Origin of the sequence: Leptospira kemamanensis, assembly GCF_004769665.1 — a bacterium.
GTDB classification, from domain to species: domain Bacteria; phylum Spirochaetota; class Leptospiria; order Leptospirales; family Leptospiraceae; genus Leptospira_A; species Leptospira_A kemamanensis.
This window is the reverse complement of the sequence record NZ_RQGG01000043.1, coordinates 1-57671: the sequence shown is the minus strand read 5'-3', so window position 1 is coordinate 57671 and position 57671 is coordinate 1. Positions and strand designations below refer to the sequence as shown.

The 57671-nt window shown below is 40.6% G+C and carries 52 protein-coding genes, 1 tRNA gene and 1 pseudogene (1 of these 54 running past the window's edge); 32 read left to right on the top strand and 22 right to left on the bottom strand.

Annotated features, from left to right (window positions below; all coding sequences use genetic code 11):
- Positions 1-139 carry the 3' end of a hybrid sensor histidine kinase/response regulator gene (locus EHQ59_RS14595; protein ID WP_135620373.1) on the top strand. The gene continues 2234 nt to the left of window position 1, outside the view, so 139 of the gene's 2373 nt are visible here — the last part of the coding sequence; the start codon falls outside the window, past its left edge; its stop codon occupies positions 137-139.
- On the opposite strand, the gene EHQ59_RS14590 is transcribed toward EHQ59_RS14595, so the two are convergent.
- The gene (locus EHQ59_RS14590) at positions 119-1696 is read right to left on the bottom strand and encodes a hypothetical protein (RefSeq protein WP_135620372.1); all 1578 of its coding nucleotides are present in this window, start codon (positions 1694-1696) and stop codon (positions 119-121) included. The two genes, EHQ59_RS14595 and EHQ59_RS14590, sit on opposite strands and share 21 nt — an antisense overlap.
- A 110-nt stretch (positions 1697-1806) precedes the next feature.
- Here EHQ59_RS14590 and EHQ59_RS14585 point away from each other — a divergent pair, with 110 nt between their 5' ends.
- Both EHQ59_RS14585 and EHQ59_RS14580 read left to right on the top strand, forming a co-directional pair.
- The gene (locus tag EHQ59_RS14585; protein WP_135620371.1) at positions 1807-3852 is read left to right on the top strand and encodes a methyl-accepting chemotaxis protein; all 2046 of its coding nucleotides are present in this window, start codon (positions 1807-1809) and stop codon (positions 3850-3852) included.
- Between the two features lie 159 nt (positions 3853-4011).
- Positions 4012-4473: a VOC family protein gene (locus EHQ59_RS14580; protein WP_135620370.1), complete on the top strand. Its 462-nt coding sequence runs from the start codon at positions 4012-4014 to the stop codon at positions 4471-4473.
- Positions 4474-4477: 4 nt separating this feature from the next.
- On the opposite strand, the gene EHQ59_RS14575 is transcribed toward EHQ59_RS14580, so the two are convergent.
- The 6 genes from EHQ59_RS14575 to EHQ59_RS14550 form a co-directional block, all read right to left on the bottom strand.
- Positions 4478-4669: a lipocalin family protein gene (locus EHQ59_RS14575; RefSeq protein WP_244245574.1), complete on the bottom strand. Its 192-nt coding sequence runs from the start codon at positions 4667-4669 to the stop codon at positions 4478-4480.
- 112 nt (positions 4670-4781) lie between these two features.
- Complete coding sequence (locus EHQ59_RS14570) at positions 4782-5741, bottom strand: lysylphosphatidylglycerol synthase transmembrane domain-containing protein (protein WP_135620369.1); 960 nt, start codon at positions 5739-5741, stop codon at positions 4782-4784.
- A 4-nt stretch (positions 5742-5745) separates the two neighbouring features.
- The gene (locus EHQ59_RS14565) at positions 5746-6090 is read right to left on the bottom strand and encodes a histidine triad nucleotide-binding protein (RefSeq protein WP_135620368.1); all 345 of its coding nucleotides are present in this window, start codon (positions 6088-6090) and stop codon (positions 5746-5748) included.
- 1 nt (position 6091) lies between these two features.
- On the bottom strand, positions 6092-6988 hold the full coding sequence (locus tag EHQ59_RS14560; RefSeq protein ID WP_135620367.1) for an ROK family protein: 897 nt from the start codon (positions 6986-6988) through the stop codon (positions 6092-6094).
- Between the two features lie 4 nt (positions 6989-6992).
- Complete coding sequence (locus EHQ59_RS14555; protein WP_135620366.1) at positions 6993-7664, bottom strand: ABC transporter ATP-binding protein; 672 nt, start codon at positions 7662-7664, stop codon at positions 6993-6995.
- Complete coding sequence (locus EHQ59_RS14550; protein ID WP_244245565.1) at positions 7664-8239, bottom strand: ABC transporter permease; 576 nt, start codon at positions 8237-8239, stop codon at positions 7664-7666. The genes EHQ59_RS14555 and EHQ59_RS14550 overlap by 1 nt, the downstream gene beginning before the upstream one ends.
- Positions 8240-8265: 26 nt before the next feature.
- On the opposite strand from EHQ59_RS14550, the gene EHQ59_RS14545 reads away from it, so the two are divergent.
- A complete protein-coding gene (locus EHQ59_RS14545) occupies positions 8266-9810 on the top strand; it encodes a restriction endonuclease (protein ID WP_135620365.1) in 1545 nt (514 codons plus the stop codon).
- Between the two features lie 83 nt (positions 9811-9893).
- Complete coding sequence (locus EHQ59_RS14540) at positions 9894-10406, top strand: hypothetical protein (protein ID WP_244245564.1); 513 nt, start codon at positions 9894-9896, stop codon at positions 10404-10406.
- A 1-nt stretch (position 10407) separates the two neighbouring features.
- On the opposite strand, the gene ruvA is transcribed toward EHQ59_RS14540, so the two are convergent.
- Entirely contained in the window at positions 10408-11007 is a 600-nt protein-coding gene (gene ruvA / locus EHQ59_RS14535) for a Holliday junction branch migration protein RuvA (protein WP_135620363.1), read from the bottom strand.
- Between the two features lie 145 nt (positions 11008-11152).
- Here ruvA and EHQ59_RS14530 point away from each other — a divergent pair, with 145 nt between their 5' ends.
- The 3 genes from EHQ59_RS14530 to EHQ59_RS14520 are packed head-to-tail and all read left to right on the top strand — an operon-like array spanning position 11153 to position 15197.
- Positions 11153-13027 carry a patatin-like phospholipase family protein gene (locus EHQ59_RS14530; protein ID WP_135620657.1) on the top strand — a complete coding sequence of 625 codons (1875 nt, stop codon included), beginning with the start codon at positions 11153-11155 and terminating at the stop codon, positions 13025-13027.
- Between the two features lie 27 nt (positions 13028-13054).
- Positions 13055-14293 carry a C40 family peptidase gene (locus EHQ59_RS14525; RefSeq protein WP_135620362.1) on the top strand — a complete coding sequence of 413 codons (1239 nt, stop codon included), beginning with the start codon at positions 13055-13057 and terminating at the stop codon, positions 14291-14293.
- A gap of 1 nt (position 14294) precedes the next feature.
- Positions 14295-15197 carry a patatin-like phospholipase family protein gene (locus EHQ59_RS14520; protein WP_135620361.1) on the top strand — a complete coding sequence of 301 codons (903 nt, stop codon included), beginning with the start codon at positions 14295-14297 and terminating at the stop codon, positions 15195-15197.
- 1 nt (position 15198) lies between these two features.
- On the opposite strand, the gene EHQ59_RS14515 is transcribed toward EHQ59_RS14520, so the two are convergent.
- Positions 15199-16707 (bottom strand): OmpP1/FadL family transporter, encoded by a 1509-nt coding sequence (locus EHQ59_RS14515; RefSeq protein WP_244245562.1) that lies wholly within the window; start codon positions 16705-16707, stop codon positions 15199-15201.
- A 54-nt stretch (positions 16708-16761) separates the two neighbouring features.
- Positions 16762-18288, bottom strand: coding sequence for a hypothetical protein (locus EHQ59_RS14510; RefSeq protein WP_135620360.1), 1527 nt, complete (start codon positions 18286-18288; stop codon positions 16762-16764).
- Positions 18289-18387: 99 nt separating this feature from the next.
- Between EHQ59_RS14510 and EHQ59_RS14505 the strand changes: the two genes are divergently transcribed.
- Genes EHQ59_RS14505 through EHQ59_RS14495 form a run of 3 tightly spaced genes read left to right on the top strand, consistent with a single transcriptional unit; the run spans position 18388 to position 23633 of the window.
- Positions 18388-19614 carry a M48 family metalloprotease gene (locus EHQ59_RS14505; RefSeq protein WP_135620359.1) on the top strand — a complete coding sequence of 409 codons (1227 nt, stop codon included), beginning with the start codon at positions 18388-18390 and terminating at the stop codon, positions 19612-19614.
- On the top strand, positions 19611-21779 hold the full coding sequence (locus EHQ59_RS14500) for an adenylate/guanylate cyclase domain-containing protein (RefSeq protein ID WP_135620358.1): 2169 nt from the start codon (positions 19611-19613) through the stop codon (positions 21777-21779). The genes EHQ59_RS14505 and EHQ59_RS14500 overlap by 4 nt, the downstream gene beginning before the upstream one ends.
- 51 nt (positions 21780-21830) lie before the next feature.
- Positions 21831-23633, top strand: coding sequence for a methyl-accepting chemotaxis protein (locus EHQ59_RS14495; protein WP_135620357.1), 1803 nt, complete (start codon positions 21831-21833; stop codon positions 23631-23633).
- Here the strand turns inward: EHQ59_RS14495 and omp85 are convergent.
- Complete coding sequence (gene omp85, locus EHQ59_RS14490; protein WP_425270156.1) at positions 23630-25156, bottom strand: Omp85 family outer membrane protein; 1527 nt, start codon at positions 25154-25156, stop codon at positions 23630-23632. The two genes, EHQ59_RS14495 and omp85, sit on opposite strands and share 4 nt — an antisense overlap.
- A gap of 550 nt (positions 25157-25706) precedes the next feature.
- On the opposite strand from omp85, the gene EHQ59_RS14485 reads away from it, so the two are divergent.
- Positions 25707-27611: a methyl-accepting chemotaxis protein gene (locus EHQ59_RS14485; protein ID WP_135620355.1), complete on the top strand. Its 1905-nt coding sequence runs from the start codon at positions 25707-25709 to the stop codon at positions 27609-27611.
- Between the two features lie 425 nt (positions 27612-28036).
- On the opposite strand, the gene EHQ59_RS14480 is transcribed toward EHQ59_RS14485, so the two are convergent.
- Both EHQ59_RS14480 and EHQ59_RS14475 read right to left on the bottom strand, forming a co-directional pair.
- Positions 28037-28111, bottom strand: a tRNA-Arg gene (locus tag EHQ59_RS14480).
- Between the two features lie 19 nt (positions 28112-28130).
- Positions 28131-28973 carry a hypothetical protein gene (locus tag EHQ59_RS14475; RefSeq protein ID WP_135620354.1) on the bottom strand — a complete coding sequence of 281 codons (843 nt, stop codon included), beginning with the start codon at positions 28971-28973 and terminating at the stop codon, positions 28131-28133.
- Between the two features lie 32 nt (positions 28974-29005).
- Here EHQ59_RS14475 and EHQ59_RS14470 point away from each other — a divergent pair, with 32 nt between their 5' ends.
- From EHQ59_RS14470 to EHQ59_RS14450, 5 genes and pseudogenes are all read left to right on the top strand, one after another.
- A complete protein-coding gene (locus EHQ59_RS14470; protein ID WP_135620353.1) occupies positions 29006-29362 on the top strand; it encodes an HIT family protein in 357 nt (118 codons plus the stop codon).
- 43 nt (positions 29363-29405) lie between these two features.
- A complete protein-coding gene (locus tag EHQ59_RS14465; protein ID WP_135620352.1) occupies positions 29406-30161 on the top strand; it encodes a polyphosphate kinase 2 family protein in 756 nt (251 codons plus the stop codon).
- A complete protein-coding gene (locus EHQ59_RS14460; RefSeq protein WP_135620351.1) occupies positions 30158-30898 on the top strand; it encodes a UDP-galactose-lipid carrier transferase in 741 nt (246 codons plus the stop codon). Before EHQ59_RS14465 ends, EHQ59_RS14460 begins: the two co-directional genes overlap by 4 nt.
- Positions 30899-31086: 188 nt before the next feature.
- A pseudogene (locus tag EHQ59_RS14455) lies at positions 31087-31371 on the top strand (MarR family winged helix-turn-helix transcriptional regulator); the annotation flags it as partial.
- Between the two features lie 10 nt (positions 31372-31381).
- Positions 31382-31798 (top strand): DUF1398 family protein, encoded by a 417-nt coding sequence (locus tag EHQ59_RS14450; protein ID WP_135620349.1) that lies wholly within the window; start codon positions 31382-31384, stop codon positions 31796-31798.
- Positions 31799-31802: 4 nt separating this feature from the next.
- Here the strand turns inward: EHQ59_RS14450 and EHQ59_RS14445 are convergent, their stop codons facing one another.
- Genes EHQ59_RS14445 through EHQ59_RS14435 form a run of 3 tightly spaced genes read right to left on the bottom strand, consistent with a single transcriptional unit; the run spans position 31803 to position 35020 of the window.
- On the bottom strand, positions 31803-32414 hold the full coding sequence (locus EHQ59_RS14445; RefSeq protein ID WP_135620348.1) for a hypothetical protein: 612 nt from the start codon (positions 32412-32414) through the stop codon (positions 31803-31805).
- Positions 32414-33913 (bottom strand): NAD(P)H-hydrate epimerase, encoded by a 1500-nt coding sequence (locus EHQ59_RS14440; protein ID WP_135620347.1) that lies wholly within the window; start codon positions 33911-33913, stop codon positions 32414-32416. The genes EHQ59_RS14445 and EHQ59_RS14440 overlap by 1 nt, the downstream gene beginning before the upstream one ends.
- On the bottom strand, positions 33914-35020 hold the full coding sequence (locus EHQ59_RS14435) for an LIC_12708 family protein (RefSeq protein ID WP_135620346.1): 1107 nt from the start codon (positions 35018-35020) through the stop codon (positions 33914-33916).
- 132 nt (positions 35021-35152) lie between these two features.
- Here EHQ59_RS14435 and rimP point away from each other — a divergent pair, with 132 nt between their 5' ends.
- The 14 genes from rimP to EHQ59_RS14365 all read left to right on the top strand — a co-directional run bounded on the left by rimP (position 35153) and on the right by EHQ59_RS14365 (position 49740).
- Positions 35153-35641 (top strand): ribosome maturation factor RimP, encoded by a 489-nt coding sequence (gene rimP / locus EHQ59_RS14430; protein ID WP_244245560.1) that lies wholly within the window; start codon positions 35153-35155, stop codon positions 35639-35641.
- Between the two features lie 4 nt (positions 35642-35645).
- A complete protein-coding gene (gene nusA, locus EHQ59_RS14425; protein ID WP_135620344.1) occupies positions 35646-37046 on the top strand; it encodes a transcription termination factor NusA in 1401 nt (466 codons plus the stop codon).
- Between the two features lie 15 nt (positions 37047-37061).
- On the top strand, positions 37062-39728 hold the full coding sequence (gene infB, locus EHQ59_RS14420) for a translation initiation factor IF-2 (RefSeq protein ID WP_135620343.1): 2667 nt from the start codon (positions 37062-37064) through the stop codon (positions 39726-39728).
- 10 nt (positions 39729-39738) lie between these two features.
- Positions 39739-40182, top strand: a complete 444-nt coding sequence (gene rbfA / locus EHQ59_RS14415; RefSeq protein ID WP_135620342.1) for a 30S ribosome-binding factor RbfA — start codon at positions 39739-39741, stop codon at positions 40180-40182.
- A gap of 93 nt (positions 40183-40275) precedes the next feature.
- Positions 40276-41205 (top strand): tRNA pseudouridine(55) synthase TruB, encoded by a 930-nt coding sequence (truB, locus tag EHQ59_RS14410; protein ID WP_135620341.1) that lies wholly within the window; start codon positions 40276-40278, stop codon positions 41203-41205.
- A 26-nt stretch (positions 41206-41231) separates the two neighbouring features.
- Positions 41232-41498, top strand: coding sequence for a 30S ribosomal protein S15 (rpsO, locus tag EHQ59_RS14405; protein ID WP_012388514.1), 267 nt, complete (start codon positions 41232-41234; stop codon positions 41496-41498).
- 5 nt (positions 41499-41503) lie between these two features.
- Positions 41504-43594 carry a polyribonucleotide nucleotidyltransferase gene (pnp, locus tag EHQ59_RS14400; protein ID WP_135620340.1) on the top strand — a complete coding sequence of 697 codons (2091 nt, stop codon included), beginning with the start codon at positions 41504-41506 and terminating at the stop codon, positions 43592-43594.
- Between the two features lie 40 nt (positions 43595-43634).
- A complete protein-coding gene (locus EHQ59_RS14395; RefSeq protein ID WP_135620339.1) occupies positions 43635-44921 on the top strand; it encodes a M16 family metallopeptidase in 1287 nt (428 codons plus the stop codon).
- 18 nt (positions 44922-44939) lie between these two features.
- A complete protein-coding gene (gene dut, locus EHQ59_RS14390; protein WP_135620338.1) occupies positions 44940-45395 on the top strand; it encodes a dUTP diphosphatase in 456 nt (151 codons plus the stop codon).
- 71 nt (positions 45396-45466) lie between these two features.
- Complete coding sequence (flgG, locus tag EHQ59_RS14385; RefSeq protein ID WP_012388518.1) at positions 45467-46264, top strand: flagellar basal-body rod protein FlgG; 798 nt, start codon at positions 45467-45469, stop codon at positions 46262-46264.
- Positions 46264-47205, top strand: coding sequence for a flagellar basal body P-ring formation chaperone FlgA (flgA, locus tag EHQ59_RS14380; protein ID WP_135620337.1), 942 nt, complete (start codon positions 46264-46266; stop codon positions 47203-47205). The genes flgG and flgA overlap by 1 nt, the downstream gene beginning before the upstream one ends.
- A 130-nt stretch (positions 47206-47335) precedes the next feature.
- Positions 47336-48028 carry a flagellar basal body L-ring protein FlgH gene (locus EHQ59_RS14375; protein WP_244245559.1) on the top strand — a complete coding sequence of 231 codons (693 nt, stop codon included), beginning with the start codon at positions 47336-47338 and terminating at the stop codon, positions 48026-48028.
- A 111-nt stretch (positions 48029-48139) separates the two neighbouring features.
- On the top strand, positions 48140-49219 hold the full coding sequence (locus EHQ59_RS14370) for a flagellar basal body P-ring protein FlgI (protein ID WP_135620336.1): 1080 nt from the start codon (positions 48140-48142) through the stop codon (positions 49217-49219).
- A gap of 35 nt (positions 49220-49254) precedes the next feature.
- Complete coding sequence (locus tag EHQ59_RS14365; protein ID WP_135620335.1) at positions 49255-49740, top strand: rod-binding protein; 486 nt, start codon at positions 49255-49257, stop codon at positions 49738-49740.
- On the opposite strand, the gene EHQ59_RS14360 is transcribed toward EHQ59_RS14365, so the two are convergent.
- The 5 genes from EHQ59_RS14360 to EHQ59_RS14340 are packed head-to-tail and all read right to left on the bottom strand — an operon-like array spanning position 49737 to position 55184.
- Positions 49737-52118 (bottom strand): YhjD/YihY/BrkB family envelope integrity protein, encoded by a 2382-nt coding sequence (locus EHQ59_RS14360; protein ID WP_135620334.1) that lies wholly within the window; start codon positions 52116-52118, stop codon positions 49737-49739. The genes EHQ59_RS14365 and EHQ59_RS14360 overlap by 4 nt on opposite strands.
- Positions 52119-52126: 8 nt before the next feature.
- A complete protein-coding gene (locus tag EHQ59_RS14355) occupies positions 52127-53008 on the bottom strand; it encodes a class I SAM-dependent methyltransferase (protein ID WP_135620333.1) in 882 nt (293 codons plus the stop codon).
- Positions 53008-53616 (bottom strand): class I SAM-dependent methyltransferase, encoded by a 609-nt coding sequence (locus tag EHQ59_RS14350; protein WP_135620332.1) that lies wholly within the window; start codon positions 53614-53616, stop codon positions 53008-53010. The genes EHQ59_RS14355 and EHQ59_RS14350 overlap by 1 nt, the downstream gene beginning before the upstream one ends.
- Complete coding sequence (locus tag EHQ59_RS14345; RefSeq protein ID WP_135620331.1) at positions 53613-54815, bottom strand: ATP-grasp domain-containing protein; 1203 nt, start codon at positions 54813-54815, stop codon at positions 53613-53615. The genes EHQ59_RS14350 and EHQ59_RS14345 overlap by 4 nt, the downstream gene beginning before the upstream one ends.
- Positions 54816-55184, bottom strand: a complete 369-nt coding sequence (locus EHQ59_RS14340; RefSeq protein WP_135620330.1) for an RNA recognition motif domain-containing protein — start codon at positions 55182-55184, stop codon at positions 54816-54818.
- A 112-nt stretch (positions 55185-55296) separates the two neighbouring features.
- Here EHQ59_RS14340 and EHQ59_RS14335 point away from each other — a divergent pair, with 112 nt between their 5' ends.
- Positions 55297-56157, top strand: a complete 861-nt coding sequence (locus EHQ59_RS14335; protein WP_135620329.1) for a flagellar hook-basal body protein — start codon at positions 55297-55299, stop codon at positions 56155-56157.
- A gap of 3 nt (positions 56158-56160) precedes the next feature.
- On the opposite strand, the gene EHQ59_RS14330 is transcribed toward EHQ59_RS14335, so the two are convergent.
- Positions 56161-56889 carry a transposase gene (locus EHQ59_RS14330; RefSeq protein WP_244245558.1) on the bottom strand — a complete coding sequence of 243 codons (729 nt, stop codon included), beginning with the start codon at positions 56887-56889 and terminating at the stop codon, positions 56161-56163.
- Positions 56890-57671: the final 782 nt, after the last annotated feature.

The window sequence follows — 57671 nt, the reverse complement described above, 5'->3', positions numbered from 1 at the left end:
AATCATTGCCGGGGAAAAAGAAAAATGTTTTGCTGTTGGGATGAATGATTATCTAAGTAAACCCGTTCAAAAAGAAAGTCTCAAACAAATTCTTTTGAAATGGTTAGATGAATCAAACTCAAGAATCAAAACGAAATAAACCACCCAAACGCACCATCCAAGATTCAGAGACTGCACTGGAACGAGTGGAAGGATTTCCTGGATCTCGTAATTCCCCTGATTGTGCAATTGGATCATAACTATTGATGTGTGCGGAAAGTCCAGAATACCGATCCATATCTTTGTAAAACGTTCGGAAGACATCGGTTTGGATAAAAAAACGAACTCTTTCTTCTGGATCGTAATTCATTCGAAAACCGTAATTTATATTTTCGCGAATGGAACCCATCACTCTTGGATTGGATGTCCACTGGAAGGTATCGGGTCGGCTAATAGTGAGGAGAGTATAATCAGCACCCACTAATACTTCTGGATTCGTGATTTTGGATGCACCACCATGAAGACCCAAACCAATTTGTTTTGAAACATCATAATTCAAACTTAAAAAACCAGTGACTTCTCTTGGAGATTCAAATTTTGATTTGGTACTTGCTTTAGCATCCGTTGCATACCCCCCAGATAGATATCCGAAACGGCTCTCAGCGAATTGTTCTCCGTATGTTGTCGTTTGAAAAGGCGCAATGCCAGAAGCTGTAATCGATATTAGGTTTGATCCATAAGTGACTTCGCCTCTAGATTCAAAACTTCCTCGTTTCCAAATAAATCCAATGGAGATTGCACCTGAATTAAGGATTGCCCGTTCTTGTCTTTCTTTTTGGAGAAAGGCAGACAAAGGTGTTTGGTTGGTATTTAAAGTTTCCTCTGGATATAAGGTTTGTCCGTCTCTTGCGGAATCTGTTTTCGGATCACTGACTTTCAGTTTGGTTCCAATGGCGGAAGTGGTGAAAAGGAAATTTTTACTTGGGATCCAATCCAATCGAGCGGCCACGGTTGGCATGGTATTTCGTTCAATATTGGTTTTCACATTTGGATCATTATGGAATCCAGTAGTACCAATCGCCGAACCCAGTTTAAAATCACCTAATTTGTACCAGATGCCGATTTGTTCTCTTTGCCAACCTACGTTTCCAGAAGCAGACATAAAGGCACTGGCATTATAGGAATGTGGGTAAATGCCTGCAAAAAGATCCCATGTCCTTCCTAAAAAGAATTCCAGATTGGAAGTGGGAGTGTAATTAAAATAGATTTGTCTCACACGAGGTTTTGTTTCCGCACCCACAGAACTTTTGGTCACATCCACAAAATCAGCTTCAAAGATTGCTTTTGCTTTGTTCCCGTAACTGATCTCTGCACCAAGTAAAGAACTGGTTGGGTAAATCCCCGAACGAGGTTCCGCATCTCGTGCTTGTACGTGTCGTTTGGCAACAGTAGGTCCCACTAAATTATCAAATCCAAAAGACAAAAGAGATTGGTTGGCATAGGCAAAATCCGTTTTGAGCATTCCTGTGATTTTATATTGGATTTCACTGGGTTGTACTTGTTTGGTTTCATTGGATTGAGAAGAGATTCCTTTGGGAGGATACAGAGTGTTCCCTTCTTTGGAAATCGGTTTGTCTTCCTTTTCAGGTTCCGACCAAAGGATAGTTACGTTACTGAGTAACACAAAGAAGAAAAGGATGGGAAATAGGTGTTTCATTAAAATTTTCCTTGTGTCTACCTAGGCAAAAATGTTAGAACAGCCTATGCAAAGTGCAAAGATTTTGCAAGAAAACATTCTAAGTCTTCATAGGAAAGGATTCAAAATTTATGAAATTCAAATGGGAACCCAATTCACTTCGGACGAAACTCATCGGTTTAACCATTCTGTCCGTTACCTTTGCTTGTGGTTTAACAGGTTTCCTAAGTTTTTATGTTGGGAGAAGTACGATCATTTCCAAATTAGAAAGTTTTGATATCGTAAAAATCCTAGAATCCAAGTCGGCTACCATTGATTCCATTTTAGAGCGCGCCAAGGAAACCGCAGTTCTCATTGCATCCGACGTCAATACCATTCGTTGGGCAAAAGCTTCTGAACCAAAAGGAGGAGAAACGGATACTGTGTTCCGAAATCTTACATCTTACAAATCGAAGTTAGGTTATATCACCTATATGGGACTGATAAATCCTTTAACCAAAAACTATTGGAACGAATCCGCTAAAAAAATTGATACATTGAGTGACAAAGATCCAGATGATAGTTGGTTTTACGAACTCATCCAATCAAAAAAAGATTTGGTAATCAATATGGATTACACTGCTGAATACAAATCGTACGCTATTTTTGTGAATGCGGTTGCCATGGAAAATGGAAATCCAGTGTTAATCAGTTCGATTGGAATTGATGTCTCCGTTGCTTCTAAACAGTTTACGCAAGTGGATCAATTTGGTGGGGAGAGTTGGTTAGTGGACAACCAAGGAAATATCCAATTGGCTTTAGATAGTAACCTTCTTGACCAAAATATAAAAAAAGCATTTCCGGAAGAAGTCAGTGTCAAATTAAAAGATACAGGTGAAGAAGTGATGATTTTTTCCGGATTAGATTCAAATGGAAAACATTGCTTATATGGAAGTTACAAACTCCATTCGGTTCCCTGGCGTGTGATTTACAGAGTACCAGTTTCGAATATGACAAAATCCTTAGATTCCATTGCATTATTTACCATCTTTAGCATCCTATTTTCGGTAGTGGTTGTATCGATGGGAATGGGTTATGTGTTAACGAAGGTGACTCATGCGATTCGCGAAGCATCGATGCTCATGAATCGCATTTCCCATAATGAATTATCATTTGAGGTACCAAGGGGCCAATTGGAACGAAAGGATGAGATTGGTGGTATGGCAAAAAGTTTGGAAAAAATGCGCCAAAACTTGATTGTGATCGTCCAAAAAATTCAAAAACTCTCCGAATCAATTACGGGAAAGAGTTCCCACCTGTCTTCGTTAGCTTCCGATTCTTCGGCTACCATTGAAGAAATCGCTTCTTCTGTCCAAGAACTTTCTGCCAGTGCGGAGAACGTATCAGCTTCTGCAGAAGAGATCTCTTCGCAATCCAATTCCATGATTGACACATTGAATTTGTTAGGAAGTGAAATGGAACTTGTATCCAAAGGAGCGGAAAAAATTGAAGGGAAAGCAAGTGAATTAGAATCCTTTGTCGGGAAATCGCTTTTGGATGCAAAAGCCTTGTTTGAAACAATCAATACTAAAATCCAAAATGCAGTGAAAGATGCGGAAGCGATCAAAGAAATTCGAGAATTGGCAAGTATGATTGCAGAGATAGGGGATCAGACCAACTTGCTTTCGTTAAATGCCGCAATTGAAGCAGCACGAGCAGGGGAACATGGAAGAGGATTTGCTGTAGTGGCTACGGAAGTTTCCAACTTGGCTGGTAAATCCCAAGATACAGTGAAAAAAATTGTGGAACTCAATCACAAATTAGAAAAAGCTATGTTGGAGATGGTGGATTCTGTGAAGGAACTTCTCGGTATGATCACAGGAAAAGTCATTCCTGATTACGAAGGTGTAGTTGCTTCCGGAAAAGAATACCGCATCCAATCGGAAGAAATCAATGCCCTTGCTAAACGAACCTTTACATTAGCCAAAGAGATCAGTGGAAGTATCAGTGAAGTTCACCATGCGATCATTTCGGTTTCAGAAGCGATGAATCAAAATGCATTAGCATTGGGAGAAATTAGTTCTGGGACAAACCAAATGAGTGAAGTCTCGATGCAAACAGCTGATAGTTCGGCAGAACTAAACCAAACTGCCATCGATATGAAAGACATTGCTTATCAATTTAAAATAGAGAACTGATCTCGTTTTGCAGGTCGTTTCAGAACAAGTTTGTTTGTGTTCGGAAAGCAAATCCTTCCATTCTTGTAAAAAAATAGTATTCGGATGAGCTTCTATCAAAGACATTGATGGAGAAGAAATACTCGATTTTTGAAAAAAGAAGATAGGAGAGCCCAAACCATGTCACGTCCATTTAAAGTTTTAGGAATCCAACAAGTTGCCATTGGTGGTGAGTCCAAAGAAAAATTATCCAAGTTTTGGGTTGAAATCATGGGTCTTACGAAAGTTTCCGATTATAAAAGTGAAAAAGAAAATGTCGACGAAGACATTCTTTCTATGGGCAACGGTCCCTACAAAGTGGAAATTGATTTGATGCAACCCATCGATCCGAACAAAAGCCCGAAAGTACACGATCCTAAACTCAATCATATTGGCTTGTGGATTGATAAATTGGAAGAGTGTGTGGAATACTTAACCAAACAAGGTGTTCGTTTCACACCGGGTGGGATTCGAAAAGGGGCTGCAGGATATAACGTTTGTTTCATTCACCCTAAAGGGAACGAAGAATTTCCTCTTTGCAGTGAAGGTGTTTTAGTGGAACTTGTGCAAGCGCCAGAGGATGTGATCAAAGCTCTCGGTTAAGTTTTTAGTAAGATTGCAAACGATTGGTGTCATAACCAATCGTTTTTGCGTATTGGATATATTCGTTTACTATTGATTGGGAAATCGTTTTTTCTCTAGAGAATACCCACAAAAAATTGGGATCAGGTCCGCCAATTAGGGCAGTCTGATAATACGTTCGATTTCTTAATGGAAATTGATTTTGTGGAACAACCAAAACAGAAACATAGCCACAAATAGTAATAAAAAATACTAACAAATTGGTTTCGTTTGATCCAAGTTTCCATCACAACTTAGATAGGAACTTGGAATGATTTGCATCAAAAAAATTAAGTGATGATTTCTTTTTTCTGATGGGCCAAACGCCAATACCCATATGCAAATAAAGCTAGGAATGTGGTGATGAGAAATTGCGTCAAATGAACGACTGTTGCATACACAAGTCCTTCTCCAGGATCTCTTCCCAAAATGATAAAACCCGAAATGATGGCAGCATGAAACACACCAATTCCAGAAGGAGCTGAAGGAATCGCAACACCCATCCCACCGAGGAACATAAAGAGCAGGGCTTCCGGAAATCGAATGGGCATCCCAATGAGTAAACCCGCTAAATAATAGGAAAGAGCATAACCAAATACCCAAGTTGGTAGGGAATAGGCTAGTGGGATTTTCAATTTGTCACCTTGTAAAAATTCGGAAAACTCGATGAGGTGGTGATCCAGTTTTGTTTCAAACAAAGATTTTTTACCAATCAGGGTAAAACATTTGAGAAGAATGGATCGTAATGCGGACAAAAAATACTTCACGAGTATGAGACCAACTAACATTCCGATGATGACAAGGCTCGAGATGAGAAGTAAACTTAAGTTTTTCGATTGGCCAAGTCCCATATAAAAAAGAGCAGTTGCTCCAATGACTACGACTGCACCTAAGTCCATCACCTTTTCTAAAAAGATACGACTTAGTAAATGGGTAAGTGGTAAATCAGAATCCCGTTTGTTCATGAGTAGGCGAACCAAATCTCCCCCACGAGCTGGTAACACCATATTTAAGCCGACTCCAATGATAGCTGTGGAAAAGGATTGGGTAAAAGTAATTCTTTTTTCTAACAGGTGGAACCAACGGATAGAAAAGGGAACAAAAGCCCATAAGTTTGATAAAATGAGTAAAGGTAAAATCCACCAATTGATTTTACCTTCCAATCGTTGGAATTCACTTAAATCAAAATTTTTCTGTAAAAAATAAATGGCAATGCCAGAAACGATGATACCAAAAAATAATTTTTTCATTTGATTAACCCGGTGGCCATACCATATGCCTTCCACCTAACAAGTGAAAGTGTAAATGTCCAACCGTCTGTCCTCCGTAATTTCCACAATTATTCACAACTCGGTAACCCTTTTCCAAGATTCCATTTTTTTCAGCTAACTTTGGTATCACTTGGAAAATTTCATTGGTTACCTTAGGATCTAAGTTTCCGATTTCATTCATACTTGTGATATGGGTTTTGGGTATGATGAGTAGGTGGATGGGCGCCTGTGGGGTGATGTCATGGAATACAAAAATGGAATCCGATTCGTATTCTTTTTTTGCTGGAATTTCCCCTCGAATGATTTTACAAAAGATACAATTTTCCATATCAAACCTTCTTTTTGGCAAATACTAACGAACAAGCCCCTAGTGTTCCTGAAAGATTCCTTCCTTTTCCTAGTTTCAATCTTTCATTTAAAACGGAGAAAATATTGGAACGAATTTCAGATTCTAGATGTTTCCCAAATAAATCATAAGAATTAGTAATCCCACCCACAAACACAACCACTTCGGGGTTTAAAAGATGGATGGCACCTCGCACTGCATGGGCTAGTGCCAACGTTCCAAATTCTAAAATTTCTTTAGAGATCGGATCTTCTTTTCGGACAAGATCAAAAAAAGCTTCTGCGTTTGGAAGTTTGGTTTGGGTTTTTTCAAAATAACGATTGAGAAATCCTCGAGTGGAAAAGTAACTTTCAACACAACCTTTGGCACCACAACCGCAAAGGGCTCCACCAATCACAGAAGTTGTATGGCCTATCTCGATTCCATTTCCCAGGTAACCTGTATACAACGCTCCTCGATTGACAAATCCTCCACCTACACCTGTTCCTAAGGTAAGGATGAGTTGGGATTCGTATTCTTTATAACTACCAAAATAAGCTTCTCCAAGCGCTGCACAGTTGGCATCATTTTCATAATACACAGGTAAAGAAAATGCTCTCTCTAACGTCTGTTTGATGGGGACGTTTTGTAATCCTACCATATTGGCACTTGTGAGTAAAACTCCCGTTTCGTTATTTAAGGGGCCAGGGGAACCCACTCCGATTCCAATGGCACCAGGAGTTAGGGGGCGAATGCTTTCTTTTAAGATTTCTAAAAAGGACTGGTTGTCGAGATGCTCAGGTGTTTTTGTATGATTGGATTTGAGTTCTTTGCCTTCTTCATCAAATAAAGAAACTCGGATACTCCCACCACCAATATCAACACCTATTGCTTGTTTCAAAACATCACTCTCCCTTAATCACTTGTTCAAACCTTCCGTTTTTCATTTCGTAAACGGTTTGGGCATCGAAGGCTAGTTTCATATCGTGTGTGACGAGGATAATGGAGTGGTTTCGTTTGTTGTATTCATTCAGTAAGAGTTGCACTAGATAACTATTTTCAGGATCCAAATCTCCAGAAGGTTCATCGGCAAAGAGAATTGCTGGGTCATTGATGAGAGACCTTGCGATTGCTGCCTTTTGGATTTGCCCACCAGATAAAGTTCTTGGCAAAGAGTTTTGAATGTCACCTAGTTTCAGGTGTTCAATTAAATAATCACATTTGCGAAGATAATCATCATTCGAAAACTTCTTTGTAAAAAGAGCAGGTAAAAGGATATTTTCTTTGATCGTTAAGTTTCCCACAAGTTCTGAAAATTGGAAAACTAGTCCTAGGTCACGTGCTCTAATTTCTGCAAGTTCCTGTTTGGAAATTTGGGAAAGTTTGATTTGGTCGTACAAAATGTCCCCTTCTGAAGGAGACAACATTCCTGTTAACATAGAAAGAAGAGTGGTTTTGCCGGAACCAGAAGGCCCGATGATGGCTACGTAATCTCCTTGGTTCACATCGAAGCTGACGGAACTCACCGCTTCTTCTTTTCCAAATCGTTTGGTCAAATTGTGGACACGGAGTAACATTATTTTTGTCTCCGAATGGATTTGTAAGGATCCATAAAGGTACTGATTCCAACGGTGGGAACAGACACAAGGATTCCTAAAAAGAGAAAAAGCACCAAACAAGTGAAAATCGATTTCACTTCCCCAAAAATCCCAAAATCAGGAGGAGGGGTTAACAATCCTAAATTGATCACGATCCCAAGGAGGAAACTAGGCAAAAATAGGAAAAATAGGGACAAAGAATGGAGGAAAATACATCCCATACGGTTTCCACCCACTGCCATCATCACGCCGATATCACCCAATGCATGCAAACAATGGAAGAAAAATAAAGTCATGAGTGCAAAGCTAGTGGCGTAAAAAAGAATCTGCGGAGACTTGTCAAAGGAAACGATACTAGTAAGAGACACTCCCGCATACAAGTGGAAGTGGATCCTGACTGCAAGTACCAGGAAAGTAAAGATAAGGGTTCCCGCAAGGCCATAGGCCAAGGAATAGAGACGATCTCGTAAGAGAAGTCGAAGAGCAAACGAAATGTAGGTGAGTTGTATCACTTCCAGGACAGAATTGACGTAAGACTCTTTTTTACCAACCAAAATAGGAATTTAGGAAGGATTCGAATTTGGCATTTTTTATCTTTGTAGGAGCCGCTGTGATAATGCTTGGGTTTCTCCTTACCTTTGTGATTGGACAAAGGCGAGATAGTTATGCCAAGGCTCTGAGTCTCGCGACTTTAGGGAATTTTCTAGATGCGAGGGCCCTCGTTAGGGAAAAACTAGAAGAAGACCACCAAAACCCCCATGGTCACTACGTAATGGCAAAAATCTATGCCATGGAAAATGACCCTCTCAACGAAGCCAAACACCTCGAAATCATCAAAAAAAACAATCGCTACACAAAGGAAATTGATCCCGTAACCGTTTCCAACCGCATTGCGGAGATTTATTATAACAAAGATTTTTTTGAAGAAGCATTTTTCCACTACCTGGATACCCTTCAAAACGATCGTTCTAACCCCATTGCCTGCATCCGATTGGGATTTATGGCACTTGGGCAAAAGGAATTCAAAATTGCGGAGCATTTTTTTGCAAGGATCCCGGAAGAAAAAATAGGTCTCACTTCCTTTTACATCGCCAAAGGGGTGATCTCAGGAGTGACAGGTGGTGGCAAGGAACGTGAGTATTTTGAAAAGGCGTATAAAATTGAAAAAACTCCTGTCTCTGGATTTTTATATGCGTTATCTCTTTCTCGCGAGAACAAACACAAAGATGCAGTGAAAACTGCCATTGCCATCAGCGAACAGATCGAAGACGAATTTGTTCGATTCACCTTATTTCAATTCCTGATGACAGAAGCCATCCTCATGCAAAATTTTCCAGAAGCTTTGAAGTATGGTCGTTTGTGTTTGGAGATGGCAAAACTCAATGCATGGCAAAGTGAAATCACGGAATGTAGCATTCATTATGCGATGATCACCACCTATATGGGCAGGTATGAAGATGGAGCCGAATATTTAATCGAAGCGGAAGCGGAACGATTGGATGATCCTGATGTCATTGCCCTTGCGAATTTAAAATACAGGCTGGAACGTGGAACAGGGACTGTGGAATCATTAACGCATGAATATGACTTAACTCGTGAGTTAAATTTACTCTCTGTGAATTTGTTTCCAAACTCTCGTTATTTTGAGTTAAGTGGAATGCGTTCTTCCAAACCTTTTAACATCAAAGGTATGGTGGATGAAAGTGGAAAAAAACTCACCTCCAAATTGGATATGTTAGGTCTGGATAAATTTGAAAAATTCATAAGTTTGCCTGGAACCAATTTTAAAAACCAAGCCACTCGAATGGTGATGAGTCTTGGATACCGCGTAACCAAAGAAATCGCAAACCCGGAAGCAGATGGAGTGAATTTACTTGCCTCTTCCAAAGAAGATGTGAACAAACGAGCTTTGTTTCGCGTACGAAAATGGAAAGATGCCAAGGTATCGGATGTATTTTTACGAGAGATGACAAACCAAATGGAAGATTTGGGTGCTACTAAAGGATATGTGATTGGAAATTTTGACGTCACAGAAGCCGGTAAAAAAATCATCGCAGCAAGTAATGGAGCACTCGAAATGTATTCAGGGGATTTGTTTGAGGACCTCCTCAACAAAACGATGTAATGCGAAGACAAAATTTTCTTTTCCATAGTCGAATTTTCCTCGGAATCCTTGTTTTTTTTCTCCTTATCCATTGCCAATCTACCTTGCCACCAAAAGAAGAAAGATCCTTACCAAATACGACTATCACCCAGTGTCCTTATCCTATTTCACTCGGAACGGTATACGGAAAAGGGATTACCAATTTTGATCGAACCATCCTTCTTTTTCAGATCAAACAATTGTTATTCGATCTTTGTGAAGGTCATTTCCATCATTTGCTCCCTTTCGTAGATAAAGAAACAGGATTGTTTGTGGATGCAAAAGGCTATTGGACCTTGGATGAGGTAAAAGCAGATCTAAGTGATCCCAATGGGTATTTTGCTTTGTATTATTTTAATTCATCCAAACTGAATGAAAAAAAAGGTTCTTCGGGAAATCTAACAGTTCGGGAAGTGTTTTCACAAGCAGGTACAGTGTTTGTGGATCTTTATGTGAGTTCTTCCGAAGAAGTGGAGATGAAGTTTCGGTTTCCCAAAGATCCAGAATTAGAACGATACCTCATCAATCCAAATTTTATCAAAATTCAAAATACTTGGTATTTGCACCGAATGTTTTAAATCATTTTGATCCTGTAATGACTAATTTCACAATATCGGAAGCAGTGAGATTCGGATGATTTTTTTTGGCATCGGACACTTGTTTTGTGGCTGTTTTTTCATCAAAACCCAGTTGGATGAGAGCAAGAGTTGCCAAATCCGTTTCTCGATTGACTGTGTCTGTTTCGATTCCTCCCTCTTGGAGAAAGAGTTCGAATTTTTTTAAGTTCTGTTTGATTTCAAATAAAATCTTTTCAGATGTTTTCCCTTTTACCTTGGGAATTTTTTCTAAGGTCTTTTTATCATCTGCTTTCGCAATTTGATACAAATCATCGGCTTGGAAAAATGATAAAATTTTTAAAGCAGTGAGTTCTCCGATTCCATGTAAAGATTTGATCAGCTCAAATAACTCTCTGTCCTTTCTTGTGGAAAAACCAAATAGTTTTTGCCCACGATCCGAAATCGAATGGAAACTATGTAAAAATATTTCCTGTCCTAATTTGTCCTTACATTCTAAGTGGAGAGGAAAGGGAATCATCACTTCATATCCCACACCAGAGACTTCTATCACCAAACGATCAATTTCTAATTGGAGTAATTTTCCGCGTAAACTTGCTATCATGGAGGACTTCTTCTTTCCTATTGTAAGGGAGGAAGAATTATGACTACTCTTCTTTTTTAAAGATTTTTAGGGAAAGAGGGAGATCACAAAAACAAATAGAAAAGGTTGCTTGTATTTTCTAAAAACTTCCTTAAAAACGGTAGTCGTGAAACGGATCCGCAAATCAAAAAATCCAGCCCTTGCCCAGTATCTTACCTTGGCGGATTTATTCAAAAACCTTCCTCATTCTGTATTACGGGAAATGATGGATCATACCGTTCGCGAATTTTTAAAAGGGGGAGAAGTCCTATTTTTGGAAAATTCGATTGGAAATGATTTGTACATCTTAGCGGCAGGGAAACTTCGTTTTGAAAAACGAGGGTCAGATGGAAGTTTGCGAGACATTGGTGAGTTCAAACGTTTGGACATCATTGGGGAACTCAGTTTGTTCACTGGAGAAAAACGTTCGGCCACTGTAAAAGCGGTGCGTGACTCAGAACTCATTCGTGTCCCAAGAGAAGTGGCACTTTCTATTTTATTAAAACACCCCGAAAGTTTATTACAAATCACCAAAATCATCGCAGAACGTTTGGCTCATGCGAAAACTGAAACAAAAACCTTTGTACCGCAAGCAAAAACATTTTCTCTTTTGTCATCCATGCCAGAACATCAAATTTTAGATCTCATCCACTATCTAGGTCTTGTGTTTTTACGATACGGATCTTTTTACGTGGTCGACGAATCGATGTTTCATGAGCGTATGAAGGAGTTGGAAAAACTTGAAGAAAGTGACAGAGAACCTTGGATCATTCGATTTTTCACTCAAATCGAAGCTGAATACGATTATATTTTTTATATCATAAAAGATCAGTCTACATTCACTTCCTTTGCCCAGAGGGCTCTTCGCCAATCGGATAGTTTTGTCTATATCAAAGAGGCAACGGAAGAACCCAGTTGTATTCGATTGGAATCAATGATCGATAAACGACAGTACAACGATAGAAATCACATATTAGTTTTAATCCAACCAGACCCAGAAAAGGTTTTCCCAGGTACCATTAGGCATTTGGAGAAAAGAAGATTCCAACGCCATTTTCACGTGCATATGGATCGGATGGATACTTGGGAACGTTTGGGGAGAGGTTTACTTGGTAAGTCCATTGGTCTTGCGTTAGGTGGCGGTGGTGCCAAAGGTTTTTCTCATTTAGGAGTATTGAAGGCTTTAGAAGAAAACCAAATTCCAATTGATATGGTTTCCGGAACCAGTGCTGGTTCTATTTTTGCGGCTCTCATTGCTATGGGAGAAACAAGTGAAGGAAGTAAAATCAAAGCAAAAGAATTTTGGGTCACCAAAGACTTACTGAACGAATACACCATTCCCATTTTATCTCTCACAACTGGTAGGAAGTATACGGAAGCCATCCGCCAATTTTTTGGGGAAATCCAAATCGAAGATTTATGGATTCCATATTTTGCCATATCTACCAATTTATCTCATTCCGAAATTGAAGTGCATGAAGTAGGAAGTTTGTGGAAAGCCATTAGAGCTAGTACTTCGATTCCTGGTGTGGTTCCTCCCTTTATCGATGATGGGATTGTGTATGTGGACGGAGGTGTCCTTGACAATGTGCCTGGTATCACCTTAAAAGAAAAAGGTGTGGGTAAGGTGATTTCTGTCGATGTGTTTGGTGATATTTATCCGGACCAAGACCGAGAACTTTGTGAATATTTTGATCCCACAAAACCCGGTGTGATGACAAATCCCATTTTCCAAGTCACAAATCTCATTAATTTTCAAGACATCTTAAATCCAAAATTTCCACCCATTGGCGATATCATCATCCGTTCGATTTTAGCATCCAGTCGCGAGAGGATCCGAAAAACCGAAACCATTTCAGATTTGTTTTTACAAATCCCAACAAACAATTTTGGACTATTGGATTGGTTTGCTTATGAACGTCTGATTGAACTCGGTTATATCTCTTCGGTTGAGAAAATCAAAATGAACCAAGAGAAATTTCGAAATCCTTCTTTACAATAGAATTTGTTTCTTGTAAGTCTTTTGGTAATGTTTGTTTTGCTACGTTTCCCCACGTTCCTCACATGTTTCCTTTTTTTTCCCTATGTATTGTTTGCCCAAAACTTAGAAAGTTTATTAGAATCGGGATACAACAAACAAGAGACCTTACTCATTCGCAATGAAATCCGAAAAAAATTAGGGGATAGGGCCAACCAAAAACAAATCCAAACAATCATCGAATCTCTTCGTGTTTGGGCTGTGTTTGAATCCATGCCTCCCGCTGCATTTGCTTTGGAAGTGGAACGTTTTGTCATCTTACAAGACCATGGGTATTCATGGGAAGAGGTGGAAGACCTCATTCCTTATTTCATCACCACAAAACCAAACAAACAAGAGATTCCTTATTTGGGTAAATTTTATAGAGAGATGGTACTTGCCAAAGTGCCAGAGGAAGAGATACTAAACCTTTTCCAACTAGCAAAATCAAATCTTTGGAGTGGAGAGAGTGTATTTGTTGCGGGTCGGTTATTTGTATTTCTTCGTAAAAAAGAAACTAACTCTAGTTTGGTATTCAAACAATTGGAGAAACGAATCCCTAAACAAATCGCAAATCTAAGTCCTGAAAAAAGAAAAAAACTCTTTTTGGATTGGGAAAAAGAATCGTTTGTCTCTGGAACCGATCCCAATTGGAATCTTGTAAAAGAAGATACATTGTCTGTTCTTTCTGGAAAAAATTCCATTCAGGATTTTTCAATATCAGATCGCCGAACAGAGATTGTGTGGAATGCAGAAGGAGAATGGATTACCAAAGAAAGACCAAAACTCGATCCGAATTTGATTTTTATTGAAGAACAAACGACTGTAAACATAACTCCTACAGAATCCAAATCCAAACGAAAACTGGTAGATCCAGTGGGAAGGCAGTGGATTGGGACTCCTTATCTCTATGGTGGTTATTCCAAACGAGGGATTGATTGTTCTGGTCTTACCAAATCCATTTTAACCGATCCAAAAATTGGAATGAAGGATAAAGGAATTCCTCGTTCGGCAAGAGACCAAGCGACCATTGGACAATTTGTTTCTCGTGAAAAACAACAAATTGGAAATTTAGTTTTCTTTTCCGCTTCTCCCAATACCAGAAAAATCACACATGTAGGACTTGTTTTAGAGAATGGAAATTTTATCCATGCATCCACCAGTCGTGGGGTTGTCATCCAATCCCTTCAAGAAAAATGGTGGAAAGAACGGTATGTGACTGGTCGAGATATTTTTAGTAACGGCAATTGATATGGCAAAAAAGAAAGCATTAGTACTATCAGGTGGTGGCGCAAGAGGTGCTTACCAAGCAGGTGTGTTACGATATTTAGAAGAAATTGGATGGAAACCCGATATCATTTCTGGCACCTCTGTGGGAGCCATCAATGCCTGTGCCATTGGTTCAGGAATGGACAGCCAAAAACTAACAGAACTTTGGTTGCAGCTCAATCAAAAACATATCATGCGTTATTCGATCTGGAATATGTTAAAAGGTTTTTTTCGAAGGAAATATTACCCTTTGGTAGAAACCTATCCCTTAAGAAAATTCATATATGAACATTTGGATTTTACGAGGTTAAACCAAACACAAACGAAAGTCATCATTTCAGCTGTCAATATTCTGAGTTCTGAGTTACGGTTTTTTGAAAATCCCAATTTGAAAATCGAACATATCCTTGCCTCTTCGGCCATTCCCATGATCTTTCCTTGGCAAATGATAGATGGAGAACCCTATTGGGATGGTGGTGTGATGGCAAATACTCCCATTTTACCCGCGTTAACACATGAAGCATCTGAAATCGTAGTGGTTTTACTTTCTCCCGTGGGAAGTTCTACGATTATGGAAACTCCAGTCACAAAAGATGAAGCATTAGAAAGGCTGTTTGAACTTTATTTACTTGGATCGTATCGCAGTGTGGAACAAGGATTGGAATACAGAAAATCTGTGATGAACGGACTCACTTCCATCGAAAACTTTTTTTTAAACCTTCGCACCCAGTTTACAAAGACAAAAATTTCCGTGATTGCCCCAAAACAAATGTTAGGTCTTGGAAGCATTTTGAATTTCAAAAAAGAGCAAGCAGAACGCCTTGTCACTCAAGGATACGTAGATGCTAAAGAATTTTTTGAGACAAAGTCCAAATCCAAAAAATGAATTAGTTCCTCGAACTGACCATGATGTAAACGGAATGTGCGCTGTATTCAAAGGATTGAGCCAAGGAATTGGGATCAATTCTTGAGTTTCCGTAACCGAGTTCGCGAATGTATGTAACAGACACGGAAGACTTGGATGTCACCCAAGAAAATCCCAAACTCAAACCCCGATTTCTGGAATATTCGTTTCGTGGATTGGTTCCAGACCGAGCCACTTTGTAAATGATACTCGCATCTCCTGAGCTAGCGGTAACTTGGTTTCCAAATGTATTCTGGAGGTATAAATCTACTGCCGACTCTGTCCAAGAAATTGGTTTTGTATTTGGTTCGTTTGTGTAAATACCACCTAATATAGCAAAGGTGTCCGCTAAATAGTATTCCATTCCTGCAGCAAAATTGGTTGTGGAATAACGAGTGAGCTCTCTCACTTCTGTGTCATTGATTGTATAAGTCACTCTTCTTCCAAAACTACTAATTTCATCTTGGTTACGCCTTACTTTGTAACCTGAAGTATGGATCATATCAAACGATGTCATAAACCTTGCTGTTGGAAAAAATGCGACTCCGAATCGCATCTCGGAAGTTTGCGGAATGGACGTCACGAGTTTTGGTTTTTGAGTGAGTACACCTTGTTCGATGGAAGAAGCACCATCTCCTGTTCCTTCAATAAAATCGATGGCAGAAGTTCCTGGTCTTCTTGTGGAATCTGCATACACTTCGTTATAAAGCCTGTCACCACCCGTAACAAAGATCCTTCTATAACTCATTCCAAGGGAAACTTTGGGGTTTGGTTGGTATTGGATTCCAAGCACTGGCATAAGTCCCGTTGTCCTTCTGTTATCCACATAGGAACGCATCACATAACTTAGGTCAGAAAACTGTTGGAATTGGGTTCTGGATGCTTCTTTGGTATCACTCATATAATAGAGTGTGGCACCGAGGGAGAGTTTATCATTTACGAGATAAGCAAGACTTGGTCCAACGAGAAGTTGGTTATAACGTTCTTTTGTATAGTTTCTTGTGGAGTTGATGGATGGCGAAACTAGAGGGTAGTTGACTTGGTCCACTCGGTTATAGGAATAATTATATGTGTTCACAATCGAAAAGGCAAACTTCCACCTGTCAAAATTTTTCAATAGTCCAATGAAATTGGGATCAAAACCTTGGTGGGTTTGGTTGTATCTTTGTCCTGGTGTATCGATATTGATATAACTTCGTTTTACATCTTTAAAATTACTGGCAGAGATGGAGATTCCATCATTATGCGTAAACCCAAGCCCTGCTGGGTTATAATAGGCACCAGATGGATCGTCGGCAATGGCGGTAAATGCACCTGCAAGCCCTGCAGCTCTTTCTCCATAAAACCCTTGTAAGTTGTGAAATGGTTCGGAGGCAAAAAGGGGAAGGGAAAGAAAAATCAAAATAGACAATATTGGCAATTGAATGAAAAACTGACAGATGGCTTTTGATTTCATGAAACCTTTTGGGTATTGGAAGGGTTTGTGTAACATAAGATTCTAGGTTCTTTTCTGATTTAATTGTTTTCTAAATTTGATTTACGATATTTATAATTGGTAAATTACATCGCTAACGGGAGTATATACTTCATTTCCATTCGCATCCACCTCATAACGATACACTACTGCAGTTGCTACCTGGCTTGCTGAACCGTAAAAGTCTACATAATAGGATACGGAGGTATCGGATTCATTTTCATAAAATTCTCCCCATCCGATATATTCATCAGGGAAAACATTTGGGTCCACTCCTGCGGGCATAATGACAAACGCATCATATGCATCATATGTTCCAGTACCAATATCGACACCAGGAGGAGCGATGGTAAAATCCACATAGACATCCCATTCAAAGGTATAGGAAGTTTCAATGAATTCTCCATATAAGTCTGTATCGAGGACACCCAGTTCTTCGTATTCGTCATTTGCAGGTACATCAATATCATAATAATCAACAGCGAAGTAGGTGATGTCTCCATTGCTATCATAGGTTTCTGTTAAATAATATTCAAAATTCTCTTTATTATCAATGTATTCTGTTAGGACATAACCACCGAAATCATTTGTCCTTCCTTTGACAGACGTTGTGATTTTATTGTCATCCACATCTGCATAGACATTGCTATAACTTAAGGTCACACAATTGTTCTCGTTGGCATTTGTGTCAGTGGCACATTCTTCAAAGGTAAATCGGGTGGTTGATTTGTCCGTGATTCCTGAACCAGTGGTCACTTGTTTGATATTGAGAATGGCTTTGTCTTTTTTTCCTTCTTGGGTGATGTAAGTGATGGAAGCATCAACACTGAGTGAGATTCCAAACACCTTTAAAGAACGAGTGATGGAGCTAAACACTTTTGATTTGTCGCTTTTAAATTTGATGCTTTTTTGGAATTTGTTATTCGCAGGACAAGGTTGTGGTGTTCCGAGAGAATCAGCAAAGGAATAATCGATTTCGTTATCATACTCATTATTACTCAGAGTGCGGTAGACCATCGCTGGTGTGGGAACAGCTTGTCCAATGAATGGTAATAGTCCTTCGTTTTGCAAACTGACAAGTTCGCCTCTTGCTTCTTCAGGACTCAAGCCCAGTCTCTCAATTCCTTCTAAAAACTCATCTTCCATCGATTGTGTGATGCGCACAGTAGACGTGCCACCAGGGATACAAACACCAGGACTTGCTTTTGCGATTGCATAGGAACCACTGATTAAAACTAAGTCCTTTTTGGCATCCCGTAAGATTTCGGCGACAATGTCTGTTCCTTCTGTGAGAAAGTTTTGGCCAGTGAATCCATAGTCCAAAGTGTCCTCAGCTATGCCTTTTGCCGTAAAAGCCATTTTTTTAGATTTGTTTTTGGATTGGAAACTGGTACCGAGTCCACTTGACGGTTTCCGAATGGAACGCGGAACAGCAACACTTAAGTTGGAAGGTAACTCAGAATTGATACTAGAAGATAATAAACTTCGAATGAAAAATCTTGTGAGAAGGGCACTGAGAGAATTACTCTCATCTTTTTCTTTTTTACAACCTACAAGAACGGAGGTAAGTAGTAAGAGGATTAGAAAACAATGTTTCATCGCCCATTCATAGCAAGCCAACCATAAGAATTGTCAATACCAAACTAGAAATGAAAAAAAGAGTTTTCAAAGATGTTGATTTCATCATTCTCAATGGAAATGAAATGGAACTATTTATCCATAGGATTCCTTCTTTTCGGAATCTCACTGATTGCAAAAGGGAATGTCTATGTGCAAAGCACCAAAGCCAAATTACTTTCCCAACCTAAGTTAAATGCAGAAGGTTCCCTTTTAAAAATAGGAGATGTACTAACTCCTATCCAAGAACAAGGACTGTTTGTTCAAGTGAGAGTTGAAGAGAAATCAGGTTGGGTTTCTAAATTATTTGTGTCACCACTCCCACCTGGAAACCAAATGAAATTGGGAATCACATCAAATTCATCTGAAGCAGTGGTAGCAAGACAAAGGGCATCTGATTTTACGAAAACTGCCGCGGCAAGAGGTCTTTCCGAAACACAAAAAATGCGCGTGAGAGGAGAAGGGGATTTGTATGATTTTGAATCTTTACGTTGGCTTGAATCCGTTCCATTGACGACTGACCCCAATCTATCTAAATCTGATGAAACAAAATCTGGGGAAGTCACTCCCTCTATTCAGATGGAAACTAATCAGAGTTTATCTGTGTTAGGTGAAACGAAAGCAGAGGTAAAACTGGGTCGATCCCTTGCTGCTAGACTATTAAAACGTTACAACATCGTTCGGGATTTAGAACTCACTCGGTATCTGAATTCCATTGCGACAAAACTTGGTTCTGTTTCTTCTCGAAAGGACTTAGAATTTCGAGTAGGTGTGATTGAATCGAACGAAATCAATGCTTTCTCTTGTCCTGGTGGTTATCTTTTTTTGACAACGGGAACTTTGAAAAAAATCCAAACCGAAGCAGAACTTGCAGGGATCATTGCCCATGAAATGGGTCATGTGATTTTATTCCATAATGGTGAATTCAAACAATCCAATCTCTTTGTGGATGTACTTTCTAGTTTGTTGTCTCCACCAGGAAGTGAAGTCGTGAATACGGCAATGGCAACGGCAATTAGTGAGATGGAAAAACAATTTTTTGAAACAGGTCGAGATGCAAAAGTCGAACTAGAAGCTGATGAAGCGGCAGTGGGACTTGTTTCGCAAATAGGGTATTCTCCAATTGGTTTGTCTAGTTATTTGAATACGATGTCAAGAGCAGAAGGAACAGATACCTTAAAAAAAACTCATCCAGAAACGAGTATGCGGATCGCAAAACTCGTGTATATTGAAGCTTCGGTTTCGACGGATGGAACAACTTTGGTTGTAGATCGATGGAGCGAATTTAAAAATAGAATCGGTAAATGAAAACTAATAAAATTTTAATCCCTATCTTACTTATGGTGGTCATTCCAGCTTCTCTTACAGCCATCATCTCCTTTTTTCGATTTTCCACCACACTGGATCAAAAACTTTCGGATGCTTTTTTTCATCTACTTCCTTCTCACCATTTTTTTTCCAAAGACATTGTGATCATTGATATTGATGAACAGAGTATTGCTAAATATGCAGACCATCCCGAACTTGGTCAGTGGCCATGGAAACGGCATATCTATCCAACTCTGATTGGTTATACCAAATTACTAACTCCTCCCAAAATTACTATCATCGATATCATGTTTACCGAACGATCAGATTATGATGATGCTTTAGTCACAGCAAACGAGAGTTTGGGGGAGATATCCCATGCAGCGAATTTCCGAAATGGTGGAATTGTGCTTCCCAGAAAAGGTATCGAAGAAATCAGCGAAAAATTTAGTGTTCCGATCACAACGAATTTGCCTTTTCCCAAATATGAAAATGCTTCCTTTCCCATAGGAAGGGTAGGAGAGACAGCTCCTATGATTCATGTTGTGAATGTGATCGCGGATAGTGATGGAATTTTAAGAAGATTCTCTCCCTTTGTTCGTTGGAATGGATTTTATTTTCCCACACTTGCAACACAAGCCTTTGCTTTAGGGGAAAGTTACCAAACCGAGACTATTCAATCCAATTTAGTTCTGAAAAAAGAAAATGAAACAAGGGAAGTTCCCATTGGGAAAGATGGACTTGTTCGTGCTTATTTTTATACTGAAGAAGAATTACGAAACATCCCTCGTTATTCTGCTGCTGGGATGATTGAATCTTTGGAAAAATTAAATTCGGGAGAAATCGAAGATCCCAATTCTCTATTAGTTCCACCAACTTTGTTTGAAGACAAAATTGTTCTCATAGGCACTTCGGCGGCTTCCACTCATGATGATGTGGTCACTCCTCATGGTTTATTTCCAGGTGTGATTGCACAAGCTGTGTTTGCTTCTAATTTAACCGAGGGGCATCTTTTAAAAGAATTGCCTGAATCTTATGGAATTGGATTTACCATTCTTATTTTACTCATTGGTGTTCTCATTTTGTTTATCAACCAGTGGCATCTTTTAAAAAATCTTTATCCCATTTTCGCCGTATCGTTGTTTGTCGGTTTGTTTTACTTTTTATACCGTATGGACTATGTATTGTCTACTTATTCCTTTGTATTAGGATTTCCCATTTCGTATTTATTAGGTTTTGCTTACTTAACTTATACGGAAGGGAAAGAAAAAAGAAAATTCAATCACATCTTACGCAACTTAGTGGACCCAGGGGTTGTCAGTGTGGCTCTCGAAAATATGGAATCTCTCAAACAAGGGGGAGAGTGGGAGATCACTGCTTTTTTTTCGGATGTAGCTGGCTTTTCTTCCATCAGTGAAGAATTAAGTGCAACAGACCTTGCTAAATTGTTAAATGAATACCTTTCCGCGATGACAAATGTATTAAAGTCCAATTCGGGAACTTTGGATAAATACATTGGAGATGCCATTGTTGGAATTTTTGGTGCACCCATCCAATACAAAGAACATCCCAAGTTGGCGTGTAAAACAGCTTTGGAGATGTTGGCTGAACTCGAATCTCTCCGAACCAAATGGAATGAAAGACGAGTTTACACTCCTCTGGCTCGTGCAATGGTCTTTCGTATTGGGTTAAACTGTGGTTATGCGAAAGTGGGGTTTATGGGTACAGATAGTTTGGCATCGTACACCATGATGGGTGATACGGTGAATTTGGCAGCACGGTTAGAAGCAGCCGCAAAGGACTACGGGGTTTCCATTTTAGTCTCCGAAAGCATTGAATCGGCTTGTAAAGATGAGTTTCATTTTCGATTTTTAGATTGGATTCGTGTGAAGGGGAAAGAAACACCTGTTAAAATTTACAGTTTAGAATCATTACAAAAAGATGTAACCGATGTCACAAGACTGGCAGAACGTGAATATGAATTGGGATTTGAATTGTATCTCAGTCGCAATTGGGAAAAAGCCATTGAACACTTTCAGAATGTTTCTAAAATTCTACAACGAGAAGATGTGAGTAGTCACTTACTGATCAAACGTTGCCAATCTTTGTTCCAAAACCCACCACCTGTCGACTGGAATGGTGTTTATACGCGTACATCAAAATAATACTATACTCTAATTTCACTTTTATACATTGTCCAGAAAAGGATTTGTAGAATGGATGAATTGAAAATAAGAGCTCTTTGTTGGCGATTGACCATAGGGCTCGAATTATTAACGGCAGTTCTTGCCGTGCCAACCGCTGTATTGTTTATCATTATTGGCGGAATGTATTCGTTCGATAAGTCGTTGTTAGTTGTAATGGGGGCAACCATTGCCTTATTTTCTTCTTATGTAGTACCCACTGTTCGGTTTTTGCGATTACAAAAATTATTAAGAAAAACAATCCCAAATCAGTTTCACACGTTAAACCTTTCTGAAAAACAAAACATAAAATTGCAGTTATTAGGTTTTCCGAAAAAAAATTCTCTTTATTTTTTGATCCAATGGACTTATGGAATTCCATTTGCCGCTTTCGTTACCTTTCAATTTTTTTCACCAACAGTTGTGGAATACCTTCCGTATGTTGTTTTACCTATTCTCATTTATCCCGTATTAGGTGTTTCTCATTTTTTTCTAACAGAACTTTTGATTTCGGAAGTTCTTTCCACTAAGGAATTAAAAGATTTACCTTTGGTGGAAGAGACTATCCCTAAGATTGGAATTTATTCCCGAATCTTTTTTACGATGGCAGCTGTATTTAGTATGACATTAACGGCTCTTGGTTACCTTCTGATTGCGGAAGTGACTCGTTTTGTACAGTTACAAAATGCAGAACTCACCCTTATCCTCATGGCAGCCTTTATCACGATCAACATTTTTGTTCTTACCTCCCTTTTTGTCAAAGCAATGAAGTTTAATACCGTTCAGATGGCAAATCGATACAAATCATTGGCAAGTGGAGACTTACGTGACTCAGTGCCCATGATTTCCACAGATGAGTTAGGCCACGGTTCTCTTTCGTTAAATGCGTTTATTGAAAGTATTCGTAAAATTACTTCTCTTGTGATAGACGATGCGGAACGTGTGAGTGCCGATGCAAAAGTCATCGCCAAACATACCCAAGGTTTAACAGAATCGATGATGGAACAAACTTCGTCTTCTGAAGAGATGTCTGCAGGAGTCGAAGAAATGTCGGCTAGCATTCGTTCTATTGCCTTTGGTGCGAAAAAACAAAATGATATCACCAAAGAAGCCAAAAATATGGTTTTGGGGATGGAGACTTCCATTGTTAGCATTCATGATTTGATGAACCAAACGGAAGTTGAAACCAAAGAAATGGAAGAAGAAACTAAGGTTGGCCAAACGGCGCTTCAAGCGACACTCGTGGCAATGGCAGAGATTGAACTGAGTGTGGATCATACATCAGATGTGATCCAGGTCATTGGTGAGATTTCCGATAAAATTGGGTTATTGTCACTCAACGCATCCATTGAGGCAGCACGAGCCGGGGATGCGGGTCGAGGATTTGCTGTGGTGGCGAGTGAGATTTCCAAACTAGGAGAACAAACTTTATCCAATACGAAACGAATTTTAGAAGCTGTATCAAAAGCCGCATCTTCCACGAAATCAGGTAGACTTGCCGTTTCCAATACGGAAAAAACATTCACTCAAATTGACAAGTCAGTTCACAAAACAATTCAATTCATCAAACAAGCAACTGAGATGACCAAAAGCCAGTTGGAGTTGGTGAAACAAGTGAAAGATAGTTTTGAAACCCTCACCAATTCTGCTTTGGAAATTGAACAAAATACAAATGAACAGGCGATCACTTCTGAAGAACTTGCTAAAAGTATTGCCACCATTACAGAGGGAACGGAATACTTAAACCAATTTGTCAGTGATATTGATAAATTATGTAATGCTTTGTCTGAAAAAGCAGTGCATTTAAAAGAAACCGTAAATTACTTCAAAATTTAGAACACATGACTAAAGTTCACAAAGAGTTGTTCGTCTTCTCTTGATCTTGCGTAATCAATCATGATGATGGTTGCTTGGTTCCAAGCAATCCGTAGTCCAAGACCTTGAGAATAAAAGTAATTCTTTAAATTGATTTTGTGTTCATCATCCCAAACTCTTCCGTAGTCAAAAAAGGGAACTAAATTAAAGGCAAAAAATTCTGAGCCAAATTTTGCTTCTGCAAATTTCCATCGGATTTCTGAATTTCCCCAACCCATGGTTCTTCCAACAAAACGATCCTGTTTGAAACCGCGTAACGTACGAAGTCCCCCAAGTCCTCCGACAAGTCCTTCCGTTCCCCATAAATTGCGGTATTCAAAAAAAGGAGCTGCCCCTTCCGTCACTCCGAGTCCAAATCGATTGGCAACCACTAGTTTATCAACTAACTTGGGGAAGGGGCTCCAAAATAATTTAGATTGTGCAAAGTATTTTTGAAATTGGAAATCGGATCCAAAGACTTTATCGTGTTTTTCATATGTAAGTTCTGCAAAAATTCCAGAATTGGGATCTGGTTCAAAATCCCTTGTATCATAGACAAGGCCAAGTCGCACTGCATTTACAAATCCACCTTGGTAACCTAAAATCTTTTTTCCTTCGTGGTCTTCCGTGAGTCGAGTCTTTCCATTTGGAACATCTGCTGTCAAATGATCAAAATTTGGATCTAATCCTCTCACCATCCTTCCATCATACGTTCGGATGATATTATTCGAAAATTTGATTCCAGAAACCAATCGAACTGTACCACCTACAAAAGATCGTTCTGCACTGAGAGTGGCCATTGGTGTCTCAATGGTATAACGATTGTACATTTTGTCCGTTACCACATAACCTGGAGTTTGTGGGATTCCGGAAATGGTTTTCCCTGCTACATAAAAGGGATCAGAACTAGTTCCAGGTCGGTAATAACTGAGATTGGTTTCCTGATCGATAAAACTCGCATTCCGAACAAGTCGTTCGTTTGGTTGGTTTCGTTCTAAGTAGGTTAGGGAATTCATACTCGATTCCCCAATTCCAAAGTAAAGGGTGGTAGGTGTGATGTTTAAGAATGCATCCGCCCTGAGTCTCCACTCTGTATCTCTCAGAAAGGGCATATCCAAACTGATTTGGTGGTATTGTGCATTTTTATTTGTATTGAAGTATTGCGCAAAGAGCCGTGTGCGGTATGGGGTATAATAAAAAAGGGGATCAGTTTTCGGCCCATTGTTGTAAAGATAAGCACGGGCTCCATACCCAATGCCTTCGTTGGGATCGGAATTGATGAGAGGAAGGCCCGTGAGATACCAACCATCCTTTTTGTCCTCAATGTCTTTTTTGCAAAGTTGTTTGGATGAGTCCATTGGGAAGGGAAGGTTTTTTGGGGGAGGGTCTTTCAAACAACCCGGTTCGGGGATTGCTTCTTGGGAAAGTAGGGATTTTTGACCCAAGAAAATCAGTAGTAGCAGGAACCCTGCAAAGACCTTCCCGATTTGACTGAAACGCATCATTCCCATAAGAGGAGGAAACTGGACGACGAGAGATTTCTGTTAAGCAAAAAAAAGTGAGCACTCACTCAACTCCAGTGTCCCAAAATTCAGGACTTCGACTCGATTCCATACGATTTCCCATGGGATTGGTATCGCGAATAGAAATTCACGAATCTGACTTAGGATGGTTTGTTTTCCTGATGCCCTTGTGGCTCGTATTTTCTTTGGAATCTCTGTTTTAATCAACTAATCGAGGTTAATTGTAAGGACAATCAGGTTCTTTCCTTTGTTGGGTCAGTGAAACAACTTCAAATTTAGAATTAGTACTAAATAGAATATTCTAAAATTTTGATTTTTAGGTAAATCCTTCGTTTTTTTGTAGAGACGTTAATCCTATTATTTTTAGAACAATTGTTTTTTTTAGGTAAATCCTTTTCTTACCCAATTTTAAATTTATGGTGGTATCCATTGCATAGAAATGATACGAAGTGTACGTGTTTTAATAGTTTAGTAACTTCGTTCCATTGAGTGATGATGAATTTGAATCCATATAGAAATTAGGGAATTTAGCATGAAAGAAAATATGAGGTCTGTATTTATATTTGTTTTTATCAGTATAGCAGTTTCCATCACTGCCTTAATTTTTGTAACATTGTGTTTGAGGAGTGCTTCTGAATCTTTAGCAGAAGCGACCATCTCTCGTTATGAATCCTATTTGTTGGCTGATGAAATGAGGCAGAGTTCGGATGACTTAACACGTTTGGCTAGAACGTATGTAATTTCAGGTGGGGATCCGAAATGGGAAAATCAATATTTTGAGATTCTGGCGATTCGAGATGGGAAACGACCAAGGCCAAAGCATTATGAAAATATATACTGGGACTTTGTGGCTGCGGGAAATTTAAATCCAAGACCAAGGGAGAAACAAATTGCACTTTTAGATTTAATGAAAGAAAAGGGTTTTTCTGAAAGAGAACTAGCAAAACTTGACGAAGCAAAATTCATTTCTGATGCCCTGGTGAAAACTGAAACAATCGCCATGAATATGGTGAAGGGGCTTTATCCCGACAAGGAAGGAAACTTTACCATTCGTAAGACACCAAACTTAGAAGAAGCCCGTCGATTGATGCATAATGATGAGTATCATGTAAATAAAGCAAAAATTATGAAGCCAGTCTCTGAGTTTTTTGAATTCTTAGATGAACGAACACAAAAGAAAGTCGATGAGGCTATTTTCAATCAAAACTTTTGGATTTATATTGTGATCTTTGTGGTGATCCTCACTTTAGTGATCCTTTCCTATGCTGGATTCCAAATTCGATTATTGTTTTTGTATTTGGGAGGGGAACCTGCTTATGCCAATGGCATTGTCTCTGAAGTAACAAAAGGCAATTTGAACGTTGAAATTCTAACAAAACCAAATGACAAAATCAGTATGTTATATTCCATCCAAGGTATGGTGTCACGACTTCAGTTGATGATTCGCGAAACGCAATATGTGGTCGACCAAGCGGGTAAAGGGAATTTAAAAACAAGAGTTGTATTAGACAATCAACATGGATTTGCAAAGGAACTTGGTTCCAGCATCAATTTACTCGCGGAGACTAGTTCCAAAATCATCGATGATGTCAATCATGTCCTTGTGGCTATGTCAGAAGGGGATTTAACCCAAAGAGTTTCGACTCATTATTTAGGTGATTTTGAAACCTTGGCCAATTCTTTAAATGATGCTCTTCGAAAACTTTCCAATGCTTTATCAGAAGTGCGTAGTTCTGCTGTTGTGATTTCGCAAGCCTCGAGTCAAATTTCTGTCACTTCACAATCGTTAGCGGAAGCAACATCCGAACAAGCTTCGAATATAGAACAAACAACCGCAGCAGTGGAAGAAATGTCTGCTTCGATTTCACAAACCAATCAAAATGCTCGTATTACTGACGAAATCGCGAAACAATCTGCTTCGAATGCGGTCAAAGGTGGAGATTCTGTGAATGCCACTGTCATTGCGATGTCAAAAATTTCAGAAAAAATCAGTATCATTAACGAGATCACAAGTCAAACCAATTTACTTGCCTTGAATGCAGCCATAGAAGCAGCAAGAGCAGGGGAACAAGGGATGGGATTTGCAGTGGTTGCTTCAGAAGTCGGAAAATTAGCAGAAAGAAGCCAAGCCTCTGCCAAAGAGATTAGTGAGCTTGCCAATAAAAGTCTAATGACCGCAAAAGAGGCGGGAGTCCTTCTGGATGAAATTGTTCCTTCCATTACAAAAACAGCGAGTCTCGTACAAGAGATTTCAGATTCATCCAGAGAACAGGCAATGGGTGTTCAACAGATTACCGATGCCATGACCCAAGTGAATGAAAGCACACAGAATAATGCCGCAAGTTCGGAGGAACTATCTGCCACTGCTAATGAAATGAGTCGTCAATCAGAGCATTTAATGGTTCTCGTTGAACAATTTCGGTTTAGAGTGAATTAACAGAAAGGATAAAGGGGAGGGGAATCGCCCTCTCCGCTGCCAACACATCCTGTGATGTCTTTCGCTCCGAGGCACGGCTACACCTGGTTTTGTTCGTCGCCTCCCATCCGGGTCGGCTTATCCAAACCATTGCTCCCTATGGGTAGCAACGTTTTGGCTCACAAAACTGTTCGATTCCCAGCTTTGTTTTGTTAGATGAATTTGACTGTGATGAGCTAACTGGTGCCCCAGGAGGGAATCGCCCTCTCCGCTGCCAACACATCCTGTGTTGTCTGCACTCCGAGGCACGGTTTTGCTCACCCTTCGCCATCCTGGCTACGGGACAGAAATGCTCACTCCCTATGGGTCGTTCCCATTTCTGATCGCAAAACTGTTCGATTCCCGACTTCGTTTTGTTAGATGAACTTGATTGTGAAGATTTAAACTGGTGCCCCAGGAGGGAATCGAACCCCCACTGTCGGTTCCGAAGACCGATGTTCTATCCGTTGAACTACCAGGGCATGGTGACGGGATGTATTGTCAGGATAGGGGGAGGCTGTCTTCGGGCAAATGATTTTTTGGAAAAGAAAAACTCATTCGTACAATGTATAAAAAGAGTAAGATGGTCCAAACGACGAGTACCAATCGTAAGAATAAAAATACATAGTAGATAGGTTTCGGTTTTCCTGGAACGAGAAAGACAGTTAGGTCACCTACTTTGAAGAGTTGGGAACCAGGAATTTTTTGGCGGATGGCATCAAAGTTCTTTCGAAAGTCTCCCAATCGTTCGGATGGATCCAATCGAAAGTCATTGGTATAACGTAATGATCCTTCATCTCCAAAAGCATAAAACGTAGCTTCCCAACCAACAAAATCAAAATGGATGGGAAACGATCCAGGTGGGTTGCGAAGGAAATAGGAAACAGTTCCTCCTTCGTAAGGAAAGGAAGGGATTTGTCCTTCGAGACGAATTTTTTCTTTGCTGAATCCATCTTCATAAAAATCGGACCAATCTCCCCATTGGTAGATCGTGCCTCGATTGTCTTTCCAAAGGAGACCACCTAAAGTTCCCATTTGTTCTAATTCCTTCTCCCACTTCTCTTTTGTTTCTTGGGATTGCGAAAGTTGATCCTTTGTGATTTGATTTTGTTTCAAGGACTGTTTTAAACGAATGCGAAGTTGTCTGATGTCCGATTGGTTCGTTTCCAAAAGGCGTTTTCGAATTTCGATTTCTTCTTTTTGGAACGGATCAGAAAAAACAACTTCCGAGACAGTGATGAGAAGTTCTGTCAAGGGATCTGACTCTTCTTTTGAGGTGATTGCCAGAAGAGAGGATACCCATGTCATAAGAAAGACTAGGGTGAATAAAAAAGAGATTCTCATCATAACAAGTATCGGCAAACTAGGGGACAATGATGAACTGTCCCATCTGTGAAGCCCACAAAAATCCAGCGGAGATCCTGTTTGAAAATGAATTTTGGATCTTAAGAAAAGCAAATCAAAACCTAGAAGCTTACCTCTACTTAGAAATCAAGGGGCATATGGACTCGTGGACAAAACTTAGTTTAGAACAATTTGAATCCTATGGTCGCGCCCTCCACAAAGGAATTGAACTCATTCAAAGTTCCCATCCAGAAAAAATATACATGACGGCGATTGCCGAAAGAGTGCCCCATTTGCATGTCCACCTCATCCCGAGATACAAGGACCAAACACCAGGCATCGATCATATTGCGAAAGCAACGGGACCAGGATTTCCAAAACCCATGTAAAAAAGACTTGGAGGTTTGTAAAAACTTCCTATGATTTTGGTTTGTGATTTTAGAAAGACATCCCACAAACCAAATTCCACGTTCCTCGATTGAAGAAATCGAAACCCTACAAGAACGTTTTTTCCTCTTACAAAGAGAAAGTGCCAAACAGAAAATTGCACATATCTTTGTTTTGGAAGGGTTTGCTTCGACAGGCAAAGGATCCATTTTACAATCCTTAACGATTCGTTTGGATCCAAGAAAATTTAAAGTGTATTCGCCTTATGTAGACCAATCGGAAGATAGAGGCTATCCTTTTTTATGGAATTTTTGGAAGGTTTTACCTCGTTATGGTGAATTCCTCTTTTATTTAAATACATATTACAGTCGTTTGGCCTATCTCAGGTCACAGAAAAAAATCAGTAACGCTGAATACGATCACAGACTATTATCCATCCTCAACACAGAACGCATTTTATCAAAAGACAGAATCATCGTACATAAGTTCTTTTTACATCTTTCTAAAAAAGAACAAAAAAAACGATTAGAGGATGCTAAAAAGAAGAAAAAGGATTGGGAACTCTCTCCTTACGACAAAGACCAATGGGAACATTACAAACGTTACTTTGAAATCTTTGACTCCATTTTGAGTTCTTCCCGCACAATTGATTCCCCTTGGCTTGTGATCGCAAATGAAAAAAAAGAAGATACCAAACTCTTGGTATTTGAAGCCATTTTAGAAAGACTAGAACGCACGTTAAATTATGATTCAAAGTCCAATTTACAAATGATCCAACGCGGAATGGAACTCATCCCATGAAACAAAATCTTACCAAATCAAGAATCTTAAACTTAAACCAATTGGATCTGTCCTTGTCACTACCGAATGACGATTACCAAGTTCAAATGAAAGAATACAAAAACAAAATTCGGGATCTAACTTTTTTAGCCAAAGCCAAAAACAAACCCATTTTGATTGTGTTTGAAGGTTGGGATGCGGCTGGAAAGGGTGGGGCCATTCGTCGTTTTACATCGGAAATCGATCCACGTTTGTTTGAAGTGCATAACATCTCTGCACCAAACACAGAAGAAATCCAACACCATTATCTTTGGCGATTTTGGAATCGAATCCCTAAAGTGGGTCATATTGGAATCTTTGATCGTTCTTATTATGGTCGTGTGCTTGTGGAACGTGTGGAAGGGTTTGCTAAAGAATCAGAGTGGGCGCGCGCCTATGAAGAAATCTTTTTATTCGAAGAACAACTCCAAAGTTTTGGCACCATCATTGTTAAGTTTTGGTTGCATATCAGTTCTGAAGAACAACTGAAACGTTTTGAAGATCGTAAAAACGATCCACTCAAACGTTGGAAACTCACAGACGAAGACTGGCGTAACCGTGACAAATGGCATTTGTATGAAGAGGCCGCAAACGAAATGTTCCAGAAAACAGACTCTCCCAAAGCACCTTGGTTTTTGGTTCCCGCCAATGACAAATACTTTGCGCGAGTGATGGTCTTAGAAGCCGTCACAAAACGACTGGAAGAAGAACTGAAATAAACGATCGCCAGTTCTTCTTGGCGATTCCCGCAAAAAAAAATGTGAAACGTATATCCTTTATAGGATACGGAAAACTCCTGGAAAAAGCGGGACCGGGCTACTCTGGGGTGCGCTTTCGCTCCCGTCTGACCTAAGGTCAGACCAAGCCCGCCGTATCCCTCTCGCAGGAAAAAAATTCAAACTCCCAATTTAATATATTTACAAAACTTAGCCGAGGAGCTGTTTCCAAACTCATCGATCGCTTGTTACAGAAAGGCCTTGTGAGTCGAATCGAAGGGACAGTGGATCGTCGTTACCAGGAAATCCAATTGACGAAGGATGGAAAAAAACTCGTTCCAAAACTTGCCAAAGTTGCAGACGAAAACGATTCTTTCTTTTTTTCCATTCTCAACCAATCGGAGAAAGAGTTTCTTCGTAAGACTCTTATCAAACTTACAAACGCACACAAACTGCATACCAATCCAATTGAATGAGGAAAAACCAATGTCTGATCTAATCACAAAACTAACTAAGGAACAATCACGTGCCATGTCCTTAAGACCAAAAGTAGGTGGATTTCCGGTTTTAGCAGAAGTATTACGACAAGCTGGAGTGAAGGTGAACCGTTGGACCTTACCATCCTGTCAGTCCGTTTATTTGATGCAAGGTGGTAATGTTTTACAACAGGGAACACCGATTGTCACTGGTTTACATGAAATCCCACTCTTTCAAAAAGAAAAACTAATCGAAGCAATTCGTTCTAACCAGGAAGGCAAAACTACCTTCCCAGAATTCTTAATGAGAGCTTGGAACGCTGGAGTTGTGGGGTATGATGTGGACTTAATCGAAAGGAAAGTTTTATACTACGGTGCAAATGGCGAGAGTTATATAGAAATATATCCATCTGTCCCTGTAGATTGATCGACTATTTGTAAGGTTTTTGTTTGATTTGAAACGTATAGGTTCTGTCACTAGAATGTACAACAACTTGTGCATAAAAACCTAAATCAAGAGAACGAAACTTGGATCGAAAGATCGAAGCTTCTTCATCAAAGATTTCTTTTCGGCAATCGGGAACAAGTGTTCTCCATTTTTCTTTCGAAACCGAGTGATACAAAAATCCATTTGCCTGGGAAGGAATTTTCCTTTCTTCCCAAGGGATTGGTTCTGAAAAACACAAAATCCCATTTCTTGTTTTGATCCGGAACTCCGATTTCCACTCTGGATTTGGAACTTTGATTTCTGATTTCGTATTGTTTTCGATAAATAAAAAATACCCTTGGTAAGTTGGGTCTTCCTCTCTGGATAAACTCAAATACATTGGGTATCCATCTACTACTTGTTTGTCGGATTTAGTGCTATTTTGAAAACTTCCGGGATTGAGTGCTTTAAATCCAATATAAAATATTAACACCACCAAAACCAAATCAATGAGGAGTACAATTTGCCTCCATCTCGTTTTTTTGTTTTTGTCGTTTATTTGTTTTAAATAATTACGAAACTCTTCTGGAGAACGAGAGTGGTATCCTTTTCCCATTACAATGACTCCACAAGTGATGTTAAGATTTGTTGTGCTGAAGGATAAGGTTCTTCTAACTGTTTGGAATGGTCGAGAAACGATAACGCTAGTAATACGGCTTCTGGAATGGATAGATCTATTTCCAAACTAAAATACCTGGCAAGGATTCCAGAAAGTAAATCTCCTGTACCCATCGTTGCCAGTTTCGGATTCGGTGATTCCCAAACGTAACTGGTTCCATCGGGACAAACAAGAAGGCTTACAAAAGATTTTAATAACACATAGACTTGGTTTTCTTTTGTAAATGGAACTAAGGTATCATAGGTTTCTTGTACCGAGTTGTGGTTTTTCCCTGTGAGTCGGTTGAGCTCACCAACATGGGGAGTCAGGATCACTCGTTCCCCTATCGGAAGTTTGGTTCCGAAACTCGGAATGGCTCCTGCATCTAAAATTAATGTTTTCCCTGTTTCTAACTTCCAAGAAGAGAGGCCTTCCGGATACGTGGTAAGGCCTGGACCTACCACAATGGTCTTCGTTTTCGCATAAAATGGATCATTCACTATGGTTTGGAAATCAGATGTCACTGCCATTTTAGAGAGATCTTCGTTTAAAACAAAATTGGTGATCTCTTCGGAAGGTGAGAATATTTTTGAGATACCTCCACCTAACCTAGAAAATGCGGATTCAGAGAGTAGAATAGCACCTTCCATTCCTTTGCCACCACCGTAAAACAATGCGGAGCCAGCACTGTATTTATGTGCTTTGTGTTTTCGTTTGAGGACTTGGATCGCTTTTTCTGTATCTTTTTCGTAGTAATACCGTTTCGAAAAAAGAGACTCGGAAAGATGAGTTCGGATCGGAAACCCAATTGCTTCATAATACCTCGGAATCAAATTGTCTTTTTCATAGATAAACCCAACATTTTCCCATTTGCGAGTGCCAAGTTCTTCAACGGAATCGGAAAAGATAAATCGGTGGTGATCACTTTCCTTTTGCCCTAAGGCATAAGGATTCCATCCACTAGGGGTATCGAGAGACAAACGGTAAAAAAACACATCGGAATCATTGATCGTATCGATGAGATCTTGGAACTCGTTGGAAAGGGGGGATGAAAATCCTGTCCCAAGCAGAGCATCCACTACTAAAACGGAATCTTCTTTTGCTTCGTTTTCTTCTTTGTGAAAATCCTCCAGGTTGCCAATGAAACCAAGTGTGGATTTTACTAAAGACTCGTAGAACTTGCCCGCATTGTTTTTGTTCGGTGCTGTTTGGAAAACCTTAACATCGTATCCTTCTTGGAAGAGGAAGTGGGCGAGGGCATACCCGTCTCCTCCATTTCCACCTGTCCCACAAACCACCCAAATGGATTCGGCAGTATTCCAAAGATCCTCATTGGCATGAAACACAGATAAGGCGGCCATTCCCATCAAAGTTTGTTCGGAAAACCCAAGAGAGGAAATAGTAAGGGAATCCAAGGATTTGGATTCCTTGTTGGTAAAAAGAGGAAGTTGTTTCATCTAAATCCAGCGATACACTTCTAAAGCGCCAGCGCGAATCCGAACTGAATAAATGGTGTCAAACGCATCCGTATAGGTTTCTCTCCACTGCCCACGAGGACTCGAGAAAGGGATTCGTTTGTTATTGATATGATTTCCTTCTTTGTCATGGACTTGGAGACGGACTGAGTTTCCTCCATCTTCAGTTTCCCAAATGTAAAACTCACCATTATTGCGAATGGAAAATAAAATTTCAGAAGGGTCTTGGATTTCTTTTAGGAGTTCCGATTCTTTGGAATCAAATTGGAATCGGTAGATACGACGAAACTTAAAACGTTTGTCTTTTTTCGAATCATAACTAAAAGAGCCGAGAACATAGTCTCCTTCTGGATGGGGCAGAAGTTTATCTAATGTGATATCATATTCTTTGGCATCGCTACTACTAAACACATCGAGTGCAGATTCTTTTAAGTTCCCTTTTAATTCTCCTTCTTCAAAGTAGGAGAGTCGCATTTCTTCTGCAATGCGGTGGTAAACAAATAATTTATCACCTTCCCCAGGAAGAATGGATTCAATGTAACGGAAGGGTTCAGAGTTTTTTCCCGAAGCCCCTAACATAAACTTCACGACTCCCTTTTGTGTGATTTGCACAAGAAAGGAAGGAAGCACCGTTGTCCCTTGGGTGGAAAAAGCACCGCTGTAGGTTTTGTATAAGTTTTCCTGGCCAGGAGGAAGTTCCATTCCTTTGGAAGAGATTCGGTTTTGGACCACCAAATCCCCATCTTCATTCATGGCCACAATGCCAATCCCTCCAAAACGGAACGGGTAGTGGGGAATCCCTGCCACGGATTTGAAATCAGGGTTTCCAATGGTCGCATCTAGTCTTCCATTTCGGTCGAAGAGTTTGATCACCGACTGTTTGTTGTCCGCCAGTGCCGAGATATTCGAAGAAGTCGGGATGGTTAAGGGAACATTGGTCAATACCTGGTTTACGACCACTCCTTCAAAGGTTTCATTGCTTGAGCCAAGGGGGATACGAAAGAGGATTTCTTCTTTTAGGTTCTCCACTCGGAAACGTAAACAGGATACAGAAACAAAGAGAAGGAGGATGAAATAGAGGGTTCTCATGGTGCAACATCCATTCCCTAATTTTTTATTTACAGGACAACTCGCTTTTCCTAGCCTGTCTAGAGACGTGCTAAATTTTAGCATGAGCTTTGGTCTCTTATACAGATTCCTATTGGAATCTTTGGATATGGTTTGGTATATACCGAGGAAAACATCAGAGAACTGATTTTACGAGTTCTCGCTCCACCTCTAGCGCTTTTTTCGCTCCAAGTACAGAATCGGAAAAACCACGCCCTCATTGAGATAGAACTGGATCATCTCACAGACAGAACTGGCTCTGCTAGTTTGGAAGATTGTGAGACTGTGTCTAGGAGACTCAAAGAGGAGCTGGACCAATGGGGAGAGGAATTTGATTTCACTCTCCAAGTCTCCTCCGCGGGAGCAGAACGTGTTTTACGTTTGCCGGAGGATTTAATTCGTTTCCAAGGACTTTTGGTGAAACTAGAAGTGCCGCTGGAATCAGGGAAATGGGACAAACGATTGTATCGTTTGGGACCGGTTTCGGGGGATTCCGTTGAGCTTACGCTTTACGATCGTAAAACTCGACACAAAAAGAACCAAAAATCGGTATCTATGCCCATCGCAGAAATACGAAAGGGAAATTTGTATTTAGAAATTTAAGACTATGGCGACAAAACAAGCAACGAAAGAAACTGGGCTATTCGAAGCCATCCAACAATTCTGTCAGGACAAATCTCTTGATAGAGAACTCGTACTCGGAGTCATCCGCGACTCACTCCTTGCCGCCTATCGCAAAAAGGTTGGTTTAGAGGCCGAGACAGATGACCGCTGCCAAGTTGAATTTGGCTCCGACAACAAAAACGAAATCATCATCTCTGTGTTACGCGATGTCGTAGCAGATAAAACAACAAACCCTCTCGAAGTATCTTTGGAAGATGCACAGAAAATTGATCCAAAAATCGAAGTGGGAAGCCAAATCCGAGTGTTTGAAAAACCACAAGACTTGTCTCGAGTCCTCTCAAGCCAAGCCAAACAAATGGTTTTCCAACGCCTTCGCGACATGGAAAAAGAATTACTCTACCAAGAATACAAATCCAAAGAAGGGGAACTCACGCATGGGTACTTCCAACGTTGGAAAAAAGACATCATGTCCATCGACCTCGGAAAGGTAGAAGGCATTATGCTGAAAAAAGACCAAAACCCTGGGGAAAAATACCGCCAAGGGGATCGTCTGAAAGCAATCATTTCTCGTGTAGAACTCCGCCCCCGTGAACCAATGCCAGTGATCACACTGTCTCGTGCCTCCGGTGACTTTGTGAAAAAACTCTTTGAAATGGAAATTCCTGAAGTGTATGATGGAATTGTCGAAATCAGAGATGTTGCCCGCATTCCATCTTACAGAACAAAGGTGGTTGTCACCACAAGTAAGTCCGATGTAGACCCAGTGGGTGCTTGTGTGGGAATGAAAGGGGTTCGTATCCAAGCCATCGTTCGTGAACTAGGGAACGAGAGGATCGACATTGTCCTTCATTCGGATGAACCAAGTGTGTTTATCGCCAATGCCATTTCTCCTGCAAAACCAGTAGAAGTCCATGTGGATAGAAAACGTGGGGATGCACTTGTGATTGTCCCCGATGAATCTTTATCGCTTGCGATTGGGATCAACGGATCTAACGTAAAACTTGTCTCCCAACTTTCGGGATTCAAAATCGACATCAAAACTGTATCACAATACAACCAGGAGCTCGCGTCGCCTGAAGCACGTGAAAAACTGGACCGACTCTTCAACGCACAACAAGAAGCGATGGAAGAATCGGAAGACATTTACAACCAATCGGGATCCGAAGAAGAGGAAGAAGAATCTGGTTACACACCTCTTTCCGAAATCCCAGGTCTCACTCCAAGGATCGCAGGGCTTCTCGAAGCTGGTGGGATCAAAAATGTGGAAACCCTTCTCGAGTTCAGCCAGGAAGAACTTTCGAAAATTTCCGGAATCGGAAAGACGACGGCAGAACAAATTTTACGTCTGTTACGTGAGTCAATCGAATGGGTAGAAGAGGGTTAAGTTTTAAGGCATAATATGGAAGAGCAAAAATCGATAAAAGAAACCCTCCAGCAGGGAGCCAGCGGTGACAAAACCAAGAAAAAACTTGTCATCAAAAAGAAGCCGGCCTCCTCTGATGAGAAAAAAGAATCCAGTTCCGGGGGCCAAGAGCCTAAAGCCGCACAAGAAGTGAAACAACCTTCTTCCACTGGTGGGGACAAAAAGAAGGATTTAAACGAACTCATTCGCGAAGAAGCTAAACGACAAGGTCTCGGATCAGGTCCGCAAGCTCCTTCTCAAGCCTCTCCGATTGTTTCTCGTCCTGATAGAAAACCAGAGCCGATCCAACAACCAGAAAGAGACAAACCTCCCATGGACCGTAAACCGGAATCCATCCTTTCTGGTGACACCTCTTCGCCAAACTACCGTTCTGGTGGTGGTCAAGGTGGTGGCAACCAAGGTTATTTTAGAAAAGAAGATCGTAATCCTATTGTAAGCCGACCAACTACTCCTCGTCCGCAAAGACCAGAAGGGCAAGGTGGTGGATACCAAGGGAATCGTGGCCCAGGTCAGGGTGGCGGTTACCAAGGAAATAGAGGTCCCGGCCAAGGTGGACCTGGTGGTGGATACCAAGGAAATCGTGGTCCAGGACAGGGCGGCGGTTACCAAGGAAACAGAGGTCCCGGCCAAGGTGGTCCAGGTGGATACCAAGGAAACCGTGGTGCAAGACCGATTGGGCAAGGTGGACCCGGTAGTGGTAGACCTCCAGGGGATGCTCCGTTTGGTGCTCCTCCCGGTGGACTTCCAGGAGTAGGTGGCCCAGGCGGCGCCAAAAAGAAAGTATTCGATAAAGAAAAAGGTGGAAGGGAAGAAAACGAAAACACTAAGTTTTTCAAACAATCCTTTCGCAAACAAAAGGCTCAGGCGGCAGCTCTTGCCGCTGTACCAAAAGAAATCTCTATTTTAGAAAACATCCAAGTGGGTGAGATTGCTAAAAAACTAAACCTGAAACCAGGGGAAGTGATTAGTAAACTCATGAAGATGGGAATGATGGTAACGATCAATAATGTGATCGATGCCGAAACTGCATCGATTCTCGCAGACGATTACGGCTGTAAGGTGAAGATCGTTTCTCTTTATGACGAAACCGTCATCGAAGAAGAAAAGGATGCACCAGAAGATTACATCACTCGCCCACCTGTTGTTACTATCATGGGTCACGTTGACCATGGTAAAACAAAACTCCTTGATACCATTCGGTCTTCCCGAGTGGCAGAAGGGGAATCTGGTGGAATCACCCAGCACATTGGTGCCTACCAAGTCGAAACGGAACGCGGAAAAATTGCCTTCCTCGATACACCGGGTCACGAAGCGTTCACTTCCATGAGAGCACGTGGTGCGTCCGTTACCGACATTGTTGTGTTAGTTGTTGCCGCTGATGATGGGGTCATGCCTCAAACCATCGAAGCAATCAACCACGCCAAAGAAGCAGAAGTTCCGATCATTGTTGCGGTCAACAAAATTGACCTTCCAACAGCAAACCCAGAAAAGGTGAGACAAGAACTTTCAAATTACGGCTTACAACCAGAAGAATGGGGTGGTACTACCATCTTCTGTGATATATCAGCAAAAAGTAATATTGGAATTGATAAACTCCTTGAGATGCTCATCATCCAAGCTGAGCTTCTTGATCACAAAGCCAATCCGAAACGAAAAGCTAAAGGAACTATTGTAGAAGCAAAACTCGATCCAGGTCGTGGTGCTGTTGCAACCGTTCTCATCCAAAACGGAACTCTGCGTGTCGGTGATGCGTTTGTGGCAGGTGTACATGCAGGACGTGTTCGTGCGATGTATGACGACCTTGGTCGCTCCATCAAAGAAGCGGGCCCATCCTTTCCAGCACTCGTAACGGGACTCGATGGAGTTCCAGATGCAGGGGCGCCATTTGATGTGGTGATTGACGACAAAGAAGCAAGAACCATCTCTCATAGCCGTCAAGATTATGAAAGACTTGGCCAATCGAAAAATGCGGCAACTCGTGTGACACTCGACAATATGAGTGAGATCATCAAACAAGGTGCCCTGAAAGAACTCAAAGTCATCATCAAAGCTGACGTTCGCGGATCAACAGAAGCGGTAAAAGAAGCTCTCGAAAAACTTTCGACAGTGGATGTTCGCCTCAATGTGATCCATGCAGGAACAGGTGCGATTGTGGATTCTGATATCATCCTTGCTTCCGCATCGAATGCGATCGTGATTGGTTTCCATACTCGTGCGAATCCAAAAACGGTTTCTCTAGCTGAGAAAGAAAAAGTAGAAATCAAATACTATAGCATCATCTACGATGTGGTCAATGAAGTGAAAGCGTCCATGGAAGGAATGCTCGAGCCTGAAAAAGTGGAAAACATCATTGGTAAGGTGGAAATTCGCGATGTCTTCAAAATCTCCAAAGTGGGGAACATTGCAGGTTGTATGGTGAAATCCGGTAAGGTGACCAAACAAGCACACGTTCGTGTGATTTCCAGCGAAACAGGTGAGATCACTTGGGAAGGGAAAATCAAGAACCTCAAACGTATGAAAGATGATGTGGCTGATGTTCTCACTGGATTTGAGTGTGGTATCTTACTCGATGGATTCAATGACTTCTCGGTGGGTGACGAAATCGAAGCATACGAGATTCGCGAGATTGCTCGTAAATTGTAAGGCGGCCTAAATGAATCCCATTCGAATGAAAAAACTCGAATCGGAGATCATTCGCCTCATCTCCTCTGCGATATTGGAAGGAAAGGTAAAAGACCCACGGGTCTTTTTACCAAGTTTCCATCGCATTGAAATCAGCGAAGACTTACGGTATGCGAAAGTTTACTTCACAGCACTTTGTAATAACAACGAAAGAAAAAAACTCACACAAGGACTGGTTTCTTGTGCCGGGTTTTTATCCTCACTTGTCGGAAAAAACCTCCACTTACATACAAACCCAAAGTTTAGTTTTGTCTGGGACAATAACTACATCAAAAGTTTGGATGTGATTCGTCTCATTGATGAGTCGGCTCCCAAGACTTTATTTGAAGAACTCCAACCAGGTGCCACAGATGAAGATACTACGGATACGGAGGAAGAAGAAGACTCTTCCCGGATAGACAAAGAGGCAGAGTAAATCTTTTCGAAACCCGAACAACTGATTCCCATTTGGATTTTCCCTCAGATGAAAATCAATTTTTCGCACCTAAAATTTGTTTGGTGACCACTTATGGCAAAACCTTACCAATCTGGATTTTTATTTATTTATAAACCACCTGGGATTACCAGTTCTGATTTGGTTTTAAAGACCAAACGTTTGTTAAATCAAAAATCCGTGGGACATACGGGAACTCTCGACCGGTTTGCCGAAGGCCTACTCATTTTACCTTGCGGGGACTATACTGCCTTTTCTCAAGTATTCCTCGGAAAAGACAAAACCTATTTGGCAGAAGTGATTGTGGGCTTACGCACCGATTCCGGTGACCCAGACGGAATTGTGGAAGTTGACGAACGTACATCTTCCCGCAAAGAATTTGAATCGCTCTTTTCCATACAACGATTGGAAGAAGAACTACAAAACCTCACAAAACTCACAACCCAAAAAGCACCTAAAATTTCGGCATTGAAAGTCGGGGGCAAACGCCAGTCTGATCTCTTCCGAGAAGGAACAGTGGTGGAAGAAAAGGAACGTGCCATCACCATCCATTCGGTAAAAGACATCCAAAAGACAGAGTTCGGATTTTCGTTCCGAATCCATGTCAGTTCCGGTACCTACATTCGAAAACTCGTCCTCGATCTTTCCGACAAATGGGGCATCCCACTGTCTCTCGGAAGGCTTGTGCGAGAATCGATCGGGGAATATCATGTTTCTTCTGCCAAATCCTTGGCGGAGACCACGGCAAGTGACCTAAAAGATTGGAAAGAAGTTTTCCCTTTGCCATTACGGATTGTAGACGAAACCGAAAAAAAAGCCGTGATTCATGGGGGTTATATCTGGGACAAACTCCCGAAAGCCGATTCCCTTGGGTTTTACATTGTGGACGAGGACGAGTCTACCATCCTTGCCTGGTGTTCTTACGAAGAGAAACCGGCACACATTCCCTACCGCTACCGAAAAGTATTTTTTGACCCTTCTGCAAAAATTATGTTTTCTAAATGAGTCCTTCTTAAAATCTGGACACTAGTATGATCACAAAAGAACAAAAACAGCAGATCATTGCTACATTCGGTAGCAAACCAAACGACACAGGTTCTGCAGAAGTACAAATCGCTCTTCTCGACTCTCGTATTAAAGACCTTACGGAACACTTCAAAGCAAATAAGAAGGACTTCCACTCTCGCCGTGGCCTCATTGCTATGGTAAACCAGAGAAAGAGTTTGTTGGAATACCTAAAACGTTCCAACTTAGAAAGTTATAAAAAGCTGATTGAAAAACTCGGCCTTAGGAAATAATTCCTATGGCTACAGAGTTCACTGGTGTTTGGGGTAGAGATTCCATTACCCTAGAGACCGGCAAGTGGGCGAAACAAGCTCACGGGTCGGTTGTATACAAAACCGGAAATTTGGTCCTGCTTGCCACTGTTTGTGCAGCGGACGAACCAAAAGAAGGACAAGATTTTTTCCCTCTCACATGCGAATACACGGAAAAAGCTTACTCAGTAGGTCGATTCCCTGGTGGTTACTTCAAACGCGAATCAAAACCTGCCGAACACGAAGTTTTACTTTCTAGAATTCTAGATCGTCCCATTCGTCCGATGTTCCCAGAAGGTTACTTCTCGGAAGTCCAACTTCTCGTACAAGTATTATCCGCAGACAAACAAGTATCAGTCCAAGGCCATGCGATTAACGCAGCTTCGGCGGCACTTTCTGTTTCTTCCATTCCATTTGCAGGCCCGATTGCGGGTGCTCGTATCGGAAGGATTGCTGGTGAGTTTATTTTAAACCCAACCAACGAAGAAATCACAAAATCCGATTTGGATTTGGTGGTAGCTGGAACCAAAGATGCCATCGTCATGATCGAAGGGGAAGCAAACGAAATCTCCAAAGAAGACATGATGAATGCTCTTCGTTTTGCACAAGAACAGCTAAAAATTGCTGTGGCAATGCAAGAAGAATTGGCAAAGAAGAACGGAACTGTTAAAAAAGAAGTTGTTTTAAAAACTCCTGATAAAGAACTCCACGCGAAAATTCGTGAGTTCGCATTCGACCGTTTGACTGCTGCAAACAAAAACGCAGACAAAGCAAAACGAAACGAAGACATCAAAGCCATTAACAAAGAAACGGTTGAACATTTTAAAACCTTACTGGCTCCAGAAGATAAAACAAAAGACATCAAACATTACCTTCATGAATTAGAATACGAAGTTGTTCGTGAACTCGTGTTAGGAGAAGGAATTCGTTTTGACGGTCGTAAAACAAACGAAATCCGACAAATCTCCTGTGAGATTGATGTCCTTCCTGGACCACATGGTTCTGCTGTTTTCACAAGAGGACAAACTCAGTCTCTTGGGGTCATGACACTCGGAACCACTTCTGACAACCAACGTTACGAAACTCTCGAAGGTTCAAAAGAAAAGAACTTTATGTTACACTATAATTTCCCTGCGTTTTCTGTAGGGGAAGTGAGACGTAACTCAGGCCCTGGCCGACGTGAAATTGGTCACGGGAACTTAGCAGAACGTGCGATTAAAAAAGTCCTTCCTACGCAAACTGAGTTTCCGTATGTGATCCGGCTTGTGTCTGAAATTTTAGAATCCAATGGATCTTCTTCTATGGCATCCGTTTGTTCGGGAACACTTGCGCTAATGGCTGGTGGAGTTCCGATTTCTGGTCCTGTGTCTGGGATTGCAATGGGTCTTTTCAGTGATGAAAAAGGTCGATTTGCAGTTCTTTCTGACATTGCTGGTATCGAAGACCACTTTGGTGATATGGACTTCAAACTTGCAGGAACCAAAAAAGGCATCACTGCCTTCCAAATGGACCTAAAAGTAAATGGTCTAGGCCTTGAAGTGTTACAAAAGGCCATTGAACAAGCAGAAGTGGGTCGTGACCATATCCTCGGTGAGATGAACAAAGCGATTTCTTCCGTAAAAGGAAACTTGAGTGAAAACGCTCCTCGTATCACCCAAAAACAAATTCCAAAAGATCGTATCGGTGAACTCATTGGTCCAGGTGGAAAAATGATCCGTGCTATCATCGAACAATCTGGTTCGGAAATTTCTGTGGATGATTCTGGAAAGGTAACCATTGCCTCTCCAAGTGAAGAGTCCAAAGAAAAAGCCATTGCCATGATCGATGGAATCTTTGAAGAAATTGAAGTGGGAAAAATTTACGAAGGGGTCATCAAACGAATCGCTGACTTTGGTGCCTTTGTTGAAATTTTACCAGGAAAAGAAGGGCTTTGCCACATCTCTAAACTAGATGTGAAACGAGTTCAATCTGTTCGTGACATTGTTTCCGAAGGGGAAAAAATCAAAGTGAAAGTAATTTCCGTTGATAAAATGGGAAAAATTGATCTTTCGAGAAAGGATGTCCTTTTAGACAACTAAACAACAGTCCCCAAACATTTGTTTGGGGGGAGTGAACCAAATGGCACCCGTCATTGAATGCAAACGAACTGTATTGCCAAATGGTCTTACAGTTCTTTTCCAACCTATGAAACACGCATCCTCTATGGGGGTGGGTGTTTTTTTAAAACAAGGCAGTCTTGCCGAAACCAATTCCGAACATGGTTACTTTCACTTTTTAGAGCATATGCTCTTCAAAGATACAGAAACACGCACAAGTAAAGAAATTGCTGAATCGATTGAACGAGTCGGTGGGATTTTGAATGGGTCCACTGGGCGCGAATACACACAATACTATGTAGTTGCCATCAAAAACCAAGCGGAACTTGCGTTTGAAATTTTATCAGACATGCTCTTTCGACCACTTTTCAGAAAAGAAGACATCCAAACAGAGAAGGGTGTCATCATGGAAGAGATGCGCTCCTATGAAGATGCGCCTGATGATTTTGTATATGACTATTACTTTCGGAACATCTTTGGTAAGTCACCTTACGGGCGTGATATCATTGGAACCAAAAAATCAGTAACAGGTGTTACAGAAAAATCCATTCGAACGTTTTTTAAAAAACATTATTTCCCTAAGAATATGGTGATCTCTGTATCGGGAAATTTCACTTGGGAGAAAGTCCTTGATCTCACGAAAAAATACTTTTCCTTTGAAAATCCAAAGGGCAAAACTCCGACGGAACTCATCATTCCAGCACCTAAAAAACATTATACGAAACATTTAGAACGTCGTAAAATTGAGCAGTTCCATATCATGCTCGGGGTGAATGGAAAAAAAAGAGACTACCGAACTGTGACTGTTTCAGGTCTTATTTCCACCATCCTGGGTGGAGGGATGGCTTCTCGACTTTTCCAAAACATTCGGGAAAAAGAAGGGCTTTGTTATAGCATTTACAGTTTTCCCTCGTATTACAAAACCACTGGGTTATTTTCCATCTCTTCTGCCACTTCCAAAGAAAAAGCAGCACGATGTGTGGAACTCATTCTCAAGGAATTGGAGACAATCACCAAACATGGTTTTTCCAAAACAGAACTTGCCGATGCCAAATCCAACCAAATGGGATCGATTGCCATCGGGTATGAACTGCCTGAAAACCGAATGAATAATATTGGATTACAGGAAATCTATTACGGAACCTATTATTCTTTGGAAGATCGAATGAAGGCAATTAAGTCAGTCACGTTAGACGAAATCAATCTAGCTGCCAAAGAGATGTTTGGTTTAGACAAAGTGCATTTGTCGTGTGTGGGAGATATGACAGAAAGCCAATTTGCCAAAATCCCAATACAGTTTGGTGTTTAGATTCATAAAAGGAACTTGATGCAAAATCAAATTAACCATTTACAAATCCAAATCCAAATCCTAAGAGAAGGGGCAGTTGTCCCCGAATACAAAACTTCCGGTTCTGCGGGCATGGACCTTTCCGCTTGTCTCACAGAAAACCTTCTCCTTCCCAAAGGGGAAGTCGTCCTCGTTCCCACAGGTCTAGCCATGGCGATCCCTGATGGGTATGAAGGGCAAATTCGACCACGCAGTGGGTTTTCCACAAAACAAAGGATCATCATGCCCAATAGCCCAGGCACCATTGACTCCGATTACAGGGGTGAAATCATGATTCCTCTTCTAAATCTGAGTGGAACCGATTATCATTTAGAGCCAGGAACACGGGTGGCCCAAATGGTGATCCAAGCAGTGGTGAAATTTCCGATCCAAGTGGTCACGGAACTTGAGGAAACAGATCGCGGAAGCGGTGGATTTGGGAGCACAGGAAAATAAGACATAATCAGAAAAAAAGACACTTAGCTTTTTTCAAAGGATTCCGATACAAGCTGTAGAGGTGCCTTTTTATGATGCGATCCCTTTGGACCGGTGCTACCGGGATGATTGCCCAACAATTTCACATTGATACCGTTGCCAATAACCTTGCCAACGTGAACACCACAGGTTTCAAAAAGAACCGAGTGGACTTCGAAGATTTAGTATACCAACACCAAGTGCTTGCGGGAACTCCAGCCACCTCTGTTTCCGAAATTCCAACTGGTGTCAACGTGGGGCATGGTGTGAAAGTCGCCGCCACACAGAAGTTATTCGAAATTGGTTCCTTCCAAGCAACTGGGAATAAACTTGATCTAGCTCTCACTGGGGAGATGGCATTTTTTAAAATCCAAATGCCAGATGGAACCTTCTCCTATTCGAGAGACGGATCTTTTAAAATTGATTCGAACCAACAAGTGGTGACATCAAACGGGTATTTACTCGAACCTCCGATCATCCTTCCTGAAAATGCAATTTTAAATACTCTTATGGTTTCCGAAGAAGGGGAAGTGACTGTAAAAATCGGAAACGACATTCGCCCCACAACCATTGGCCAATTGGAACTCTACCGATTTGTAAACCCTGCAGGGCTCCAAGCTGTCGGTAAAAACTTATTTAGAGAAACCGTTGCCTCTGGACAAGAAATCCCTGGAATGCCTTCTCAAGAAGGGTATGGAAGTGTGTTACAAGGTTTCTTAGAAATGAGTAACGTGAAAATCGTGGAAGAAATGGTGAATATGATTGTGGCACAAAGGGCATACGAATCCAATTCCAAAACCATCCAAACCTCGGATAACATGCTTTCTACGGCGATTGGACTAAAACGTTAATGAAAATTTGGATCTCCATCTTTTTTAGTTTGGTGTTCTGTTTGTCAGTGATGGCAAACAGAGAAGACAAACGATTGTATCTCAAACCAAAAACCATCGTAGGTGCTGGTGAGATACGGTTGTCTGAATTTACCAACTGGAAGGGAAATTGGAATCCAATTCTATTTCGCAATTTAAAATCCCCCGTGGTTTTGAATCCAGATTCTCTAACGGAAATGATCTCTTCCTTGTATCTGAAAGAATTTGGAACATCCACAGAGTTTGAAGTGATGGGAAAAGAAGGAATCCTCCTTCCAAAAAACTCTACGATCACAAAAAAAGAATTAGAGGAATCTTTATGGAAGGGATTAACCTCTGCGAACCAAAAGGATTTAGGAGAGATGGGTGAAAATTTTCGAATCCAATCGGAAAAAGAATCCTTTCCCGTAATCACAGGTACCTCACCTGTTTGGCGTAGTCTCGGTCGCACCTTACATGCAGGAAAACGTTTGTTTCCCTTAGATTTTTATTATGAAGGGAAACTCGTTCATTCGGAATCTGTTCCCTTTCTCATCGAGGAAAAGAAAAAAGCTTACTTCACCACAAAAGAAATTCCTGCAAAAACGGTTTTAACCAAGGAAGATGTGGAACTTCGGTTTTTCTTTAGTGCTGATTCTTTACGAGAATATACAGAGGAAAACCCTGTAGGGAAAACGGCTCTCAATGGATTTTTACCAGACACTGCGATTGAAAAAAAACAAGTGCGCACTCTCCATACCATCGAACGAGGGCAAGAAGTGGAGCTTGTATACACCATAGGAAATTTATTATTAAAAATCAAAACAAGAGCCCTTGCTTCTGGAAACAAGGGGGAAGAAATTCCCCTCTTAAATTTGGCATCTCAAAAGACGATCAAAGCTCGTGTGCAAAACGAAGGCATTTGCCTTTTGGAAGAGAGATAAGATGTTTGTTTTGAAATCCAAGTCTCAGTTGCCATCAAATTCTAAATCGCTAGAATCCAAAAGCGTTTCCAACGAGGTTTTTTCTTATCTGAGCTTTCGAAGATTTGCGAAACATCCTTTGACAAGTTGCGTGATTGTCTTTTTTTGTTGGGTATTTGCATACTTTAGTGAGTTTGTTTCCCCGGTCACATTTGCTACCCTTACCGTTTCTCCTAGTTTACATGCCGAATCCTTATGGAAGGACAAAGACCCGTATTCTTATCCCAAAACCATCCAACCGGGTACAGTTGTAAAAGTAGTTTTGAAAAACGGACTTCGAGTGGAATATGAATCCGAATACAAAGCAACCTTTGACAATGATATCAAAACGGTTCCTGATAAAAAATTAGTCCCAGACCTTCCGAATTACACTGCTAACTCTACTTATATGCGCTCCAAGGTGGGAAAATCCAAATCCCAAGGAAAAGTAGTAGGAGTGATGGCAGTCCTTGTGACAGGAATTGACCCAGGTACTGGCAATTTGGAACTAGAGGGAAGCCGAGTATTTAATCTTTCGGAAGAAAGGATTAACCTTCGTTTGTCGGGAACGATTTCACCGGAAGATCTGGATAAAAATCGTTTTATCGCAAGTGACCTGATTGCCAATTTACGAGTGGAATACCAAGGAACACTCAATCCTAAAGAACTAAATGATCCGAATATCCAAATGAAACGGATTACGAATCCCGATGGAACAGTCACAGAAAAAGCGGAACTTTCTGAAAAAGAAAAACAAGAAATTATCTTAAAAAACATCAAACGACTCTTAGGTGAAAGTGAGTAATTTTTTATGAATCAGAAAAACAATAGGAAAAAAACTTTCACAGAAATTGACTTTGATTTTAAAACTTCGAATTTTCCTCCTTCGAATCATAAATTTTGGCGAACAAAAGGATTGTTTCTAATCATTTACCTATTCTCTTTGTTCTGTTTTACCAGTTCTCTCTTTGCGGTGGAAACAAGACTGAAAGATCTCGTGCGAATTGATGCGGTCAGAGAAAACCAACTGACTGGTTTTGGACTTGTGGTAGGACTGAATGGAACAGGGGATACTAAAAATCCTCTTACCGAAGAAGCACTCCAAAACTACCTGGCGGGACTTGGGGTGAATACCAAAAAGAATTTACGAGATGCCAAAAATACGGCTTCGGTTCTCATCACAGCCAATGTCCCGGTCAATTTAAAAGAAGGGGATAAGATCGATGTGGTTGTTTCTTCTCTCGGTGATGCAAGATCTTTGGAAGGGGGAGTGTTACTCCAATCTCCACTCAAAGCGGCCAATGGAGAAACGATTGCAGTTGCCTCCGGCGTACTCGTGTTTGGTGGAAAAGAGAAAAAGCGGGGAGCCGATAAAAAATCTGGTTCCAACACGGCCCTAGTTCCCTTTGGTGCGATTTTAGAAAAGTCTATCCCAAATGCCCCCATCACAAAATCCGTAAAACTCACACTTTTGGAAAAAGACTACACTACCATGGGTGCCATCGTAGATACCATAACACAAGAAATGTCTGTGGTTCCTGAAGTGGTTTCTCCCACAGAAGTGCTTGTCCCACTTCCCATTTCACAACCCACAACAGGTCCGAATGGAGAAATGGCGACGGGTTCCCCGAAACTCGATCTTGGATTTTTATCCAAATTGGAAAACCTCACCATCAATTCTTCCCCCATTGCTCGAGTGGTGATCAATGAACGCACGGGAACCATTGTGATGGGAGCCAATATTGCCATCGACGAAGTCGCCATCTCCCAACAAGGTCTTTCCATCCAAATCGCAAACCGTGACAAAGCCCGTTATTTTTTCCCCATCCAAGACGATGGGAAAGGGGAATCTGTGTTTGTTTTAAAAGAAACGACTCAGGTTTCGGATGTCGTGGGTGCCTTAAATAAGGTGGGTGCTTCCACTCGGGACATCATTTCGATTTTGGAAGCCTTAAAAAAACAAGGGGCCTTAAAAGCAGAACTTGTGATTCAGTAATTGGAAAATCTGCCGATAGATTTAGTAGACATAATATGGACATTCATTCAATCCAAGACTACTCAGGAAGGCTTAGCCGATCCAAAGACGAAACCATCCTGAATCGGATGAAGTCCCTTTCGGATCCGAATGCAAAAGACCTTCCGAAAAAAGGAATCTCCGAATTCCAAACCCTCCTAGAAACCCATGAGGAACTCATGGGGAAGGTAAGTTCTTCTTCATTGAAAGTCCCACAAAATATTCGGGAAGCGATCACAGCCGATCCTTATCGTAAAAAACTTTATGATGCATCAGTGGAATTTGAATCTGTCTTTGTGAAGATGATGTTAAAGGAAATGAAAAACACCATCCATAAAGAAAAACTCATCGATGGTGGATATGCAGAAGAGATTTTTGAAGATATGTTGTACGATGAATATGCTAAAAATATTTCTCAAAATGAATCGATGGGTCTTGCAGAAGAGATTTACAAACAAATGTCCGCATCTCTTCCGCCTGTGAAATCAAAACCGTATCTTTAAATCCAATCCAAGAAGGAAGTTTTGCGAAGGTTTTCCTTCCAATTTTCTTCCAACTTGGAAAGACTTTCATTGAGTTTGGGTGACAAACTTGTCCTTTCTTTTGGTGCTCCCAATTTGAAACTAGATGTGGATTCATACACCGAAACTAAATCCACTTGTTCTTTTAGTTTAACTGGAGCGATCCGTTTCTCCTCTGTGATTTGGATGAGTTTCGCATCTGTTAACTTATCCAAAATTTCTGATAATTCTTTTTCAGGTAATAACAAGGATTTCCGTAGTTGCGAATGTTTGATAAGCTCTCCCTGGTTCTTTTGGTAGGTATAGGTGAGAGTTAATACTTGCAAAATTTTATAAAACTCATATGACAGAGTAGAATCAATATCATCAAACGGGTGTTTGGGAAGTAGATATCTGTCAGGGAATTGTAAAGTCGCCGTTACTTCTGCTCCATACAAAATGATGAGAGAGATGGAATAAATCGCAAGTAAAGCAATAGGGATCGCAGCAAGTGCCTTATACACTAACATCGTTTTTTCAGTAAAGGAGGTTAGGTAGATATTGATAAACCCCCAAAAGAATAAAATAAGAATGAGTCCTGTCACAGCCGCTCCAATGGAAGATGCTTTGATGGGAACTTTTGTATTGGGGATGATATTAAAGATGAGTAAAAAGAATAACCATAACGATATCAATGGTAAGAAAATTTGTAACATTGAATAAAGAGAGAAAAATCGTTTTCCACCTTGGTATTTTTTCCAAATGGTTTGACCTTTGGCATCTTCTTCTACGCGGATAATTTTATTGAATTCTCCGACACCCACAATTCCAATCATTCCTTCATTTGGACTTTCTGCCTCGTTTTGGTTTTCAATTTCGATTGGTTCCTGTGTTGTGAGAGATCCAAGTGTGGTTGATTCAATTTGGTCTTTGTTTTCTGTTGTGTCCGATAGGGAATTCGATTTTTTCTTAGATAAAAGAAGCATATCTAAGATCATACCTGCTTTGCCTTTGTAAGCAACGGTCCAGTTTTCCCCTTCGTCTTCTGAGAGGAGAATGTCTCCAAGGGAAGTTAATACAAAAATATCATAGTCTTGTTTTTTCGGGGAAACAAAAACCCAAACACGTTCGTAAGAATACTTACTATGGCTTAGGTCCGTCCACGTATAACCACCGTCAGTTGTTTTGTAGATGGCCCCACTGTCTCCGACTAAAAATCCAATATTTCTGTTGAGAAAGGAAATATCATTTAATGGTTTTCTAGAAATTTCTTGTGGGAAAAAACTGGTTCCACCATCACTTGTTTTCCAAAGTCGTCCTTCCCGGTCTAAAATAAATCCATCTTTTTCCGAGAAAAAACGGACACGAATTGGAGTGATCCCTTCATCGTGGAAACGTTTGATTTCTTTGAAAGGTTTGCCTAAATCGTAACGAAGTGTCCTCGTGTCTTTCGTAAGAATGAATAATGTATCATAATCGATGGCACCAAAATCAGAGATATTGATTCCTTTTAATGAGTGAACCTTCCATGATTTCCCAAGGTCATTGGAATATAAAAAAGTTCCTTCTTCTGAAATGGTAAATAAATCGTTAGAAACACTACGAATTCGAAAAAAGTTTTCCTTACGAATGTTTGGTCTTTTACAAGTTCCTGTTTCCACCGTTTCCATATCGATGCATAACATGTTTTCAAAATCAATACTGGATTCTGGGATAAAAGAAATGGATTGGTTTAACTCTTTCATCATTCCAATATTCCCTTTTTCTCCTGCTACCCATAATTCACCATGTTGTGTGGCAACGATTGATTTGAGATGAGGAGGTCTTACTGAATCCGAAATCGTATCTGTGATGTTTTTACCCACCACAAATAAAAGAGGACCAAAGGAAATTAGGAAAAAATAGAAAACGAATTTATTGATAAAACTTCTGTGTAAATCAATTTGCCAAATAATATGGAAAGCTTTTTCTAATGAACGTAATACGGCTGTTGCGGAAAAGATAAAAACTACAAAACCTACAGCTCCAATTTGAGTGGCTGTCGAAATAATATCAGACAAGGTTTCTAAATAGGGGGTGATATCAAATTGGATATTGTTTTGTAGTAAATAAGAATTAATTTTATCTACAAGTTCCACTTGGTTTGTGTGTATTCCTGAGGCCACTGTGATGAGTGCCAAGGCCACAGTAAGAGTGGGAATTAGAGTGACAATTGTGGTATAAGCAAGACTTGAGCCAATGATGAGACAATCATCCTTCATAAACCGATGGACAGAAACGAGTAAAACACGAAGCCCAAGGATGAGTTTTCGTTTCCAACCTGGAGATTCCGGGATGGCGGTTAACCGAACGAGAAGTGGAGTTTTGATCGTTTCGCTCATAATCTTTCCTATTGCTTAAATGCGTACAAAACGTAACTAGAGGTGAGAGGATATCCTTTCGTTTTCCATTGAGAACGAAAATGGTAAAATGAAATACGAAACCAGTGCCTATAATCTTTCCAAGATTGGAAGGAACCTCTGGCTTTTTTTAATTTCGCTACCAATGGGAAATCCACACCGAAGTAAGATACGAAACTTCCAAAACCAAACCCAGTCAATATTTTTTTTAGGAGGGTATCTGAGTAATAAAACACATGGCCCGGCATATAATAATGGTAGTGGGATGCTTCGTTTTTTGCCTGCCAACCTTCAAAATTGGCTGTTTGCAATAAAAGTAGTCCCCCTGGTTTTAATATCCGAGTTAACTCTTGGAAAAATAAATTTGGATTTTCAATGTGTTCAATGACTTCTACAAGGGTGATCACATCAAAACTAGAAGTGGGAAACTTCGCATCAAATAGGTTCCCATGAAACGTAGGGATTTGATTGGCATTTGCATACTTGGCTGCATACTCGGAAATCTCCACTCCTTGGATGTGAAACCCATCTTCTTTTGCCACTTCCAAAAACCCACCAAAGGAAGAACCGATATCTAAAAAATGCCCTGACTTTACAAAACGTTTGATGTTTTGGAGACGTGCTTTCCAAACGTAACGAAAAAAAGGTTTGGCTGTCCTCTCATCGATATATGAATATTCCGCCTTACCTTGGTAATAGTCTTTGGTATATAATTCTGTTTGATCGGGACGAGGAGATAAGGCTTGGAGCTTACATGTTTGGCATTCTGCTACTTGTAAACCTGGGTAGTTTCCTGTAGTGGTATAAAGTGGTTTCCAATCACAATCCTTTTGCAAAGGACATTCGTTTCGTAAGGAGGAAAACTGTTCCATTATTTTTTCGCAAGGAAAAACCAGTGGCAAATACGTTCATTTAGTTTTCCGAGAGGTGTTCTCTCCGTATAACCAATGGAAACTTCTGAAAACGAAGAAAGGAAGATTTTTAGATCCGAAAGAGAATACGTTTCCGCATAACCACCACTTAGGTCAGTCAGGTTCATTGTACCTTGTTTTAAACCTAAATGTGTATCCCCTTCAGCACGGATAGATCCAAGTAAATATCCGTTTGGTGTGAGTGAATTAAATAGTGATTGGAGTAAGATATTGGCATCTTCTTTTTTATTGTAATGGAATACTCCCCAACTCACAATCACACCAAATTCATTGGGTAAAAAGGGAAGTTTTGTATCAGGAGTATGGAGAAAACGGATCTTCGAATTTTCCTTTTCTAAAACATCAATTGTGGTTTTGGCATTGTCGCATGCTGTTACCGTATAACCAGCGTTTTGAAGCAAATAAGAATGTCTGCCAGAGCCACACCCAAAATCCAAAGCATTTTGATTTGGTGCCTCAATTTTCGCAAGCAAACGTACTAAATTTTCGTCAGGAAAGTTTAGTTTCGACTTAGGTCTTTCATAATGGATGTCCCAGACGTTTTTCATGATTCCAATCGATTGAATATCGAATCTAACCAATCTTTGGCGCCAATCGTTTGTTTGGTGTTGATTCCGAAAACCGATGTACGTTTGTGGTTTCCTTCGCGTTTGTCTAAGTTTGAACCTGTCTCAATCAATTGTTTGGAGAAAAAAACAGATTCGTTTGTAGTTGGTGAAAAAGTAACCATCTCTCCCATTTTCTTTTGTTTGGAATGGGCAAGTGTATATACAATTGCAGAATGTGTGAAGCCTTGTTTGGCTGTTTTCAAAAAATCAGGTCTTGTTTTTTCCCCGATGGTGACAGAAAGTAAATCTTTGAAATAATCATATCCGTAATGATTTGGCAAAAGTTGGTCTGCCAAATATTCTCCACCCACTTCAGGTGCCGCTTCCATAAGAATACATTCTTTGTTCTTTGTGATTTTGAATTCAGCAACAAAAGGACCTGTTTTTAATTTGGTGGCTGTTACTATGCTTTGGCAGATCATTTTGAGTTCTCCCGCCATACGGAGGTGGATCGAAGGAGCAATGTGGGCGATTTCAATGAATTCTGGAATCCCTGTTGTGATTTTGTCTGTAATGGAGATCAAATAAAACCGTTTGTTGATCACAAAACCAAGGACGGTGACCTCATCCCCAGGAGTATAGGTTTCTAAAAGAAACGCTTCATTGGTTTTGCCCTTTGTGAATTTTTTAAATTCAGCTTCAGTTTCTAAAACCGTAATTCCTTTTTTCCCAGAACCTTCTTTGGGTTTGGCGATGATCGGAAAACTAAGTTCTGATTTTTTGTCTTTGGCTTTTGGTGGAGAGTTAATCACTATCGGAGTGGGAACAGGAATTCCAAATTTGGAAACCGTGAGTTTACACTTTTCTTTGTCTAAAAAAAGATTGGTGCTCTCTCTTGGATTTCCGCGAAGTTTTAGTTTTTCGGCTAAATAAGAGACTGTAAACACAGCTTTGCCATAAGACCTGGATCCCACACCTAATAGTTTATAGGGGAGAGGAACCTTACTCATGGCATGTAAGATTTTTCGGTATTCATGAGTAGATTCTAATATTTTAATATCACACTCATTTAATCCTGGAGCCATGGGATTGGTATCCACGGCGATGACTTTAAGACCCCTGGCTTTTGCTGCTCGAATCAGGGGGATCTGGTTCTCTCCTGCACCTATGGAGAGATAACTACCATGTAATTGTTTCATTTATGACCCGCGAGAACCGCCTCGGCGTTGGACTCCTGTATTGCCTCCACCAGACGTTTGGTTTCTTCCAAAGGTTGGTTTTGCCACGGCAGGACTTCCTTTTTTCTTTTGGGCTTCGTTTTGCGCTTTGGTCAATTCTTCTTGGTTGACCACTACAATCTTTTTGCCTTCCAGTTCTTTTCCGTTCAGACCTGCAATGGCTTTTTCCGCATCTGCGTCGGCCATTTCAGCGGTCCCATACCCAAGCGAAACTTTTGTGAGTTTGTCTCGTTTGATTTGCAGGTGTGTCACCTTTCCGTAAGCGGAAAGAAGTTTCCCTAAGGCATCGTCCGAAAGAGTTTGTGGGAGGTTTCCGATAGATAACTTCATGTCCTTCTTTTTTCTGAAAAATTCTCCAAAACTTCAACTCTTTTTTGACTATGTCGCATTTTCTCTTGGGGAAATTGGGGTTTTGGTCGATTGGAAACATAGGTAGGGACTTATGTTACGAGGATTGTATACAGGTGCAAATGGGATGATTTCCCAACAAGTGCGTATGGACGTGATTGCCAATAATTTGGCGAATGTGGATAAAACTGCCTTCAAAAAAGATACCACTGTTTTCAAAACCTTTCCCGAAATGTTACTCCATCGTTATTCTGAGGATGGGATTGGCAAAACTCCTATGGGTTCCTTTGATACCTCTCCTGTGGTCGGCAAACTGGGGTTTGGTGCCGAAGTAAACGAAGTGTACACCCGTTTTGAACAAGGTGCTGTGAAAAAAACAGACAATATCTTTGATCTTATGGTACAAGACCAACCAGGAATGGAAAAACCTGCCTTTTTTTCTGTTCTCACCAATCGGGGTGAACGACTCACGCGAAGTGGAAGTTTTATTTTAGATAAAAATGGGTTTGTCGTGACGCCGCAGGGGTTTCCTCTGCTCGGAGAAAAAGGACCCATCCAAGTGAACCAAGGGAATTTCCTTGTGAAAGAAAATGGCGAAATTTATATCAATGCGAAACTCGGCACTGCACCCAAAGACGGAACTAATTTTAGCGAAAACCGTTTCGAAGAACCTGTGTTACTCGACAAATTAAAAATTCGAACGGTGGAAAACCCACGTCACCTCGACAAAGAAGGGGATTCCTTTTATTCCGATACACCCGAATCCGGCGAACCGACAGCCTTTCCGGAACGACTTGCCCCACAAGTGTTACAAGGATACTTGGAAGCCTCCAATGTTTCTGTTGTGACGGAGATGGTGGACATGATTGAAGTAAACCGTGCTTATGAAGCCAATTCCAAAACCATGCAAACCCAAGACAGTTTACTGGGTCGCTTGTTTGAAGTAATGCGGTAGGGGTTATATCCTAGGAACATTAGGCACAACTCCCTCTCTCTGAGCAGTTACTAAACGATCCATCCCAACAGCCTGTATGGACTTTATAAATGACAGCTCATTTAGATAGAGTTGTGAGTAAGTTGGTTTTATATAACAATAAGAACTAAAAGCACTTTTTAATAATCTCTGATTACCCTCAGCGACTTGGTTGTGAATAGAAAATTTACTCCAACGATTTTTAGCGAACTTATACCTTTTATCTTTACTATGAGCCTGATGATTTACTGTTCTATGTTTTTTATAAATTCCCCATAACCAAGTATACCCTTCATCAGAAAATAATGGAGATTCATAGGGAACAGTTTTGCGAAGTAATACACCTAATGTATTTGCCTTTTGGTCTGGAACTGAATCAAAAAAGACACAACCATTCTGAGTGGCAATAGTACTTACTAATATACCTACCTGCTTACCACCAACTGAGTCACTTTGATAGATACTGGCAGTGAGACCACCATGACGAAATCTTTTACGATGTTGATTACTTCTCTGAGAGGCAGAATAGAGGACTGCGGTATCTGTATGTGGTATTTTTCTATAAAGCTTTTTACCTAAATACTTCTTAATATCCTTTTCTTCCTCTACCTTGGGAAGAGTCACATCCTTAAAAGTATCCTTGAGATCATTGTAATATAATTTCCTTAGAACCTCTACCTGATGTGAAGAAAACACCTGAATTCGTTGCTTCAAAAGCCTTGCGGACTTATATGATATGCTTAGTCTTTTGCTAATTTCTACTGAAGTAATGACCTTTGGAAATTGTAGGATAGATTCTTCTAAGATATACCCAAACATCCAAATTGGTAGCTTGAAATGATGAAGTGGAGTATATGAGAGCCTGGATACTTGAGTGTGACAGTTTTTATTTCCACATCTTACGAGGTCTGGTCTATTCTTCACCCCTTTGCTTAAAATTACATTACACTTAGGACAATACTTAGGGTAGAGATCATACAAGATTTTATATGTAAGCTTTTGAAATTTCTCAGTATGGATTCCCGAAGTACTTTTATATTTCTGATCCTTAAAAGTATCTGCTTCTAAAAAAATATCATCTGTAAGGTTCTCATAGAGGTGATCCTTAGAGTGGTGATTGTTATCTCCTTCTAAATGTATCTCTTGCGAAGTAGGTTGGGGAATGTAGGCTCCTTCGTATGTAGTCTTTGAGGGAGTAGGTGCATTAGCCTTTGAGGATAATTTTGAGGTTGATTTTTTACTTCTACGGGTGGATTCTTTGGAGTGTTTATGCTTCGAGGATACATTTGGAGAGGCTGTAGTTTTATGAGATAGGCTTGGAGAAGGGGAAACGTTGGGAGAGCCTATTTTTGAGTCAGAGGTGTTAGGTTTTATGGGGGAAATGGTGGATTTGTGCGGATTGGAGCTTAGAGATTAGGGGTTATATCCTAGATACATTAGGCACAAATCCGTCTCTTTGAGCAGACACTAAACGATCCATTCCAATTGCTTTTATG

Excerpts from the sequence above, each read along its gene's own strand:
- EHQ59_RS14590 (WP_135620372.1), bottom strand. The coding sequence starts at position 1,696 with ATGAAACACCTATTTCCCATCCTTTTCTTCTTTGTGTTACTCAGTAAC.
- nusA (WP_135620344.1), top strand. The coding sequence starts at position 35,646 with ATGGCGACAAAACAAGCAACGAAAGAAACTGGGCTATTCGAAGCCATC.
- EHQ59_RS14365 (WP_135620335.1), top strand. The coding sequence starts at position 49,255 with ATGGACATTCATTCAATCCAAGACTACTCAGGAAGGCTTAGCCGATCC.
- EHQ59_RS14475 (WP_135620354.1), bottom strand. The coding sequence starts at position 28,973 with ATGAGAATCTCTTTTTTATTCACCCTAGTCTTTCTTATGACATGGGTA.
- EHQ59_RS14555 (WP_135620366.1), bottom strand. The coding sequence starts at position 7,664 with ATGTTACTCCGTGTCCACAATTTGACCAAACGATTTGGAAAAGAAGAA.
- EHQ59_RS14495 (WP_135620357.1), top strand. The coding sequence starts at position 21,831 with ATGGATGAATTGAAAATAAGAGCTCTTTGTTGGCGATTGACCATAGGG.
- rpsO (WP_012388514.1), top strand. The coding sequence starts at position 41,232 with ATGATCACAAAAGAACAAAAACAGCAGATCATTGCTACATTCGGTAGC.
- flgA (WP_135620337.1), top strand. The coding sequence starts at position 46,264 with ATGAAAATTTGGATCTCCATCTTTTTTAGTTTGGTGTTCTGTTTGTCA.
- EHQ59_RS14355 (WP_135620333.1), bottom strand. The coding sequence starts at position 53,008 with ATGGAACAGTTTTCCTCCTTACGAAACGAATGTCCTTTGCAAAAGGAT.
- EHQ59_RS14585 (WP_135620371.1), top strand. The coding sequence starts at position 1,807 with ATGAAATTCAAATGGGAACCCAATTCACTTCGGACGAAACTCATCGGT.
- EHQ59_RS14440 (WP_135620347.1), bottom strand. The coding sequence starts at position 33,913 with ATGAAACAACTTCCTCTTTTTACCAACAAGGAATCCAAATCCTTGGAT.
- EHQ59_RS14485 (WP_135620355.1), top strand. The coding sequence starts at position 25,707 with ATGAAAGAAAATATGAGGTCTGTATTTATATTTGTTTTTATCAGTATA.
- EHQ59_RS14520 (WP_135620361.1), top strand. The coding sequence starts at position 14,295 with ATGGCAAAAAAGAAAGCATTAGTACTATCAGGTGGTGGCGCAAGAGGT.
- ruvA (WP_135620363.1), bottom strand. The coding sequence starts at position 11,007 with ATGATAGCAAGTTTACGCGGAAAATTACTCCAATTAGAAATTGATCGT.
- EHQ59_RS14360 (WP_135620334.1), bottom strand. The coding sequence starts at position 52,118 with ATGAGCGAAACGATCAAAACTCCACTTCTCGTTCGGTTAACCGCCATC.
- EHQ59_RS14510 (WP_135620360.1), bottom strand. The coding sequence starts at position 18,288 with ATGAAACATTGTTTTCTAATCCTCTTACTACTTACCTCCGTTCTTGTA.
- EHQ59_RS14460 (WP_135620351.1), top strand. The coding sequence starts at position 30,158 with ATGAAACAAAATCTTACCAAATCAAGAATCTTAAACTTAAACCAATTG.
- EHQ59_RS14570 (WP_135620369.1), bottom strand. The coding sequence starts at position 5,741 with ATGAAAAAATTATTTTTTGGTATCATCGTTTCTGGCATTGCCATTTAT.
- truB (WP_135620341.1), top strand. The coding sequence starts at position 40,276 with ATGGCAAAACCTTACCAATCTGGATTTTTATTTATTTATAAACCACCT.
- EHQ59_RS14525 (WP_135620362.1), top strand. The coding sequence starts at position 13,055 with ATGTTTGTTTTGCTACGTTTCCCCACGTTCCTCACATGTTTCCTTTTT.
- flgG (WP_012388518.1), top strand. The coding sequence starts at position 45,467 with ATGATGCGATCCCTTTGGACCGGTGCTACCGGGATGATTGCCCAACAA.
- EHQ59_RS14445 (WP_135620348.1), bottom strand. The coding sequence starts at position 32,414 with ATGGGAAAAGGATACCACTCTCGTTCTCCAGAAGAGTTTCGTAATTAT.
- EHQ59_RS14395 (WP_135620339.1), top strand. The coding sequence starts at position 43,635 with ATGGCACCCGTCATTGAATGCAAACGAACTGTATTGCCAAATGGTCTT.
- EHQ59_RS14340 (WP_135620330.1), bottom strand. The coding sequence starts at position 55,184 with ATGAAGTTATCTATCGGAAACCTCCCACAAACTCTTTCGGACGATGCC.
- EHQ59_RS14565 (WP_135620368.1), bottom strand. The coding sequence starts at position 6,090 with ATGGAAAATTGTATCTTTTGTAAAATCATTCGAGGGGAAATTCCAGCA.
- dut (WP_135620338.1), top strand. The coding sequence starts at position 44,940 with ATGCAAAATCAAATTAACCATTTACAAATCCAAATCCAAATCCTAAGA.
- EHQ59_RS14505 (WP_135620359.1), top strand. The coding sequence starts at position 18,388 with ATGAAATGGAACTATTTATCCATAGGATTCCTTCTTTTCGGAATCTCA.
- EHQ59_RS14515 (WP_244245562.1), bottom strand. The coding sequence starts at position 16,707 with ATGTTACACAAACCCTTCCAATACCCAAAAGGTTTCATGAAATCAAAA.
- EHQ59_RS14450 (WP_135620349.1), top strand. The coding sequence starts at position 31,382 with ATGTCTGATCTAATCACAAAACTAACTAAGGAACAATCACGTGCCATG.
- EHQ59_RS14470 (WP_135620353.1), top strand. The coding sequence starts at position 29,006 with ATGAACTGTCCCATCTGTGAAGCCCACAAAAATCCAGCGGAGATCCTG.
- EHQ59_RS14350 (WP_135620332.1), bottom strand. The coding sequence starts at position 53,616 with ATGAAAAACGTCTGGGACATCCATTATGAAAGACCTAAGTCGAAACTA.
- EHQ59_RS14335 (WP_135620329.1), top strand. The coding sequence starts at position 55,297 with ATGTTACGAGGATTGTATACAGGTGCAAATGGGATGATTTCCCAACAA.
- EHQ59_RS14345 (WP_135620331.1), bottom strand. The coding sequence starts at position 54,815 with ATGAAACAATTACATGGTAGTTATCTCTCCATAGGTGCAGGAGAGAAC.
- EHQ59_RS14435 (WP_135620346.1), bottom strand. The coding sequence starts at position 35,020 with ATGAGAACCCTCTATTTCATCCTCCTTCTCTTTGTTTCTGTATCCTGT.
- pnp (WP_135620340.1), top strand. The coding sequence starts at position 41,504 with ATGGCTACAGAGTTCACTGGTGTTTGGGGTAGAGATTCCATTACCCTA.
- EHQ59_RS14500 (WP_135620358.1), top strand. The coding sequence starts at position 19,611 with ATGAAAACTAATAAAATTTTAATCCCTATCTTACTTATGGTGGTCATT.
- EHQ59_RS14580 (WP_135620370.1), top strand. The coding sequence starts at position 4,012 with ATGTCACGTCCATTTAAAGTTTTAGGAATCCAACAAGTTGCCATTGGT.
- rbfA (WP_135620342.1), top strand. The coding sequence starts at position 39,739 with ATGAATCCCATTCGAATGAAAAAACTCGAATCGGAGATCATTCGCCTC.
- omp85 (WP_425270156.1), bottom strand. The coding sequence starts at position 25,156 with ATGATGCGTTTCAGTCAAATCGGGAAGGTCTTTGCAGGGTTCCTGCTA.
- infB (WP_135620343.1), top strand. The coding sequence starts at position 37,062 with ATGGAAGAGCAAAAATCGATAAAAGAAACCCTCCAGCAGGGAGCCAGC.